Origin of the sequence: Halostella litorea (assembly GCF_004785955.1) — an archaeon.
Classification (GTDB): domain Archaea; phylum Halobacteriota; class Halobacteria; order Halobacteriales; family Natronoarchaeaceae; genus Halostella; species Halostella litorea.
In genome coordinates this window covers 274,525-327,634 of sequence record NZ_ML214300.1, presented here as the reverse complement: position 1 = coordinate 327,634, position 53,110 = coordinate 274,525, and the positions used below count along the sequence as shown (strand labels likewise).

The 53,110-nt window shown below is 70.8% G+C and carries 61 protein-coding genes, 1 tRNA gene and 1 pseudogene (2 of these 63 running past the window's edge); 38 read left to right on the top strand and 25 right to left on the bottom strand.

All coding sequences use genetic code 11. The features are described 5' to 3' along the window. Positions 1-129 carry the 5' end (the start) of an SRPBCC family protein gene (locus EYW40_RS01680; protein ID WP_135819885.1) on the bottom strand. It extends 396 nt beyond the left edge of the window, so the window shows 129 of its 525 coding nt (coding positions 1-129); its start codon is at positions 127-129; its stop codon lies beyond the left edge, outside the window. A 142-nt stretch (positions 130-271) separates the two neighbouring features. On the opposite strand from EYW40_RS01680, the gene EYW40_RS01675 reads away from it, so the two are divergent. Both EYW40_RS01675 and coaBC read left to right on the top strand, forming a co-directional pair. Beyond that, complete coding sequence (locus tag EYW40_RS01675; protein WP_135819884.1) at positions 272-1,006, top strand: NAD(P)/FAD-dependent oxidoreductase; 735 nt, start codon at positions 272-274, stop codon at positions 1,004-1,006. 50 nt (positions 1,007-1,056) lie between these two features. Next, complete coding sequence (gene coaBC / locus EYW40_RS01670) at positions 1,057-2,247, top strand: bifunctional phosphopantothenoylcysteine decarboxylase/phosphopantothenate--cysteine ligase CoaBC (protein WP_135819883.1); 1,191 nt, start codon at positions 1,057-1,059, stop codon at positions 2,245-2,247. 141 nt (positions 2,248-2,388) lie between these two features. Here the strand turns inward: coaBC and EYW40_RS01665 are convergent, their stop codons facing one another. After that, a complete protein-coding gene (locus EYW40_RS01665; protein WP_135819882.1) occupies positions 2,389-2,796 on the bottom strand; it encodes a hypothetical protein in 408 nt (135 codons plus the stop codon). Positions 2,797-3,100: 304 nt separating this feature from the next. Here EYW40_RS01665 and EYW40_RS01660 point away from each other — a divergent pair, with 304 nt between their 5' ends. The 14 genes from EYW40_RS01660 to EYW40_RS01595 all read left to right on the top strand — a co-directional run bounded on the left by EYW40_RS01660 (position 3,101) and on the right by EYW40_RS01595 (position 14,467). Continuing rightward, on the top strand, positions 3,101-4,132 hold the full coding sequence (locus EYW40_RS01660) for a monovalent cation/H+ antiporter subunit E (RefSeq protein ID WP_135819881.1): 1,032 nt from the start codon (positions 3,101-3,103) through the stop codon (positions 4,130-4,132). After that, on the top strand, positions 4,129-4,416 hold the full coding sequence (locus EYW40_RS01655; protein WP_375137141.1) for a cation:proton antiporter: 288 nt from the start codon (positions 4,129-4,131) through the stop codon (positions 4,414-4,416). Before EYW40_RS01660 ends, EYW40_RS01655 begins: the two co-directional genes overlap by 4 nt. After that, entirely contained in the window at positions 4,413-4,730 is a 318-nt protein-coding gene (gene mnhG / locus EYW40_RS01650; RefSeq protein WP_135819880.1) for a monovalent cation/H(+) antiporter subunit G, read from the top strand. The genes EYW40_RS01655 and mnhG overlap by 4 nt, the downstream gene beginning before the upstream one ends. After that, positions 4,730-5,263, top strand: a complete 534-nt coding sequence (locus EYW40_RS01645) for a DUF4040 domain-containing protein (RefSeq protein WP_135819879.1) — start codon at positions 4,730-4,732, stop codon at positions 5,261-5,263. Before mnhG ends, EYW40_RS01645 begins: the two co-directional genes overlap by 1 nt. Next, positions 5,260-5,721, top strand: a complete 462-nt coding sequence (locus tag EYW40_RS01640; protein WP_135819878.1) for an MnhB domain-containing protein — start codon at positions 5,260-5,262, stop codon at positions 5,719-5,721. The genes EYW40_RS01645 and EYW40_RS01640 overlap by 4 nt, the downstream gene beginning before the upstream one ends. A gap of 11 nt (positions 5,722-5,732) precedes the next feature. Then, positions 5,733-6,098, top strand: a complete 366-nt coding sequence (locus EYW40_RS01635) for a cation:proton antiporter subunit C (RefSeq protein WP_135820606.1) — start codon at positions 5,733-5,735, stop codon at positions 6,096-6,098. Then, positions 6,091-7,656, top strand: a complete 1,566-nt coding sequence (locus EYW40_RS01630) for a monovalent cation/H+ antiporter subunit D family protein (RefSeq protein ID WP_135819877.1) — start codon at positions 6,091-6,093, stop codon at positions 7,654-7,656. The genes EYW40_RS01635 and EYW40_RS01630 overlap by 8 nt, the downstream gene beginning before the upstream one ends. Then, a complete protein-coding gene (locus tag EYW40_RS01625) occupies positions 7,653-9,455 on the top strand; it encodes a cation:proton antiporter (protein WP_135819876.1) in 1,803 nt (600 codons plus the stop codon). The genes EYW40_RS01630 and EYW40_RS01625 overlap by 4 nt, the downstream gene beginning before the upstream one ends. Continuing rightward, the gene (locus EYW40_RS01620; RefSeq protein WP_135819875.1) at positions 9,455-11,269 is read left to right on the top strand and encodes a Na(+)/H(+) antiporter subunit D; all 1,815 of its coding nucleotides are present in this window, start codon (positions 9,455-9,457) and stop codon (positions 11,267-11,269) included. Before EYW40_RS01625 ends, EYW40_RS01620 begins: the two co-directional genes overlap by 1 nt. A 73-nt stretch (positions 11,270-11,342) precedes the next feature. After that, positions 11,343-11,711 (top strand): DUF7322 domain-containing protein, encoded by a 369-nt coding sequence (locus EYW40_RS01615; RefSeq protein WP_135819874.1) that lies wholly within the window; start codon positions 11,343-11,345, stop codon positions 11,709-11,711. A gap of 136 nt (positions 11,712-11,847) precedes the next feature. Beyond that, positions 11,848-12,453, top strand: a complete 606-nt coding sequence (locus EYW40_RS01610; RefSeq protein WP_135819873.1) for a DUF7344 domain-containing protein — start codon at positions 11,848-11,850, stop codon at positions 12,451-12,453. A gap of 52 nt (positions 12,454-12,505) precedes the next feature. Further along, positions 12,506-13,072 (top strand): hypoxanthine/guanine phosphoribosyltransferase, encoded by a 567-nt coding sequence (gene hpt / locus EYW40_RS01605; protein ID WP_135819872.1) that lies wholly within the window; start codon positions 12,506-12,508, stop codon positions 13,070-13,072. A 112-nt stretch (positions 13,073-13,184) separates the two neighbouring features. Continuing rightward, complete coding sequence (locus EYW40_RS01600) at positions 13,185-13,871, top strand: type 1 glutamine amidotransferase domain-containing protein (RefSeq protein ID WP_135819871.1); 687 nt, start codon at positions 13,185-13,187, stop codon at positions 13,869-13,871. A 92-nt stretch (positions 13,872-13,963) separates the two neighbouring features. Beyond that, positions 13,964-14,467 (top strand): GNAT family N-acetyltransferase, encoded by a 504-nt coding sequence (locus tag EYW40_RS01595; protein ID WP_135819870.1) that lies wholly within the window; start codon positions 13,964-13,966, stop codon positions 14,465-14,467. A 49-nt stretch (positions 14,468-14,516) separates the two neighbouring features. Here the strand turns inward: EYW40_RS01595 and EYW40_RS01590 are convergent. From EYW40_RS01590 to EYW40_RS01575, 4 genes and pseudogenes are all read right to left on the bottom strand, one after another. After that, a pseudogene (locus EYW40_RS01590) lies at positions 14,517-14,985 on the bottom strand (N-acetyltransferase family protein). Between the two features lie 319 nt (positions 14,986-15,304). Then, positions 15,305-15,379, bottom strand: a tRNA-Met gene (locus EYW40_RS01585). Between the two features lie 60 nt (positions 15,380-15,439). Continuing rightward, positions 15,440-15,901, bottom strand: a complete 462-nt coding sequence (locus EYW40_RS01580) for a GtrA family protein (RefSeq protein WP_135819869.1) — start codon at positions 15,899-15,901, stop codon at positions 15,440-15,442. 2 nt (positions 15,902-15,903) lie between these two features. After that, positions 15,904-16,680: a glycosyltransferase gene (locus tag EYW40_RS01575; protein WP_135819868.1), complete on the bottom strand. Its 777-nt coding sequence runs from the start codon at positions 16,678-16,680 to the stop codon at positions 15,904-15,906. Positions 16,681-16,772: 92 nt separating this feature from the next. Here EYW40_RS01575 and EYW40_RS01570 point away from each other — a divergent pair, with 92 nt between their 5' ends. Both EYW40_RS01570 and EYW40_RS01565 read left to right on the top strand, forming a co-directional pair. After that, on the top strand, positions 16,773-17,147 hold the full coding sequence (locus tag EYW40_RS01570; protein WP_135819867.1) for a methylglyoxal synthase: 375 nt from the start codon (positions 16,773-16,775) through the stop codon (positions 17,145-17,147). Between the two features lie 79 nt (positions 17,148-17,226). Beyond that, positions 17,227-19,953, top strand: coding sequence for a DUF2298 domain-containing protein (locus tag EYW40_RS01565; RefSeq protein ID WP_237560551.1), 2,727 nt, complete (start codon positions 17,227-17,229; stop codon positions 19,951-19,953). Here the strand turns inward: EYW40_RS01565 and EYW40_RS01560 are convergent. Beyond that, entirely contained in the window at positions 19,950-20,216 is a 267-nt protein-coding gene (locus tag EYW40_RS01560) for an HAH_0734 family protein (RefSeq protein WP_135819866.1), read from the bottom strand. The two genes, EYW40_RS01565 and EYW40_RS01560, sit on opposite strands and share 4 nt — an antisense overlap. Before the next feature lie 173 nt (positions 20,217-20,389). On the opposite strand from EYW40_RS01560, the gene EYW40_RS01555 reads away from it, so the two are divergent. The 5 genes from EYW40_RS01555 (at position 20,390) to EYW40_RS01535 (ending at position 22,675) form a co-directional block, all read left to right on the top strand. Next, entirely contained in the window at positions 20,390-20,671 is a 282-nt protein-coding gene (locus EYW40_RS01555) for a 50S ribosomal protein L44e (protein ID WP_121822173.1), read from the top strand. Positions 20,672-20,675: 4 nt separating this feature from the next. Then, entirely contained in the window at positions 20,676-20,849 is a 174-nt protein-coding gene (locus EYW40_RS01550) for a 30S ribosomal protein S27e (protein WP_121822174.1), read from the top strand. Continuing rightward, positions 20,846-21,646 carry a translation initiation factor IF-2 subunit alpha gene (locus tag EYW40_RS01545; RefSeq protein WP_135819865.1) on the top strand — a complete coding sequence of 267 codons (801 nt, stop codon included), beginning with the start codon at positions 20,846-20,848 and terminating at the stop codon, positions 21,644-21,646. Before EYW40_RS01550 ends, EYW40_RS01545 begins: the two co-directional genes overlap by 4 nt. Positions 21,647-21,725: 79 nt before the next feature. Continuing rightward, a complete protein-coding gene (locus EYW40_RS01540) occupies positions 21,726-21,908 on the top strand; it encodes an RNA-protein complex protein Nop10 (RefSeq protein ID WP_135819864.1) in 183 nt (60 codons plus the stop codon). A 5-nt stretch (positions 21,909-21,913) separates the two neighbouring features. Next, positions 21,914-22,675 (top strand): proteasome assembly chaperone family protein, encoded by a 762-nt coding sequence (locus EYW40_RS01535; protein ID WP_135819863.1) that lies wholly within the window; start codon positions 21,914-21,916, stop codon positions 22,673-22,675. 30 nt (positions 22,676-22,705) lie between these two features. Here EYW40_RS01535 and EYW40_RS01530 read toward each other — a convergent pair whose 3' ends face one another. Continuing rightward, positions 22,706-23,188, bottom strand: a complete 483-nt coding sequence (locus tag EYW40_RS01530; RefSeq protein WP_135819862.1) for a metal-dependent hydrolase — start codon at positions 23,186-23,188, stop codon at positions 22,706-22,708. Positions 23,189-23,291: 103 nt separating this feature from the next. Then, entirely contained in the window at positions 23,292-23,789 is a 498-nt protein-coding gene (locus EYW40_RS01525; protein ID WP_135819861.1) for a CinA family protein, read from the bottom strand. Positions 23,790-23,874: 85 nt separating this feature from the next. Here EYW40_RS01525 and EYW40_RS01520 point away from each other — a divergent pair, with 85 nt between their 5' ends. Next, positions 23,875-25,014: a pyridoxal phosphate-dependent aminotransferase gene (locus tag EYW40_RS01520; RefSeq protein WP_135819860.1), complete on the top strand. Its 1,140-nt coding sequence runs from the start codon at positions 23,875-23,877 to the stop codon at positions 25,012-25,014. On the opposite strand, the gene EYW40_RS01515 is transcribed toward EYW40_RS01520, so the two are convergent. Further along, on the bottom strand, positions 25,011-25,673 hold the full coding sequence (locus EYW40_RS01515) for a DUF47 domain-containing protein (RefSeq protein ID WP_135819859.1): 663 nt from the start codon (positions 25,671-25,673) through the stop codon (positions 25,011-25,013). The two genes, EYW40_RS01520 and EYW40_RS01515, sit on opposite strands and share 4 nt — an antisense overlap. 136 nt (positions 25,674-25,809) lie before the next feature. Between EYW40_RS01515 and EYW40_RS01510 the strand changes: the two genes are divergently transcribed. Both EYW40_RS01510 and EYW40_RS01505 read left to right on the top strand, forming a co-directional pair. After that, positions 25,810-27,051, top strand: coding sequence for a hypothetical protein (locus EYW40_RS01510; RefSeq protein ID WP_135819858.1), 1,242 nt, complete (start codon positions 25,810-25,812; stop codon positions 27,049-27,051). Between the two features lie 38 nt (positions 27,052-27,089). After that, the gene (locus tag EYW40_RS01505) at positions 27,090-28,154 is read left to right on the top strand and encodes an ArsA family ATPase (RefSeq protein WP_135819857.1); all 1,065 of its coding nucleotides are present in this window, start codon (positions 27,090-27,092) and stop codon (positions 28,152-28,154) included. A gap of 4 nt (positions 28,155-28,158) precedes the next feature. On the opposite strand, the gene EYW40_RS01500 is transcribed toward EYW40_RS01505, so the two are convergent. The 6 genes from EYW40_RS01500 to EYW40_RS01475 form a co-directional block, all read right to left on the bottom strand. Next, positions 28,159-29,304, bottom strand: coding sequence for a DUF7537 family lipoprotein (locus EYW40_RS01500; protein WP_135819856.1), 1,146 nt, complete (start codon positions 29,302-29,304; stop codon positions 28,159-28,161). Between the two features lie 155 nt (positions 29,305-29,459). Continuing rightward, entirely contained in the window at positions 29,460-30,803 is a 1,344-nt protein-coding gene (locus EYW40_RS01495; protein WP_135819855.1) for a glycerate kinase type-2 family protein, read from the bottom strand. Continuing rightward, a complete protein-coding gene (locus EYW40_RS01490) occupies positions 30,803-31,702 on the bottom strand; it encodes an SDR family oxidoreductase (RefSeq protein ID WP_135819854.1) in 900 nt (299 codons plus the stop codon). The genes EYW40_RS01495 and EYW40_RS01490 overlap by 1 nt, the downstream gene beginning before the upstream one ends. Positions 31,703-31,764: 62 nt before the next feature. Further along, entirely contained in the window at positions 31,765-32,532 is a 768-nt protein-coding gene (locus EYW40_RS01485) for an endonuclease V (protein ID WP_135819853.1), read from the bottom strand. After that, complete coding sequence (locus EYW40_RS01480; RefSeq protein WP_135819852.1) at positions 32,532-33,476, bottom strand: rhomboid family intramembrane serine protease; 945 nt, start codon at positions 33,474-33,476, stop codon at positions 32,532-32,534. The genes EYW40_RS01485 and EYW40_RS01480 overlap by 1 nt, the downstream gene beginning before the upstream one ends. 105 nt (positions 33,477-33,581) lie before the next feature. Further along, positions 33,582-34,406: a hypothetical protein gene (locus EYW40_RS01475; protein ID WP_135819851.1), complete on the bottom strand. Its 825-nt coding sequence runs from the start codon at positions 34,404-34,406 to the stop codon at positions 33,582-33,584. Between the two features lie 168 nt (positions 34,407-34,574). Between EYW40_RS01475 and EYW40_RS01470 the strand changes: the two genes are divergently transcribed. The 3 genes from EYW40_RS01470 to EYW40_RS01460 are packed head-to-tail and all read left to right on the top strand — an operon-like array spanning position 34,575 to position 37,227. Then, the gene (locus EYW40_RS01470; protein ID WP_135819850.1) at positions 34,575-35,015 is read left to right on the top strand and encodes a DUF5788 family protein; all 441 of its coding nucleotides are present in this window, start codon (positions 34,575-34,577) and stop codon (positions 35,013-35,015) included. Then, the gene (polX, locus tag EYW40_RS01465) at positions 35,012-36,784 is read left to right on the top strand and encodes a DNA polymerase/3'-5' exonuclease PolX (RefSeq protein WP_135819849.1); all 1,773 of its coding nucleotides are present in this window, start codon (positions 35,012-35,014) and stop codon (positions 36,782-36,784) included. The genes EYW40_RS01470 and polX overlap by 4 nt, the downstream gene beginning before the upstream one ends. After that, positions 36,784-37,227: a Mut7-C RNAse domain-containing protein gene (locus tag EYW40_RS01460; RefSeq protein WP_135819848.1), complete on the top strand. Its 444-nt coding sequence runs from the start codon at positions 36,784-36,786 to the stop codon at positions 37,225-37,227. Before polX ends, EYW40_RS01460 begins: the two co-directional genes overlap by 1 nt. Here the strand turns inward: EYW40_RS01460 and EYW40_RS01455 are convergent. Next, the gene (locus EYW40_RS01455) at positions 37,224-38,171 is read right to left on the bottom strand and encodes a cell division protein CdpA domain-containing protein (RefSeq protein WP_135819847.1); all 948 of its coding nucleotides are present in this window, start codon (positions 38,169-38,171) and stop codon (positions 37,224-37,226) included. The genes EYW40_RS01460 and EYW40_RS01455 overlap by 4 nt on opposite strands. A gap of 124 nt (positions 38,172-38,295) precedes the next feature. On the opposite strand from EYW40_RS01455, the gene EYW40_RS01450 reads away from it, so the two are divergent. From EYW40_RS01450 to EYW40_RS01440, 3 genes are all read left to right on the top strand, one after another. After that, positions 38,296-38,589 (top strand): DUF5789 family protein, encoded by a 294-nt coding sequence (locus EYW40_RS01450; protein ID WP_135819846.1) that lies wholly within the window; start codon positions 38,296-38,298, stop codon positions 38,587-38,589. A 91-nt stretch (positions 38,590-38,680) separates the two neighbouring features. Then, positions 38,681-39,268, top strand: coding sequence for a CPBP family intramembrane glutamic endopeptidase (locus EYW40_RS01445; RefSeq protein WP_135820604.1), 588 nt, complete (start codon positions 38,681-38,683; stop codon positions 39,266-39,268). A 53-nt stretch (positions 39,269-39,321) separates the two neighbouring features. Further along, the gene (locus EYW40_RS01440) at positions 39,322-39,759 is read left to right on the top strand and encodes a DUF302 domain-containing protein (protein WP_135819845.1); all 438 of its coding nucleotides are present in this window, start codon (positions 39,322-39,324) and stop codon (positions 39,757-39,759) included. Between the two features lie 9 nt (positions 39,760-39,768). On the opposite strand, the gene EYW40_RS01435 is transcribed toward EYW40_RS01440, so the two are convergent. The 3 genes from EYW40_RS01435 to EYW40_RS01425 form a co-directional block, all read right to left on the bottom strand. After that, entirely contained in the window at positions 39,769-41,310 is a 1,542-nt protein-coding gene (locus EYW40_RS01435) for an FAD-dependent oxidoreductase (RefSeq protein WP_135819844.1), read from the bottom strand. Between the two features lie 67 nt (positions 41,311-41,377). After that, positions 41,378-42,634, bottom strand: a complete 1,257-nt coding sequence (nreA, locus tag EYW40_RS01430) for a DNA repair protein NreA (protein ID WP_135819843.1) — start codon at positions 42,632-42,634, stop codon at positions 41,378-41,380. A gap of 212 nt (positions 42,635-42,846) precedes the next feature. Further along, complete coding sequence (locus EYW40_RS01425) at positions 42,847-43,809, bottom strand: transcription initiation factor IIB (RefSeq protein ID WP_121817701.1); 963 nt, start codon at positions 43,807-43,809, stop codon at positions 42,847-42,849. A 173-nt stretch (positions 43,810-43,982) separates the two neighbouring features. Here EYW40_RS01425 and rnhA point away from each other — a divergent pair, with 173 nt between their 5' ends. Next, positions 43,983-44,576, top strand: a complete 594-nt coding sequence (gene rnhA / locus EYW40_RS01420) for a ribonuclease HI (RefSeq protein WP_135819842.1) — start codon at positions 43,983-43,985, stop codon at positions 44,574-44,576. Next, positions 44,569-45,123 (top strand): DUF7108 family protein, encoded by a 555-nt coding sequence (locus tag EYW40_RS01415; protein WP_135819841.1) that lies wholly within the window; start codon positions 44,569-44,571, stop codon positions 45,121-45,123. Before rnhA ends, EYW40_RS01415 begins: the two co-directional genes overlap by 8 nt. Here the strand turns inward: EYW40_RS01415 and EYW40_RS01410 are convergent. After that, positions 45,120-45,479 (bottom strand): PadR family transcriptional regulator, encoded by a 360-nt coding sequence (locus EYW40_RS01410; RefSeq protein WP_135819840.1) that lies wholly within the window; start codon positions 45,477-45,479, stop codon positions 45,120-45,122. The genes EYW40_RS01415 and EYW40_RS01410 overlap by 4 nt on opposite strands. Positions 45,480-45,681: 202 nt before the next feature. On the opposite strand from EYW40_RS01410, the gene EYW40_RS01405 reads away from it, so the two are divergent. Continuing rightward, positions 45,682-46,212: an inorganic diphosphatase gene (locus EYW40_RS01405; RefSeq protein WP_121822201.1), complete on the top strand. Its 531-nt coding sequence runs from the start codon at positions 45,682-45,684 to the stop codon at positions 46,210-46,212. 18 nt (positions 46,213-46,230) lie between these two features. Here the strand turns inward: EYW40_RS01405 and EYW40_RS01400 are convergent, their stop codons facing one another. Next, positions 46,231-46,440, bottom strand: a complete 210-nt coding sequence (locus EYW40_RS01400) for a YgaP family membrane protein (RefSeq protein ID WP_135819839.1) — start codon at positions 46,438-46,440, stop codon at positions 46,231-46,233. Positions 46,441-46,554: 114 nt separating this feature from the next. Here EYW40_RS01400 and EYW40_RS19480 point away from each other — a divergent pair, with 114 nt between their 5' ends. Beyond that, on the top strand, positions 46,555-46,719 hold the full coding sequence (locus EYW40_RS19480) for a hypothetical protein (protein ID WP_161973145.1): 165 nt from the start codon (positions 46,555-46,557) through the stop codon (positions 46,717-46,719). Here EYW40_RS19480 and EYW40_RS01395 read toward each other — a convergent pair whose 3' ends face one another. Then, entirely contained in the window at positions 46,720-48,432 is a 1,713-nt protein-coding gene (locus tag EYW40_RS01395; protein ID WP_135819838.1) for a sensor histidine kinase, read from the bottom strand. 148 nt (positions 48,433-48,580) lie between these two features. Here EYW40_RS01395 and EYW40_RS01390 point away from each other — a divergent pair, with 148 nt between their 5' ends. Then, the gene (locus EYW40_RS01390; protein ID WP_135819837.1) at positions 48,581-49,924 is read left to right on the top strand and encodes an alkaline phosphatase family protein; all 1,344 of its coding nucleotides are present in this window, start codon (positions 48,581-48,583) and stop codon (positions 49,922-49,924) included. Here EYW40_RS01390 and EYW40_RS01385 read toward each other — a convergent pair. Together EYW40_RS01385 and EYW40_RS01380 are read right to left on the bottom strand one after the other, a co-directional pair. Further along, on the bottom strand, positions 49,921-51,324 hold the full coding sequence (locus EYW40_RS01385) for an HD domain-containing protein (protein WP_135819836.1): 1,404 nt from the start codon (positions 51,322-51,324) through the stop codon (positions 49,921-49,923). The two genes, EYW40_RS01390 and EYW40_RS01385, sit on opposite strands and share 4 nt — an antisense overlap. Positions 51,325-51,422: 98 nt before the next feature. Further along, positions 51,423-52,499, bottom strand: coding sequence for a tubulin/FtsZ family protein (locus tag EYW40_RS01380; protein WP_135819835.1), 1,077 nt, complete (start codon positions 52,497-52,499; stop codon positions 51,423-51,425). A gap of 117 nt (positions 52,500-52,616) precedes the next feature. On the opposite strand from EYW40_RS01380, the gene EYW40_RS01375 reads away from it, so the two are divergent. Next, positions 52,617-53,110 carry the 5' portion of a DUF7310 family coiled-coil domain-containing protein gene (locus EYW40_RS01375; RefSeq protein ID WP_135819834.1) on the top strand. 19 nt of this gene lie beyond the right edge of the window, so the window shows 494 of its 513 coding nt (coding positions 1-494); it begins with the start codon at positions 52,617-52,619; its stop codon lies beyond the right edge, outside the window.

Below are 53,110 nucleotides of genomic sequence, written 5' to 3'. Positions count from 1 at the left end.
TCCGTCGCCGTGGCGGCGCACCTCGCGGAGGTGCTCGGAGTAGTTCGCGTACCGCGGGAAGTCGACGAGGAACTCGTACACCTCCTCGGGCGGGAGGTGGATCAGCGTGCTCAGTTCGACGGTGTCCACGGGCTCCGTTACGACGCTCGCGCCGTAAGGGTTTGCGTCGGTTCGACGTCGCTCGGCCCGCGGTTCGTGGGTGAGCACCCGGATCCCGACGGACCCGCCGGGATCCGCATCCTACTTGGCCGCCGGGGGCGGACGACCACGTATGGACCGAGACGTGCTGATCGTCGGCGGCGGCGTCGCCGGGCTGTCGGCGGGCCTGTTCACCGCCCGCGCCGGCCTCGACACGCTTGTCGTCTCCGAGGGCGAGTCGATCCTCGAACGCAACGCGCACCTGGAGAACTATCCCGGCTTCCCGGCGGGGGTCGACGCCCGCCTCCTGCTGCGGATGACCCGCGACCAGGCCGAGCGCGCGGGCGTCGCGTTCGCCGACGGCCGCGTGACCGACCTCTCCCCCGCGGACGACGGCGAGGGCTTCGCCGTCGCGACGGCCGGCGGCGACCGGTACCCGGCCGAGCGCGTGGTGGCGGCCTCGTGGTCGGACGCCTCCTACCTGCGCGACATCGACGTGGGCGTGGTCGACCGGGGGAGCAAGGCCTACGCCGACGTCGAGGAGGGCGGCCGAACCGACGTCGACGGCGTGTACGCCGCCGGCCGCCTCGCGGACGAGCCCCATCAGGCGGTCGTCTGTGCCGGCCACGGCGCGAAGGTCGGCCTGGCGGTGGTCCACGACTCCGAGGCGAACTTCTACCACGACTGGGTCGCCCCGGAGGGCTATTTCACCGGCCGCGACCGCGACGTGCCGCCGGCCTGCGAGGAGATAGACGACGCCGAACGCCGCGAACGGGAGCGCGAGAGCCGCGAACTGCTCCGGGAGTACCTCGCCGAACCGCTCGACGACGAGCCGACGATGCACCCGAGCGTCGCCGACGACGAGTAGCCGGTCCGAGCCCTGACGTTTTAACCCCCGGCGCGCCCAACCGGGAGCCGATGCTCTCGGGAGTCAACGTCGCGCTGGGGGTCACCGGCTCCATCGCGGCGGTCAAGACCGTCGAACTCGCCCACGAGCTCCGCCGCCGCGGGGCCGCGGTCCGCGCCGTGATGACCGACAGCGCGCGCGGGATCGTCCACCCGTGGGCCGTCGAGTTCGCCACCGGGAACGACGTCGTCACAGAGGTCACCGGCGACGTGGAACACGTCGCGCTCTGTGGCCGCGAGGGGTGGGCCGACGTGTTGCTCGTCGCGCCGGCGACGGCCAACACCGTCGGCAAGATGGCCGCCGCGATAGACGACACGCCGGTCACCACCTGCGCGACGACGGCGCTTGGCGCGGACGTGCCGGTCGTCGTCGCGCCGGCGATGCACGAGCCGATGTACGACCATCCCGGCGTGCTGGACGCCATCGACCGCGTCGAGTCGTGGGGCGTCGACTTCGTGGACCCGCGCATCGAGGAGGGGAAGGCGAAGATAGCGACCGAGGACGCCATCGCGCTCGCCGCCGCGCGGGCCGCCGGCGACGACGCGCTGGCCGGCGAGCGCGTGGTCGTGACGGCCGGCGCGACCGCGGAGGCGATCGACCCGGTGCGCGTGCTGACGAACCGCTCGTCGGGTCGGACCGGGCGCGCGGTCGCCCGCGCCTGCTACGCCCGCGGCGCGGACGTGACGCTCGTCCACGCGGCGGTCGGTCCGCACGGCCCCGCGGCGGCGGGCGTCGAGGGCGACCTGTCGTACGCCGACGTCCGCGAGGTCGAGCGCACCGCGGACCTGCTCGACGCGACGCTCGCCGCCGCCGAGGACGCCGACGCCCTCGTCTCCGCGGCGGCCGTCGCCGACTACACCGTCGAGCCCCGCGACGAGAAGATCCGCTCGGGCGGGACGCTCTCGCTCGACTTCGAGCCGACGCCGAAGGTCATCGACGAGGTCCGGGACGTGAACCCCGACCTCCCCATCGTCGGGTTCAAAGCCGAGACGGGCGGCGACGACGACGCGATGGTCGACGCCGCGCGAAAGACGCTCGACCGCGCCGACCTGTCGTTCGTCGTCGCCAACGACGCGAGCGTGATGGGCGCGGACGACACGCGGGCGCTCGTCGTCCGCGCGGACGACGCGTCGGCGTTCGAGGGCAGTAAGGCCAGCTTAGGCGCGCGCGTCGCCGACGAACTGGTGACGGAACTGACCTAACGGCGGCGGAGCGGGGGCGAGCATACGCCGCCTCCGGCGGCGTTTCACCGGACGCGGCCGGCGGCCGCGTCCGGCCTTTTTTGATCGACATTTTTTGGCCGAGCGGTCGCGCTCCGCGCGACCCGAGGCGAAAAAAGGTCGTTAGACGTACCGCGAGTGTGGCACCGGCGAGTTCCCCTCGAAGCCGGTGTCGCGCCCGAAGACGCGGAGGCGACCGTCGCCGACGAGGGCGCCGAGCCAGTCGTAGGAGAGGTGGTCGTAGTCGCGGCGGTGGGCCGGGCGGTCCTCCTGGGCGAACCGCTCGGCGGCGGAGTGGGGGACCCAGCGGACGACGACGCCGCGGGGGGTCAACTCCAGCACCTCGAACCCCTCGAACTCGCGGCCGGAGTGGTCGTCCCAGTACCAGAAGTCCCCCTCGCGGACCCGGAAGCCGCGGTCGGCCCGCGCGTCGGGGTGGGGGCGGTCGTAGCTGACGGAGACGGCCGTGGCGAGTCGGAAGTCCTCCGCAAACGTTGCGTCGTGTGGTTCGGCGATCGTTACGGCGACCATGTGTTCGCTAAGCCGGAGTTACCACCCGACGGCTTTAGGCGATCTTGCGACCTGCCTGCCCGGTACTTACCAGTTGCTCGCGCCCGGCGGAACGCCGTCGGGCGACGCCCGTCCTCGGCCGTGTACCGCCGAGCGGGCCGGTAAGGCCGGCTTACCGATCTCGGCGGCCGCGGCGCGGCGGTCGCGGCCGGGCAACGCCCGCGCGGCAGATATAAAAATAGTTTTCCATCGGGTCGGTAAGGGTACAACGAGTAGCGACCATGCAACCGAGACAGACCAGTCGGGCGGTCGACGCGGGGGACGGATGACCGAGGAGCCGAGCGCTCGGATACTGGTTCCGGTCGGGAAGTCGATCACGCTCCGGAACACGGTGGCGTACGCGGTTCGGCAGGCCGCCGAGCGGGCCGCCGCCGGCGAGGCCGCGACCGTGCACTTCGTCTACCCGGTCACCGGCCGCGTCGCCGACCCGGCCGAACTCGACGAGCCCGAGTCCCTTCTCGACCGCGTGGAGGTGTGGGCGCGCGAGGACCTCGGCGACGACGCCCCCAACGTCGACATCGAGACGGCGGTGTGGGCGAGCGACGCGTACCTCTTCAGCCCGGTCGACTACGCCCGGGCGCTGCTGGAGTACGCGGAGGAACAGGGGCTCGACCGGATCATCGTCGACCCCGAGTACGCGCCGGCGGGGAGCGCCCCGATGGTCCGGCCGCTGGAGTACGAACTGTCGCGGTCGGACCTGACCATCGAGGAAGCGCCCGTCGACCGGCCGACGCGCCGGACCCGGCTCGTACGGGGCGGCGGGCTGGCGAAGTTCGCGACCGTCTTCGGCGCGTCGTTTCTCTTCTACAACGTGTTGGGCGGCTTCGCGGGGGGGCTTGACTACGCGACGGGCGCGGTGAGCGCGCTCGTCACCGCGGTCATCCTCTCGCGGATCTCCCTGAAGGAACCGCCGGGCTGGCAGAGCCCGCGGCGGCTGGCGCGGTTTCTGGTGTACGCTCCGTATCTGCTGTGGGAGATCGCGAAGGCGAACGTCTCGCTGGCATACGTCATCCTCCACCCGCGGCTCCCGATCGACCCGTCGATGGAGGAGTTCGAGGCGGCCGTCTGGGGCGACATGCCCGTGACGACGCTGGCGAACAGCATCACGCTGACGCCGGGCACGCTGACGGTTGACGTCTCCCGGCGGGAGTTCCACGTCCACACGCTCACGCGGTCCGCCCGGAAGGACCTCCTGGCCGGCGCGCTGGAGCGTGCGGTGCGGTTCGTCTTCTACGGGCGACAGGCGGCGGCGATCGCCAGCCCGAAGGAGCGCGGCGAGGGGGTGAGCGACGAGTGAGCGCGGTGACCGGCCTTGTCGGCGACGTGCTCGTCGCCGCCGCGGGAGCCATCGCCACGCTCACCGCCGTCGTCCTCTACCGCGTCGCCCGGGGGCCGACGATGCAGGACCGGGTGATCGCCGTCAACGTCATCGGGTCGAACACGGTCGTCATCATCGCCCTGCTGGCGGCGGCGTTCGGCGAACCCGGGTTCCTCGACGTGGCGCTCATCTACGCCCTGCTGAACTTCCTGATGAGCATCGCCATCTCCAAGTTCACGGTCGAGCGAGGGGGTATCATATGACGCCGACCGAGATTGCCGTCGTCGCCCTCGCGGCCGGCGGGGTCTTTTTCACCCTCGTCGCGGTGGTCGGCCTGCTGCGGCTGCCGGACCTGTACACCCGGGCCCACGCCGCCTCGAAGAGCGACACGCTCGGCGCGGTGCTCGCGCTCGGCGCGGCGGCGCTCTCCTTCGGGGCCGGCGTCCCGACGGTCAAGATCGTGTTGTTGCTCCTGTTCATGTTCATCACGAACCCGACGGCCGCCCACGCGATCACCCGGGCGGCGTACGACCAGGGGATCGAACCGTGGACCGCCGACGAGGAGGGTGAGCGCTGATGGTGTCGGTACTGGAACTCGCGACGCTCGCCGCGGTGCTCGTGACGGCCGTGACGGCCGCGCTCCTGCGGGACGTGCTCGGCGCGATCATCGCCTTCGCCGCGTACAGCCTCACCGTCTCCATCCTGTGGGTGTTCCTGCAGGCGCCCGACGTGGCGCTGACGGAGGCGGCGGTCGGCGCGGGCGTGATGACGATACTGTTCCTGCTCACCATCGTCCGGACGGTCCGGCCGCCGACCGACCACCTGTTCGAGTCGGTCGGCTGGCGCGGCGTCGCGGCGGGCGGCGCGCTGACGTCCCTGCTGCTCGTCACCGTCCCCTCCCTGCCGGCCATCGGGAGCGAGTCGTCCGTGACGACCGGCGAGGTGACGGGGTACTACCTCGAACACGCCTACGCAGACACGCACATCGAGAACGTCGTGACGGCGGTGCTGGCGGCCTACCGCGGCTTCGACACGCTCGGCGAGGCCGTGGTCGTGTTCGCCGCGGGTGTCGCCGTCCTCGTCGTCCTGCGACAGGAGGAGTTCGTATGAGCTACGAAGACCAGCCCGCATACGTCGAGAGTACGATCATCATGACTACCGTCAGGGTCGTCGCGCCGTTCGTCCTGACGCTTGGCCTGTTCGTCATGTTCCACGGGGCGGAGTCGGCCGGCGGCGGGTTCCAGGGCGGCGTCGTCGTCGGCTCCGTCATCCTGATGCTCGCGTTCGCGTTCGGGATCGAGGCCGTCAGGGAGTGGTTGAACCCCGCGATGGTCCTCGGCGTCGTCGGCCTCGGCGTGGTGACGTTCGCCGCCATCGGGTTCGGCTCGGTGGCGCTCGGCGGCGCGTTCCTCGAGTACGGCGAGTACGGCCCGCCCGGCCTCGTGAAGTACGGCATCGAACTCGTCGAACTCGGCATCGGCGCGATAGTGACGGGCGTCATCGTCGGCCTGTTTTTCCTCGTCGCCGGCGGCTTCGACGCTAACGACGGGGAGGAGGGGTCGGCATGACCGAGGCCGGACTGTTCGACCTGCTGGTGACGCGCTACAACTACGTCGCCGTCGCCCTGCTGTTGGGGATCGGCGTGTACATGATGATAGAGAACGCCAACCTCGTGAAGAAGGTCATCGGGATGAACGTGTTCCAGACCGGCATCTTCCTGTTTTTCATCACCTCGGCGTACGTCGAGGGCGGGGCCCCGCCGCTGGTCCACCACGGCGGGGAGGCCGGCGAGTACGTCAGCCCGCTGCCCCACGTGCTCATCCTGACGGCCATCGTCGTCGGCGTGAGCCTCACCGCGGTGGCGCTCGCGCTCATCGTCCGGATCTACGCGGAGTACGGCACGTTAGACGAGAACGTGCTCCGGGAGGTGCGCGCCGATGAGTGACCTGCCGGCGCTGCTCGTCGCGGTCCCCATCGTCGCCGGGGTCATCGCGCTCGTCACCGGGCAGTGGCGCGCGCGGGCCGCCTGGGCCGTCGCGCTGGTCGCCGCCGCCGCGCAGGTCGGGATGGCCGGCCTGCTCGCGGCGACGGTGTTCCGCGACGGCACGGTGTCGTACGAGGTGGGGAGCTTCGCCGCCCCGTACGGCATCGAACTCGTCGTCGACGGGCTGTCGGCGTCGGTCGCCGTCCTGGTGGCCGTCGTCGCGCTCGGCGTGCTCGTCTACTCGCGGGTCGCCGGGCCGCACACGCCCGCGTTCCACACGGAGTACCTCCTGCTGGTCGCCGGGCTCTCCGGGATGAGCATCACCGGCGACGTGTTCAACCTGTACGTGTTCCTGGAGATCACCGGGCTGACCGCGTACGCGCTGGTCGCCTCGGGCGACTCCGGGCGGGCCGCGGTCGGGGCGCTGAAGTACCTGATCGTCGGCACCGTCGGCGCGTCGCTGTACCTGCTCGGCATCGGCTACGCCTTCGTCGCCACCGGCACGCTGAACATGGCAGACATGTCGACGAAGCTCGCGGAGGTGGGGTACGCGGACCCGCTCGTCCTCACCGCGTTCGGGCTGATCGTGACCGGGCTGGCGGTCAAGTCGGCCATCTTCCCGCTGCACACCTGGCAGCCCGAGGCGTACGCCGGCGCGCCCGACAGCGTCAGCGCCTTCGTCGCCGCGCTGGTGTCGACGGTGTCGGCGTACGCCATCGCGCGGCTGATCGTCTCCGTGTTCACCGTCGACTTCCTCCGGGAGGTCCCGATGGCGCGGGAGTTCGTCGTCGCGCTCGCCGGCGTCAGCGTCGTCGCCGGGAGCGCCCTCGCGGTCATGCAAAGCGAGGTAAAGCGGATGCTGGCGTACTCGTCGGTGTCCCAGTTCGGCCTCGTCGTCGCCGCGTTCGCGATGGCGACCGAGTCGGCGTTCGTCGGCGGCGCGATCCACCTGCTCGGCCACGCCGTCATGAAGGGCGGCCTGTTCCTGGCCGCGGGGGCCATCGCCGCGGCGACCGGCGCGCGGCGTGTCTCCGAGTACCGCGGGCTGGCCGGCAGGCGGCCGGTGCTGGCCGGCTCCTTCGCCGTCCTCGCGCTGTCGATGGTCGGCGTCCCGCCGGCGGTCGGCTTCGTCGGCAAGTGGTACATCGCGCTGGCCGCCGTAGAGGCCGAGGCGTGGCCCATCGCGGTCGTCATCCTGGCGAGCACGCTGCTGACGCTCGCGTACTTCGCCCGGGTGATAGAGCGGATGTACTTCGCCGCCGCCCCGGCGGCGGCCGCGGCCGAGGGGGCCGCCGAACCGACGCCCGACGCGGCGGTCGCCGACGGCGCGGGCGGGCCGCTCTCGGGCCGCCGGTCGCCGCGGTCCGACGGCGGCGACGCCGAGGGGTCGGCCGCGCTCACCCCCGGGATCGTCGCGCTGGTCGCGCTGGTCGCCGTCCTGTCGGTCGCGCTCGGCCTCGTCGCGACCGAGTACGCACAGGTGTTAGAACAGACCCTCCCCCCACTCCTCTCACCATGACAGACTCACTCAGACCGCTCGCCGCGGTTCTCGCGGCCGCGCTCCCCATCGTCGCCATCGTCGCGTCGCACCGCCGGCCGAACGTCCGCGAGGGCTGGTCCGTCGCGGCCGCCCTCGCCACCTTCGGTGTCGTCGCGAGCATGGTCCCGGGGGTGCTCGACGGCGCCGTCTACGTCACGAACCTCGGGACGTTCGTGTTCGGCGTCGAGTTCGCGCTGCGGGCCGACGCGCTGGGCGTCCTCTTTGCCCTGCTCGCGAGCTTCCTGTGGGTCGTCACGACGTTCTACAGCGTCGGCTACATGCGCGGGCTGGACGAGCACGCCCAGACGCGGTACTTCGCCTCCTTCGCCGCCAGCGTGGCGGCCGCGGTCGGCGTCGCGTTCGGGTCGAACCTGCTCGTGCTGTTCGTGTTCTACGAACTGCTGACGGTCGCGACGTACCCGCTGGTCACCCACGACGAGGATGCCGAGGCCCGCGCCGCCGGCCGGAAGTACCTCACGTACACGTTCGGCGGCGGCGTCGCGGTGCTCGCCGGCACCGTCCTCGTCTACTGGCTGACCGGCACCGTCGCGTTCTCGCCGGGCGGCATCGAGGGGCTGGCGTCGGCCAACGAGACGTACGCCCGCGCCACCTTCGCCCTGCTGGCGGGCGGCTTCGGCGTCAAGGCGGCGCTGATGCCGATGCACTCCTGGCTCCCGGACGCGATGGTCGCGCCGACGCCCGTCTCCGGCCTGCTGCACGCGGTCGCGGTCGTCAAGAGCGGCGTCTTCGGTCTCGCGCGCGTCGTCCTCGACGTGTTCGGGCCGGAGACGGTCGCGGACCTGGGCGTCGGCGTCGTGCTGGCCGCCGTGGCCGCGTTCACGCTGCTTGTCGCGAGCGTCATCGCGCTCCGGCAGGACAACCTGAAGCGCCGGCTCGCCTACTCGACGGTGAGCCAGCTCTCCTACATCGTGCTCGGCCTCGGCGTCGGCGCGTACGACGCCTCGGGGCTGGCGCTGACGGGCGGCCTGCTCCATATCCCCGCCCACGCGTTCATGAAGCTCACCCTGTTCTTCTGTGCGGGCGCGATCCACGTCGAGACCCACACCGACGACATCAGCGACATGGCCGGGATCGGCAGACGGATGCCGCTGACGATGGCGGCGTTCGGCGTCGCCAGCCTCGGGATGGCCGGCATCCCGCTGCTCGCCGGCTTCGTCAGCAAGTGGTACCTCCTGCTCGGCAGCGTCGGCGCCGGCTACCCGGTGTTCGCGGTCGCGCTGCTCGTCTCCGGCGTGTTGAACATCGCGTACTTCTGGCCGGTCGTCTACCAGGCGTTCTTCCAGACGGCCGACGACTCGGACGCAAAGCCCGTCATCGAGAACCCGTTCGGCGGCCACCCGGCCGGCGGCGGTGCCAGCCCCGGCGAGGCGCGCGCCGACGGGGGACGGCCGGCCGACGACGGCGACGCGGACGGTGGCGCGGACGAGGGCGAGTACGCCGTCGACCGCAACCCGAGCGACCACATCGACGACGCGGGTGCGGACGGGACGGTCACCGACGCGGCGGACGACCACCACAGCTACGAGGACCACGCCGATGAGGGCCCCGCGCACCACGACGCCCACGGGGACCACGACCACCACGGCGGCCCGCCGGCCGGCGGCTGGGACCGCCGCGGCTTCGGCGAGGAGAGCACGTGGTTCATGCTCGGCCCCATCTCGACGGCGGCGCTGGGCGCGGTACTGCTCGGCGTCGTCCCGCACGCGGCCGTGTTCCTGCGGATCGTCGACCTCGTCGTGACGGGGGTGATGGGCTGATGGTCGAGTTCGCGTTCACGGCCGTCCCGCCCGCGGTGCCGGTACTGGCCGTCGCGCTGTTGCTCCCGCTGCTTTCGCGGCGCGTGGGCCACGCGCTCGGCGCGCTGACCGCGGCGGCCGTCATGGCGTGGTCGTACCTCGTGCCCGCGGGCGCGCACCTGAGCGACGTCGCGTTCCTCGGGTTCGACGCGGTGCTTTTCAACGTCGACCCGTTCTCGCGGCTGATGGGGACCATCTTCGGCCTCATCGGCGCCGCCGCCGTCGTCTACTCGTACTACAGCGGCGCGGAGAACATCCAGACGGCGTACGCACTGACCTACGTCGGCTCCAGCCTCGGGGCCGTGTTCGCCGGCGACTGGCTCACGCTCATCTTCTTCTGGGAGCTGATGGCCGTCACCAGCACGCTGCTCGTGTGGCACCACGGCGGCGAGGCGGTGCGGGCCGGCTTCCGCTACGCCCTGCTGCACGGCATCGGCGGGAGCCTGCTGATGGCCGCCATCGTCTGGCACTACGTCGAGGTGGGGACGTTCCTCTTCGCCTCGGTGCCGGGCGGTCCGGCGACTGCGGGCATCACCGCCGGCCTGCCCGCCGCGATGGCGGCGCTGGGCATCGGCATCAACGTCGGCTTCATCGGGCTGCACGCCTGGCTGCCGGACACGTACCCGCGCCCCCACGTCGCGGCGAGCGTGTTCCTCTGCGTGTACACCACCAAGACCGGCGTGTACGGCATGTACCGCGCGTTCCCGGAGGGACACGTCTGGATCGCCTACATGGGCGGCGCGATGGCCGTCTTCGGCGCGCTGTTCGCGCTGTTCCAGAACGACATGCGCCGCCTGCTCTCCTACCACATCCAGTCGCAGGTCGGCTACATGGTCGCCGGCGTCGGCATCGGCGGCGCGCTCGCCCAGGCCGGCGCGTTCGCCCACGTGTTCAACCACATCCTCTACAAGGGCCTGCTGTTCATGACCGCCGGCGTCGTCGTCTACCGCACCGGCCGGGAGAACCTGATGAAACTCGGCGGCCTATCCCGGCAGATGCCGATCACCGCGACAGCCTTCACCGTCGCGGCGCTGTCTATCGCCGGTTTCCCCGGGTTCAACGGCTTCGTCAGCAAGGGGATCGTCATCTCGGCGAGCCACTACGACTTCCACGGCGTCGTCCACTTCGGGGGGCACACCGGCCTCGGCTGGCTCCTGCTCATCGGGGGCGTCGGCACGTTCATGTCGTTCATCAAATTCGGCTACTACGCCTTCTTCCACGGCGAGTACGACGGGGACGTGGCCGACGCCAACGCCGGGCAGAGCGTCGCGATGGTCGCCGTCGCCGCGCTATGCGTCGTCTTCGGCCTGGTTCCGGGGGCGCTGTTCGGCCTCCTGCCGTTCGACGTGACCGACGGCGCGGTCGTCTCGCACGTCTACCACACGTACACCGTCTCCCACATCGCCGAGGGGGTCGCCCTCGCGGCCGCCGGCCTCGTCGGGTTCTTCGCGACGAAGAAGCCGCTGTCGAAGCTCGGGCGCGTCCCGGACGTCGACGCCGTCTACGCGCCGCTGTCGTTCTACGGCACCCGCGGCCTCGTCCGCGGCGTCACCGAGACGTACGCGGCCGTCGACCGCGCCGCCGTCGCCGTCGCGACCGCCGCGATGGCGACCGCGCGGGACCCGCGCCGCCTCACCGGCCGCCTCCCTGCGGACACGACCGAGATCGGACTCGACGCCGAGGAGGGCCACGTCCCGATGGACACGACCGTCGGCACCAGCGTCCTGATCCTCACGCTCGTCGCCGCGCTGGCGCTGGTCGTGCTGTTCGCGTAGCGCGGCGGACTGCGCGGGCGGCCGCCGACCGCGTTCGGCGGAGTTTATCAACGTCGGGCCACCACGGACAACCATGTTCGACGAGTTCGAGGGCGAGGACGGCGACCCGTTCGACGGGGAGGACGACTCGCCCGAGGAGGCGCTCGGCCCGGACGTCCCCGGCGTCGAGGGACCCGACGCGCCGTCCGTCGACGGGCCGGAGACGCCCGCCGTGGAGATCCCCTCGGTCGACACCTCGTCGGATGACGTGCCCGGCGACCTGATGGCCGCGTTCTGGACGCTCGTCGTCCTCGCCAACGGCGCGGTGCTGGCGTTCAGCCTCGGCCTCATGTTCATCGGCTTCCGCGGGAACTGGGACCTGGGTGGTCGGCTCGTCATCGCGAGCGGCCTGATCGCCGTGCTCGGGTGGCGGATTCACCGCCGGTACGAGCGGCGGAACTAACGCGGACAGGACGTTTATTTTGTGGATCTCACACGACGAGTATCGTTTATATAGGTGGGGAGACTGGTCGGGAGTATGGGACGTTCGACGCCCGGGCCGAGGCCGCCGTCCGGTCGCCGACGTCGCGAAACCACACATGGCAAGCGTGACCAGTGACGGCACGGACACCGGGAGCGACGGGGCGGAAGCGGCGGATCCACTCTCGAAGACGGATATCTTCGACGTCCTCCGGAACCAGCGGCGACGCTTCGTGCTGCAGTATCTCAAGCGCCACGAGACGCCGGTCGAACTCGGCGACCTCGCCACGCAAGTCGCCGCCTGGGAGTACGACACCACGCCGGACGGCGTGACCTCCGCGCAGCGAAAGCGGGTGTACACGACACTGCAACAGACCCACCTCCCGCGGATGGACGAGGTCGGGATCGTCGCCTACGACGCCGACGAGGGCACCATAGAGCGCACCGACGCGACGGCAGACCTCACCGTCTACCTAGAGATCGTGCCCGGCAACGAGTTCGCGTGGCGGGAGCTGTACCTCTCGCTCGGCGCGGTCAGCCTCGCGCTGGTCGCCGCGCTGTGGGGCGACGTGTACCCCCTGACCGTCCTGTCCGACCTCGTCTGGGCGACGCTCATCGCGGCCGTCGTGACGGTGTCGGCGGTCGCCCACGTCTACCACGAGCGCCACATGCGGCTGGGCCAGCAGGAGGCCCCGCCCGAACTGGACTACGATGCGGACGACTAGCACCGCGGGCGAACATCCAGTATCTTTTTCCCGGCGGCCGAGTAGCCCCGATATGGATCAGTTACGGCGGTCCCTGCTGGACGCCCCGATAATCGAGAAGGACGGGTACCACTACTTCGTACACCCCATCAGCGACGGCGTTCCGATGCTCGAACCGGGGCTGCTCCGCGAGATCGTCATCAAGCTCATCCGGAAGGCGGACTTGGAGGACGTGGACAAGATCGTCACGCCGGCGGCGATGGGCATCCACATCAGCACGGCCGTCTCGCTGATGACCGACATCCCGCTGGTCGTCATCCGCAAGCGCCAGTACGGGCTGGACGGCGAGGTCGCGCTGTTCCAGGAGACGGGCTACTCGGAGAGCGAGATGTACATCAACGACGTCGACGAGGGCGACCGCGTCCTCGTGCTCGACGACGTGCTCTCGACCGGCGGCACGCTCAAGGCGATCCTCGGCTCGCTGGAGGACATCGGCGCGGACGTCTGTGACACCGTCGCCGTCATCAAGAAGGCCGGCCCGAACGAACTCGACGACACCGACTACGACGTGAAGACGCTGATCAACGTGGACGTGCAGGACGGCGAGGTCGTCATCGTCGACGAACACGGCGACGGGTAGCCCCGTCCCTGTCGGACCGCCCCGTTCGGCCCGCTCCGCCGGCTGGCCGAGGGAGCCGGCAAGCGCGCTGCCGGGCGTGGCACTTACCTGTTTCTCGGTGGTAGTTGGCCCCATGACGTCCGTCCTGTTCGTCGTCAGCGAGGAGGGGTACTGGGGAGAGGAATGTGCGACGCCGTTCCGCGAACTCTCGGAGCGGGGCGTCGACATCGACGTCGCGACGCCGAGCGGCAACGAGCCGGTCGTCGACGACCGCTCGGTCGACCCCGACGAGGTCGGGGAGGAGACGGTCGACGCGGTGATGGAGGTCCACGAGGACGACCGGATGATACACCCGAAGCCGGTCGCCACCGCGGACGCCGACCCGTACGACGCCGTCGTGTTCCCCGGCGGCCACGGCACCGAGTGGGACGTGAACCAGGACCGCCACGCCCGCGCGCTGCTCCGCGATGCCGTCGCCGGCGACGACGGCGTCGCGCTGGTCGTCTGCCACGCGGTCGGCATCCTCGCGTTCACCCGAACCGAGGACGGCGAGTTCCTCGTCGACGGCCGCGACGTCACCGGCTTCCCGAACGAGTGGGAGGAGGGGATCGTCGACGAGCACGACAACATGCCCGACGGCCGGAAGCTGCCGTACTGGGTCGAGGACGAGGTGAAGGCCGCCGGCGCGAACTGGGACGCCGAACTCGACGCCGACGAGAGCGTCACGACGGACGGCGACCTGATCACCGCCCGCGGCCCCGGCTCCTCGCACGCCGCCGCGACCACGCTGATCGAACGGCTCGGCGTCACCGACGACTGACGTCGCCGGCCGCCCGGGCCGTGGCCGCCGCTCTGTGACTCGGTCGCACACCCCCGAAACGTTCTCGTGGCCGCCGCGCGACGCCGTGTCGTATGACGGATGATTCTCCTGTGCGCCCGGCGACCGAGAGCGACGCCGCTGCGATCCAGCGGGTCGCCCGCGACGCCTGGCACGCCGCCTACGACGCGGTGCTCGGGCCGGAGCGCGTCGACGAGACGGTCTCCTCGTGGTACGACCCGGAGCGGCTGGTCGAGGACGACGTCGAGCCCGACGACCGCCCGCTGTTCGTCGCCGAGGTCGATGGGGCGGTCGTCGGCTTCGCCGAGGCCGCACCCGACGGCGACGACGACGGGCTGGCCCACCTCTACCGCATCTACGTCGCGCCGGACCACTGGGGCGACGGGATCGGCGGGGCGCTGCTCGCCCGCGTCGAGTCGGTCCTCCGGGAGCGCGGGTTCGACCGGCTCCAGTTGTCGGTGATGGCGGAGAACGACGTCGGCGTCGGGTTCTACGAGTCGCACGGGTTCGACCGCGTCGCCGAGGCGCACAACGACCAGCTCGGCATCCGGGAGTACGAGTACCGCAAGGAACTGTAGGCCCGGCCGGCCGCGACCGACCGCCGCCGATCTGCCCCGTCGGGGCAACTCACTCCAGGGTCTGGACGTAGTCGACCTGCTTCGGCCGGAACCCCGTCTCGCGGTAGAACCGCCGCGCGCCCTCGTTTTCCCACTCGCAGGATACCTTGAGGTGGTCACAGCCCCGTTCGCGGGCCAGGTCCCGCACGCGCTCGACGACGGCGGACCCGTGGCCCCCGGCTCCTGTGGCCCTCGTCGATGGCGAGGTTCACGACGCGGAGGTACCGCGAGTACCGCCGGGAGGGGTGACGGCCCTCCCCGAGCGTGACGAAGCCGACGGTTTCGCCCCCGTGGACGACCAGGTAGTCGGTGACGTCCTCGTCGTCGAGGTGCGCGCGGAAGCCGTCCTCGGCAACTTCCCCGACGTCCGCGTCGGCGAGTTCGTTCAGTTCGTCGTACTCTTCCATCGATGTCGCCAGGTCGTCCCAGCGGGCGACGAGCGCGTCGAGGTCGTCCTCGGTGGCTTCGACCAGTTCCATACGGGAAGTGCCGGGCGGTCCCCCTTCAGGGTTCGCGGGGTGTGTCGGCGATTGTCACACAGGGTGGCCGAGAACTGGTAGAACCCGGACCACGTGCCGACACGAATGGCTTCCGAACTCGACGGTCGCTCGACGATAAAACGCCTCGCCGGAAGCGAGCTCGGCAAAAGTATAGCGGGAGGTAGATTTGAACCACGCCCGCTTCGCTCCCGTCGGTCGCTCAGCGGTCTACTTCAAATCCACTCCGTCCGATATTTGCCGAACTCAGCGGTCGCTCGACGATAAAACGTCTCGCTCGGAAGCGAGTTCGGCAAAAGTATAGCGGGAGGTAGATTTGAACTACCGGTCTGCGGGTTATGAGCCCGCCGGAATCTCCTGGCTATCCCATCCCGCTACATCTCCGTAACGCGGTTCGCTAGTTAAGGGTTGTGATTCGGTCGCCCTATGCGAGTTTTTACCGCCCGCCGTGGACCCGCCATGTGAACAGGCTCTCGGCGACGTAGTTCACGACCATCCCCGCCGCGATGCCGACGAGGTTCGCCGCGAGGAACCACAGGTCGACGCCGAACAGGCCGATCGTCACGTCGAAGTTGCGGTACACCTGCGAGAAGACGGCGGTGGCGACGAGCACGCCGCCGGCGCGGACGAGGTTCGACGTGAGGAAGCGCCGGAGAAGCGGCCCCGCGCCGGGCGCGCCCTCGTCGGCGAACGTCCAGCGCTCGTTGATGAGGAACATCACGACGATCGCCGTCTCCGCGCCGGCCAGTTTCGCGAGTTCCGGCCCGACGCCGAACTGGAGGAGGACCCCGAGGACGGCGTTGTCACACACCGCGCCGACGGCGCCGACGGAGGCGAACTGGCCGAATCGGACTCCGGAGGCGAGCGCGCGGAGCCGGTGGGACAGGGCGTCGCGCATCGTCACTCCCGGTCGACCGGGAACCGGTCGACGAGGGCGCTCGGCCCGTCACGGTCGCGGGACGCGATGCGGTTCGGCCCGGCGCGGAGCCGGCGGGCGCGGCGGCGCGAGCGGAAAAGCGCCCGGGCGAGTTCGCCGGCGGTGCCGAGCGGCGCGACGGTCGAGTCCGGCATGTCCCGCCAGACGACCGGCACCTCGGCGATCCTGAGGTCGAGTGCGGCGGCCATGGCGACGAGTTCCACGTCCCACGCGAAGCCGGGTTCGTAGAGGTGTTGTCGCACCTCGCGCCAGGCGTCGCGGGCGATGGCCTTCGCGCCGCACTGGAAGTCGTACAGGTCGACGCCGAGGAACCGGCGGGCGACCCAGGCGAACGCGTCGCCGAGGCGGCGGCGCGCCATGGTCTGGTGGCTCCGCACGTCGGCGTCGGGGTGGCGGCGCGAGCCGACGGCGAGGTCGGCGTCGCCGGCCCGGACCGGCGCGACCACGTCGGCCACCGACGCGGCCGGCGTGCTGCCGTCGGCGTCGGCGAACGCCAGCACGTCCGCGTCGAGGCGCTCGAACCCGCAGGTGATCGCGCCGCCCTTCCCGCGGCGGGCGTCGACTGCGTTCACCGTCGCCGGCAGGTCCGCCAGCGCGGCCCGCGTCTCGGCGGTCGGGTCGTCGAGTTCGACGCGGATCGCGACCGGGTCCAGCCGCTCGCGGAGGTCCCCGACGTACGTCCGGAGGGCGCTGACGTCCGGGCGGTAGGCGGGTATCACGACGCCGAGCGACGGTCCCATCTATCTACCGAAGGCGGCCGAGGGGAGTAAAATAGTTCGGAACCGCACGGTCCGGCCGAAAGCATATCGGCGGCCCGTGCGACCGTACGGACATGACGCGCGTAGCGCTCATCGCCCACGACGACGAGAAGCCGGAGATGATAGACCTCGTGTCCGACTACCGCGAGACGCTCGAACCGTTCGACCTGCTCGCCACCGGCACGACCGGCAAGCGCATCGTCGAGGAGACGGGCCTGGAGGTGGAGCGGAAGAACTCGGGGCCGCTCGGCGGCGACATGATGATTGGCGCGGAGGTCGCCGAGGAGCGCGTCGACGGCATCGTGTTCCTCCGGGACCCGCTGACGGCCCAGCCCCACGAGCCGGACATCTCCGCGCTGTTGCGGATCTGCGACGTGCACGACACGCCGCTGGCGACGACGCGCACCTCCGCGGAGTACGTGCTGGAGGGGCTCGCAGACGACCGATAGCGAGCGAACACCGTACTCCCGGACGGCGCGGGCGACGAGGAGAAAGCGTTTACACGGAGGGCTGCCTTTCCCGCCGTAGATGGACTACGCCGCCGCCCTCTCGTGGCTCGTCGCGTACGTCGCGCTCGGGGCGGTCGCCGCGAAGCCCTACGTCGGCGTCCGTCGCCGGCTGTCCTCGGGGGCGGCACTCGGCCTGACGCTGGCGGCGCTTCCCGCGGCCGCCGGCGCGTACTGGCTCGGTCTGACGCGGCTAGCGTGGCCGGCGATGCTCGCCGCGCTCGCCGTCGTCGCGGTCTGCGTCGCGGCGGCGCAGCTGACCGCCGCCGGCTACGGGTGGACGCGGTACGCGCTCCGGGCGGTCGTCGGCGTCGCGCTCGCGGCGGCGGTCGCGCTCCACTTCGGGGCGTGGCCGGACGTCGCCGCGGCCGCGTACTTCCGCCGCATGGAAGCCCACGAGGTCGCCGTCTGGTGGACGGCGTTCGTCAGCCTCGGCGCGCTCGCGCTGCCGCTCGCCGCCCTCGTCTTCGACCGCTTCGACGACCGCGGCGCGGGGGTAGCCCTGCCGCTCGCCCTCGCCGTCGTCGGCGTCGTCGGCTACTGGGTCGGCCACATCACGTTCGGCCCGGTCGCGCTCGCGGCGGGGCTGGCGGCCGTCGCCGCCGGAACCGGGATCGCGGTCCAGCGAGGCGTCCCCGTCGACCTGCGGGCGTACGGGGAGGTGGTCGTCGTCTTCTCGCTCGCGTTCGGCCTGCTCGTCGCGCTCCGGGGCGTGGACCCCGCGGTCACCCCCGGGGCCGGGGAGAAGTTCCTCGACTACGGCCTCCTGCGGTCGCTGCTCCGGGCGGAGGCGCTTCCCCCGGCGGACATGTGGTTCGCCGGCGAGCCGGTGCAGTACTACTACGGCGGCCACATGCTCGCGGCGCTGCTGACGGAGCTCACCGGGACGCCCGCCCGGTACGCGTACAACCTCGCGCTCGCCGGCGTGTACGGCACGCTCGCGGCCGCTGCGTACGGGGTCGCGAAGGCGGTTGCGGCCGACCGGGGCGGCACCGGGCGGACCGCGGGCGCCTTCGCGGCCGTCCTGGTCGCCGTCGCCAGCAACCTCTCGACGCCGCTGCGCCTGCTCGTCTACTACCTGCCCGAGTGGGCGGGGAGCCGGATCGCCGACCTCGCCAGCCTCGAGATCGCCCAGCGTCCGAGCGTCGCCGCGGGTCCCGACTCGTTCTACTACTGGCCGGCCTCGCGGGTGATCGACCGGCACGTGTCCGGCGGACAGCAGTGGCACTACATCACCGAGTTCCCCTTCTTCGCGTTCCGCAACGGCGACCTCCACGCCCACATGGTGAGCATGCCGTTCCTGCTGCTCGTCGCTGCGCTCCTGTTCCAGTACTGGCTGACGCCGGCCGACGAGCGCCGGCGGCGGCGGGCCCTCGTCTTCCTCACGGTGCCCGCGGTCGGCGGGCTCGTCGGCGTCATCAACACCTGGACGTTCCCCACGGTCGCCGGGCTGACGTGGCTCGCGCTGACGTTCGCGCCGGCGGACCCGGCGACGCTGTTCCCGCGGCGGGTCAGGGTGGCGGCCGAGCGGTTCGGGGACCGCTCCCGGCTCCACGCCGAGGCGGCGCGGACGGGGACGGCGCTCGTCGGCGGCGCGACCGTCGCCGCCCTCGGCGTCCTCCTCGCCGCCCCGTTTTTCCTCGGGACCGCGAGCGGGCGGAGCGTCGGGGTGCTCCCGCCGAACCGGAGCGGTGCGGCGGGGCTGCTGGTCGTCCACGGCGCGTTCCTCGCGGTCGCGTTCGCGTACCTGTTCTCGCGGGACGGCGTGCCCCGGGCGGCCCCGGGGCTGGTCGCCGTGGCGGCCGTCGCGCTGTACGTCGTCGCCGCGCCGTTTCGCTTCGCGGCCGTGGCTATCTTCGTCCCGCCCCTGGTCGTCGCCTGGCTCCTGCTCCGGGCCGGCCGCGGCGTCGGCTTCGAGACGGCGCTGCTCGTCGGCGTCCTCGGCCTCGTGACCGCGGTGGAGTTCGTCTACGTCGTCGAACGGGCCGGCCCCGGCCGGATGAACACCCTGTTCAAGGTGTACACGCAGGTGTGGGTGCTCTGGGGCGTCGCGGCCGCCGTCATGCTCGCCGACCGCGCGCCGCTCGGGGCGGCGCTCCGGGCCGCGTGGGGCCGGGCCGGGACCGCGTTCACGCCGGTCGAGCGGGCGCTCGGGCTGGACGCCGCCGGGGACGACGGTCGGCCTTCGCGGCGGGCCCGGACCGTCTCGGTGAGCGCTGGCGGCGCGGTCGCGTCGGTGGCCGCCGTCGGCCTGCTCGCGTCGCTGTCGCTGTACGGCGGCTTCGTCGCGACGAGCCAGTTCGAGAACGGGACGGACGACCCGACGCTCGACGCCACCGCGTACGTCGCCGAGCAGCATCCGGTCGAGGCGGAGGCGATCGCCTGGCTGGACCGGCGTGAGGGCCAGCCCCACATCGTCTCCGCGCCGGGCACGGAGATATACGACTGGGTGAACGCCCCGTCGAGCCTCACCGGGCTGCCGACGGTCGCCGGGTGGAACCACGAAGTCGGCTACCGCGGGCCGAAGCCGTACTACGAGCGGGTCGCGGACGTCGAGACGATCTACACCGGGTCGACCGAAGAGCGGGCGGCGCTGCTCCGGCAGTACGAGGTGACGTACATCTACATGGGGCCGACCGAACGCCTGCGCTACGGCGCGCGCGACCTGGACGACGACCCGGGCATCTCGGTCGAGAAGGAGTACCCCTTCGTCGTGATCTTCCGGGTCGACCGGTCGGAACTCGCCTAAACGGAGAGGTCGCCTTTCGCCTTCACGACGTCGAGCGCCTCGGCGTCGACCCGGTCCACGTCGAGCCAGTGGGGGATGTAGTCGCGCGTCTCGTAGGCCTCGCGCTCGTCCTCGGTCCCGACGATACACCAGAGCTGGACCTCCTCGGGGCCGTGCCAGTCACCGTTCCGGTTGATCTGGAAGACGACCTGCTCCTCGCCCTCGTAGTCGATGATGGCGTCCTTCCGGATGTCGGGGTCGCCCGAGACGATGAGTCGCTTCATGCCAGCGGCTTCGGAAGAGACGCAATTAAGCGCTTCGAAGGACGCGGTCGCGCCCCGACGCGCTGGTTTCCCCGGCCGGTCCCACCCGGCGGGGCCACCGCCCGCCCCGGCGACCGACGTGAACCAAACGGGTTTTAAACGACGGCGCGTAACTGCCCGTAAGGTAGATATCCATGGAGATGCCTCGACGCTTCAACACGTACTGTCCGCACTGCAACGAACACAACGAACACGAGGTCGAGAAGGTCCGCGGCGGCCGCTCGACCGGCATGAAGTGGGACGACCGCAAGCAGAAGGAGGGGTCGAAGGGTATCGGGAACCGCGGCCGGTTCTCGAAGGTGCCCGGCGGCGACAAGCCCACGAAGAAGACGGACCTCAAGTACCGCTGCGGCGACTGCGGGCAGGCTCACCTCCGCGAGGGATGGCGCGCCGGCCGACTCGAACTCACCGACTAAAACAATGGCAGGAAGCTTCCACACCGTCCGCTGTCCGGACTGCGAGAACGAACAGACCGTCTTCGAGAAGGCCTCGACCGAGGTGTCGTGTGCCGTCTGCGGGCACACGCTCGCTCGCCCCACGGGCGGGAAGGCCGACTACGAGGGCGAAGTCATAGAGACCGTCGAAGCACGATGAAGTTCAGCGGCTGGCCCGAGAACGGCGAACTCGTCGTCGGCAAGATAGACGAGATAGAGGACTTCGGCGTGTTCGTCGACCTGGAGGAGTACGAGGACAAGCGCGGCCTCATCCACATCAGCGAGGTCGCCAGCGGGTGGATCAAGAACGTCCGCGACCACGTGCGCGAGGGCCAGACCGTCGTCTGTAAAGTGCTCGACGTCGACCGCGACTCCCAGCAGATAGACCTCTCGCTGAAGGACGTCAACGACCACCAGCGCTCCGACAAGATCCAGGAGTGGAAAAACGAGCAGAAGGCCGACAACTGGATGGAACTGGCCTTCGGCGAGGACATCGACGACGAGACGTACGGCACGGTCGCCAACGAGTTGCTCTCGATCCACGGCAGCCTCTACGACGGCTTCGAGCAGGCCGCCATCCACGGCGAGGAGGCCCTCGAGGACGCCGACCTCGACGACGAGGAGATAGCGGCCATCGTCGAGACGGCCCGCGAGAACGTGTCGGTCCCCTACGTCAACGTGACCGGCTACGTCGACCTGGAGTGTCCCGACGGCGACGGCGTCGACGCCGTCAAGGAGGCGCTGCAGGCCGCCGAGGGCAACGGGGAAGTGCCCGAGGAGGTCGACCTCGAAGTGACCTACGTGGGCGCACCCGAGTACCGGATCCGGGTCCGCGCGCCCAACTACAAGACCGCGGAGGACCAGCTAGAGGAGAGCGCCGCCCGCGCCGCCGACCGGATCGCCGAGTTCGGCGGGGCCGGCGAGTTCCACCGCGACCGCCGCACCGACGAGGAATGATGGCGGTCGCCCGCACCGGTCACCGGTTATCGCCGGCCCCGGTGGGGGCGCTCGCCGGTGATCGGCGGGAGCAAACAGTATGAAATCCGATATCCGGGTGTGTTCGGCCTGGGACGACGAACACGACCGCCCGGTGTACACCCTCTCCGACTCCTGTCCCGACTGCGGCGCGGACGCCGTCAACTCCGCGCCGGCGCCGTTCGACCCCGAAGACCGGTACGGCGAGTACCGACGCGCTCTTAAGCGGCGCGCCCGCGAGTAAGGCGTATGGACGAACTCGACATCGAGACCGTCGCCGAGGCCGACCTGTCGGAGCCGGTGCTCGTCGAGGGCCTGCCCGGCGTCGGCCACGTCGGCAAGCTCGCGGCCGAGCACCTCGTGGAGGAGCTCGACAGCACCCTCGTCCGACGGGTGTACTCCGAGCACTTCCCGCCGCAGGTCGACATCGACGAGGAGGGCGTCGCCGCGCTGACCTGCGCCGAGTTCCACGCAGTCGAGGGCGGCGACCGGGACCTGCTCGTTCTCACCGGCGACCACCAGGCCCAGGACAACGTCGGCCACTACCGGCTCGCGTCCGCGTTCCTCGACGTGGCCGACGAGTTCGGCGCCGACGAGGTGTTCTCGCTGGGCGGCGTGCCGACCGGCGAACTCATCGAGGAGTACGACGTGCTCGGCGCGGCCGCCAACGGGTCGCTGGTCGAGGAACTGGAGGCGGTCGGCGTCGAGTTCCGCGAGGACGAGCCGGCCGGCGGCATCGTCGGCGTCAGCGGCCTCCTGCTCGGCCTCGGCCGGCGGCGGGAGTTCGACGCGGCCTGCCTGATGGGCGAGACGAGCGGCTACCTCGTCGACCCGAAGAGCGCCCGCGCGGTGCTGGAGACGCTGGAGGAACTGCTCGGTTTCGAACTCGACTACGAGTCCCTGGAGGAGCGCGCCGACGAGATGGAGGACGTCATCAACAAGATCCAGGAGATGGAACAGCAGCAGTCGATGGACGTCCCGACGGACGAGGACCTGCGGTACATCGGCTGAAGTTCCCGAAAGCGGCTGGTTTTCGCCGGTTCAGACCCCGATAGCCTGCCCGCCGAGTTCGAGGCTGAGCTGCGGGATCTGGTAGATGATCAGGTAGGCGGCGGCGAGTTCGACGGCCGTCACGACGACGGTCGCTATTTCGGAGTGTTTGCTGCTGACGGCGACGCCGACCGGCAGGCCGTACTCCTGGGAGTAGGGGTAAAACAGCGCGATGCCGCGCTTGCTCCCGGCGACGTCCAGCACGTAGTGGGTGAGAATGCCGATCCAGACGTACTCCAGGTTCCCGAAGTAGTAGGGGAAGGCGACGAACGCGCCGAGCACGAGGAAGTTGTGCAGCGTCTTGCGGTGCTTGCCGAAGGCGGTGTCGACGTCGGGGAACAGCGCGCCGAGGACGACCGGCACGCCGACCTCCGCGATGGTGATGAACGTCTGTTCGTCGCCGACCGGTTCCAGGAGATACCCCAACCCGATGGAGAGCAGTACGGCGTTGAGAACGTGTCCTCGTTTGTTCATATCGGTACTCCGAGGCTCGGACCGGACGGGCACAAGGCTTTCCCTTGGCGATGCGCTCGCCGGACGGTCGTCCCGCCGGCGAGTCCCGGTTCGGGGGCGGCGGCTACCCCTCCAGTTCGGCCAGGAGGTCGCCCAGCGCGCGGTCGACCGTCGCCTCCCGGACCGCGGCCCGGTCGCCGTCGAACTCGTGGCGGGTGGCGGTCGCGTACGACGTTTCAGTGCCCCACGCCCCGGCGTAGGCGATGCCGATGTAGACGGTGCCGACCGGGTGCTCCTCGGTGCCGCCCGTCGGCCCGGCGACGCCGGTCGTTGAGAGGCCCCACGTCACGTCCGCGTGGTCGCGGACCCCACGGGCCAGTTCGCGGGCCACCTGCGCGCTCACCGCGCCGCGCTCGTCCAGCGCCTCCCGGGAGACGCCGAGCAGGCGGCGCTTCAGGTCGTTGTCGTACGCCACGACCGTCCCGTGGTAGTAGTCGCTCGCCCCCGGGACCGCGGTGATCCGTCCGCCCACGAGGCCGCCGGTACAGGACTCAGCCGTGGCCACGGTGTGGCCGGCCTCGCGCAGGGCGTCGCCGAACCGCTCCGCGATAGCGTCGCTCATGGGCGGCGTGACATCCGGAAGCCAGTTAACCGTATGGCCCCGCCCCGACCAAAACCTACTCCTGCCCGCTGCCGGAACGTCCGGTATGGACTACGAGACGCCGCTGTTCTTCCGCGTGATGGAGTACGCGGCCGAGGCCGAGGACGGCGACCGGGAGTGGCCCGCGGTCGGCGACGCCGCCGCGGGCGAGGTGATCGATATGGTGTCGGGCAACCCCGACTGGGACCCGCCGGCGGCGCTCCGCGAGGGGCTACACGAGTACGCCGACCTGGGGGCCGACGCGTTCCAGTACCCGCCGAGCGAGGGGCTGGCGGGGCTGCGCGAGGAGATAGCGGCCCGCCGGAACGTCGACGCCGAACAGGTCGTCGTCACGAACGGCGCGGGCGAGGCGAACTACCTCGCGATGGCGGTCGGGCTGGAAGTCGCCGAGGGGTCCGAGGTGCTGCTCACCGACCCCGTCTACCCGTACTACCCGGGCAAGACGAACCTGCTCGACGGGGACGCGACGTTCGTCCCGACGGCGTCGGACGGCCGGATCGACCCCGCGGCCGTCCGTGAGCGGGCGAGCGACGAGACGGCGCTCATCGTCGCCAACTCGCCGAACAACCCCACCGGCGCGGTGTACGACGAGGCGACGGTCCGCGAACTCGTCGCGGTCGCCGAGGCACACGACGCGCTTCTGGTCTCCGACGAGGTGTACGACCACTTCGACTTCTCGGGGCGGTTCGAGAGCGCGCTGACGGTCGACTCGGACAGCCGGGTCGTGACGAACTCCTTCTCGAAGTCGATGGCGATCACGGGCCTCCGCGTCGGCTACGCGGTGTTCCCGCCGGAGCTGGTCCAGCGGGCGAAGACCCGCCACATGCTCGTCAACGTGGCGGGGAGCCGCCCGGCCCAGTACGCCGTGCTGAAGGCGCTGCGCGAGACGCCGTCGGAGTACTACGCGGAGAACCGCCGCCGGATGGCCGACCGGGTCGACACCTTCACCGACGCGCTGGACGAGACAGGTGCGGAGTACACCCGGCCTGACGGCGCGTTCTACGTCATGGCGCGGTTCGACGGGTTCCCCGGCACGCTGGAGAACGTCGAGCGCCTGATAGACGAGGCGGGCGTCGCCGGGATGCCCGGCGAGGCCTTCGGCACCAGCCGCGACGAGTGGATCCGGTTCGCGCTGGTGACGCCGCAGGTCGAGGCGGCGGCCGCCCGGCTGGCGGACTACTTCTAGACCGCCCCCGCCCGGGCCGCGGCGAGCGCGTCGGCGGCGTCCTCCGCGGCGTTCGCCACGTCGTCCAGCCCGACCGCAAGCTCCCGGACGACGAGCGCCTCGGCGTCGCTCCCGCCCTCGAAGGCGGCATCGATGAGGTCGTACTTGACGGCGTCGCAGTCGCGTTCGAGCCGGCGGACGGCCGCGAGCGACTCCCCGACTTCGTCGGCGTCGCCGCCGCCCGCCGAGAGCCACTCGCGGAACGCGGCGGCGAGGTGTCGCGTCGCGTCGTGTGCCGTCCAGGCGAGCTGTCGGAGGCCGGCGAGCGCGTCGTCCGACAGCGACGGCCGCATCACGGCGAGTTCCTTGGCGAACGTCTCGGCGTTCGAGACCACGTCGTCGGCCTCGCCGACGGCCTCGACGAGGTCGGCCGAGAAGAGATAGCCCGTCGAGAACGACGGCTCCGCGCCGGCGGTGACGGCCCGGCGGACCTCGCCCGCGAGGTCGTCGCAGTGGGATTCGAGCCGGGCCAGCCGGTCGACCGCGCGGTCGAACTCCGTGCCGTCCTCGCCGTAGGCGTCGACGAGCGTGCGCAGCAGGTCGGTCCCGTCGACGAGGGCGGTCAGGAACTCGTCGACCGCGTCCGCGAGGTCGTTCGGGTCGGTTTTGTCGGCGAGCATACCCCCGCCGACGGGGGCGACCACCGTCGTCGTTTATATGTGCCCACCGTACCGCTCCCGTGACAACAAGACCCACACCGTCCCCGTGCCCCGGCCGTGCCAACGCTTATGCCCCCGACCTCGGTCGTTGTACGCAATGGCTGACCCGCTCGTCTCGGGGCTGCTCGCGCTCGCCGTCGCGCTCGCGCTCGGCGGCCTCGGCCTCGCGTACCGGACGCACCGACGGCTCGACGCGGCCGCCGACGCCGGCCGCGTCGACGACATGGAATCGCGCCTCGCGGACGCCGAACGCGCGGCTGACGACGGTACCGCGGACGCCGTCGCCGAAACCCGCGCGGCGCTCGACGACCTCTCGGAGCGCGTCGACCGACTGGACGACCTGCCGGCCCGGATCGACGCCGTGGAGGAGCGGCTGGCCGCGGCCGAGGACGACGACACGGCGCAGCGCCTCGACGGACTGGACGGGGCCGTCGCGGACCTGCGGGACCGCGTGGTCGACCTCGACGAGCGCCTCGCGACCGACGACGCCGCGTCCGCCGACGAGGTGGCCGCGCTGACGGAGCGAGTCGACGAACTCGCGGCGGACGTGGAGGAGGCGGCGGCGTCGGTCGAAGCGGTCGAGGCGGACCTCGACGCGCTCGCCGGGGACGTGGGCGACGTCGGCGAGGACATGGCGCGCCTCGACGACGAAACCGCGGCGGTGCGGGCGGACCTCGCCGACCTGACCGACCGGGTGGACGCGGCGGACGGACAGATCGCCGGTCTGGCCGACGACGCCGACGACCGCGATGCCGCGGTCGAGCGTCTGGACGAGCGCCTCGACGCCGCGGAGAGCCGGTTGGCCGACGCCGAGTCCGACCTTGACGCCGTCGCAGCGGACGACGGGCCGACCGCCGCGTCGCTCGCACCCACGGTCGAGCGTGTCGCCGACGAGGTGACGGCGCTGGACGAGCGCGTGGCGGCCGTCGAGAGCGACGGGACGGACGACGCGGTCGCGGACCTGCGGGACCGCGTGGGCGCGCTCGCCGAGCGGGTCGACGACGTTGCGGACGTCGCGGCGGACGCCGCCGTCGCTGTGGACGGGTCGGACGCCGACGACGCCCCCGCGCCGGCGGTCGACCCGGAGCAGGTCGACCGCATGGAAAAGGAGGTGCTGGAGCTCCGGACCGAGGTGTCCGCGCTGGGCGAGCGTCTGGACGAGGTCGAGAGCCGCGTCGGCGGCGTTGACGCCGCTGCCGACGCACCGTCGGGCGACGACGAGGACGGCGGCGACCTGAACGAGCAGTTCGAGCAGTTGCTGGAGGAGAGCGACGACGACAACCCCCTCTCGGGGTCCGGCGGGCCGACGGTGACCCGCGAGTCCGACCTCGACGAGTAACCGACGGGTACACAAGCGTCCGCCGGCTACCCGGCCGTATGGATTCTATCGACGTCGAGGCCGTCGACGAGGTCGACGAGGAGCCCGTCGACCGGGCGGCCAGGTCGCTCGACCCGAGCGCCGAGTACGTTCTCTACGGCGGGAAAGGCGGCGTCGGCAAGACCACGATGGCCGCCGCGACGGGGCTGGCAAGCGCCGAGGGCGGCGCGACCACGCTCGTCGTCTCGACGGACCCGGCCCACTCGCTGTCGGACACCTTCGAGACCGACGTGCCGGCCCGCCCGGCGCGCATCCGCGACGAGGTGCCGCTGTACGCCGCCGAGATCGACCCGGACGCCGCCATCGAGGACGGCACCGCGGCGTTCGCGCAGGGGGAGGGCGCGATGGGCGGCCTCGGCGAACTGCTGGGCGGCGAGGGCGGGCCGATGGAGTCGCTGATGGGCGGCGCGATGCCCGGAGCCGACGAGGCCGCGGCGATGCAGACCCTGCTGGAGTACCTCGACGACGACCGGTTCGACCGCGTCGTCGTCGACACCGCGCCGACCGGCCACACGCTCCGCCTGCTGGAACTGCCCGACGTGATGGACACGATGGTCGGGCGGATGCTCGCGCTCCGCGAGCGGCTCGGCGGGATGATGGACGGGATCAAGGGCATGTTCGGCGGCGCGAGCGAGGAGGAGGTCGACCAGGGGATCGACGACCTGCGGCGGCTGAGCGACCGGATCGAGCGGTTGCGGGCGACGCTCCGGGACCCCGACCGCACCGACTTCCGCGTCGTGATGGTGCCCGAGGAGATGAGCGTCGTCGAGTCCGAGCGCCTGCTCGACCAGCTTCGGGAGTTCGAAATCCCCGTCGGCACCGTCGTCGTCAACAAGGTGATGGAGGACCTGGCGGACGTGACCGACGACGTCGACGCCGCGCGGTTCGTCTCGCCGAACCTGGAGGACTGCGAGTTCTGCCAGCGGCGCTGGGACGTCCAGCAGGACGCGCTGGCGGCCGCACAGGACGTGTTCCGCGGCCACGAGGTCCGGCGCGTCCCGCTGTTCGCCGACGAGGTGCGCGGCGAGGCGATGCTGCGGATCGTGGCAGCCTGCCTGGAGTAGCGCCCTACAGGCGACCCTCGGACTGGAGGAGCAGGTACCCGCGGTACCGGATCGTCGTCCTGGCGAACCCCTCCAGCGCCCTCGCCCCGTCGGGCACGCCGTCGGTAGCCTTCAGGAGCTCCCCGCCGTCCGAGAGACCCACGAACAGCCGGTCGCCCGCCGAGAGCGGCTCCGAGAGCTGTCGCTGCCCGCGCCCCCGGGCGTCGGACAGCGCGAGCCGGGACTCCGCCGGCACGTCGCCGCCGTTGACCATCTCCAGTTCGACGCCCCTGCCGTCGGACGTGGGCTGGACCGCGAAGCGAACGCCCTCCTCGCGCGCCGCGTCCGCCCAGTCCGGTTCCGCGACGGTCGTCTCCCCGACGCCCCCGACGGCCAGGGTCGCGTCGTGGCGGACGTCGTCTCCCTCCCGCGCGACGCTGATGTTGTAGACGACCTCGCGCACGTAGCCGGACTGGGAGACGGCGACCCGCGCCTCGAACGCCGCGACGCTGTCCCCGAACGCCAGCCCCAGCAGCGCGTCCTCGTCGGCGACGCCGGTCGACTCGTACGTCGCGGCGTACCCCTCGCCCGCCTCGACGACTTCCAGCGCTTCGCTCCACGCCGCCCCGCGTAGCAGCGCTTCGAACCGGCCCAGCTCCGCAAGCTCGCGCGGTCGGGGCGCCCGGTCGTCGATCCGGTAGCGCTCCTCGAACCCCGACTTCATCCGGACGTACGCGGCCGCTTCGCCGTCGGGGGACCAGAGCGACTCCGTCAGGTCCCCGTCGTCGGTCGTCCGCGCGACGCCGCCCTCGCCGATCTCGTTCGTCGCCGACTCCGTGTCGGCGAACTCGCTGAACTCCCGGGTGATCTCGCTCTCGACCGTCAGCGTCCCGGCGTCGGTGACGGTCGACTCGTGCGTCCCGAACAGCGTCCCGCCGTCGATGCCGTCGCGGGCCGCGCCGTCGGGGTACTCGAACTCCGCGAGCGTCGGTCCCGGCTTCTCGGTCGTCTTCGTCGCCGTCTCGGTCTCCGTCCCCGTCCCGGCGTCCGTCGCCGCGTCGGTGTCGGCGTCGGTCTCCGATCCTCCGCCGTCGGACCCGCCGCCGGTACACCCGGCGAGCGCGGCGCTCAACGCGGCGCCCGAGCCCAGGACGACGCGTCGCGAAATCATTCGATCGTTTACCATGTGTCGATACTACCACTACAATGATACTATAAAAAGCCCCAGATTACTGCAAGTAGTGCGATGGGTATCGAAATCCAACAAATAACAAATATGCTATAACTTGGCCGATCGGGAGCGCGTCCGCCGCCGAAACGGGACCGTCACTCCACGACCAGCGCGCGCAGGTCGTTCAGGTTGGTGCCCGTCGCGCCCGTCCGGATCAGCGCGTCACGCGCCGCCAGGTACGGGTACGCGTCGTTGTCGGCCAGCGCGGCGCGGGCGGCGTCCGCGTCGTCGACCGTCGCGCCGTCGACGACCGCGCCCGCCGCGTCCGTCGCGCCGTCGATCCCGTCCGTGTCGACCGCGGCCACGGCGACTTCCGACCCCCCACCCGCCAGTTCCAGCGCGGCGCTCAGCGCGAACTCCTGGTTCGGGCCGCCCTCGCCGTCGCCGCGGACCGTCACCGTCGTCTCGCCGCCCGAGAGGACCACGGCCGGCGGCGAGACGGGGTCGCCGGTCGCACGCGCCTCCTCGGCGACCGCGACGTGGGTCTTCGCCGCCTCGCGGGCCTCGCCGCGCACCCGCGAGGAGAGCACGAGCGGGTCGTAGCCGCGCTCGGCGGCGGCGTCGCGGGCCGCGTCGATCGCCGTCCGGCCGTCCGCGACGACGTGGTTCGCGACGCGGTCGAAGGCGGGGTCGTCCGGCCCCGGCGTCTCCGCGAGTTCGCCCGCCGCGCCGCGTTCCAGGCGCTCGCGGGCGCTGGCCGGCGCGTCGACGCCGTACCGGTCCAGCACCGACAGGGCCTCGGCGAACGTCGTCCCGTCCGGCGCGGTCGGCCCGCTCGCGATCACGGACAGGTCGTTGCCGACCACGTCGCTGAGCACGAGCGAGACGACCGTCGCGGGGGCCGCCCGCCGGGCCAGCCGGCCGCCCTTCAGCGCCGACAGGTGCTTGCGGACGGCGTTTATGTCGCCGATATCCGCACCGCTGGCGAGCAGGCCGTCGGTGACCGCCCGGAGGTCGTCCAGCGACACGTCGCCGGCCGGCGCGGGCAGGAGCGCGCTCCCGCCGCCGGTGATAGCCGCGAGGACGAGCGTCCCCTCGCCCGCGTCGTCCGCGGCCGACAGCACCGCCCGCGCCCCCTCGACGCCGCGCTCGGTCGGGACGGGGTGGTCGCCCTCGCGGACGGTCACCCGCTCGGTCCCGGCGGGGTCGTCGGTCACCACGACGCCGCCGTCGATCCGGTCGCCGAGGACCGCCTCCAGCGCCGCGGCGACGTGGGCCGCCGCGTTGCCGCCCCCCAGCACGACGACCTCGTCGTACCCGTCGAGGTCGTACGACGCCTCGCCCCCGGCGGCGTCGCGTATCCGCAGCGTCCCGCCGTCGAGCGAGACGGCGTCCCGGACGACGGTCCGCGGGTGGCCGGCCTCGATCCCGGCCTCGACGCAGGCCAGCGCGACGTCGCGGGCGGGCGTCGTCGCGAGGGCGTCCCGGTTCTCGGTCATCACGACCGGACGCCGGCGATCTTCGACACCAGCCGGTAGGCGGCGTCGCGCCACTTCGCGGGGAGGATCCCGGCGTAGCTGAACAGCGTGGCGAACGGACCGACCGGGTACCGCGCCTCGGGTTCGGTCGAACTCGCCGCGTTCAGGACCACCTCCGCCACGCGGCGCGGCGGGACCGACGCCGGCCCGCCGCCGCCGATCGCCGCCGTATCGTCGAGTATCTTGTACAGCGAGGCGTACGCGTCCGTCCGCGGTAGGCCGTCGACCTCCTCCTCGACGCGCTCGGTGAACTTCGTCTCGACCGGCCCCGGTTCGACCAGCGCCACGTCCACGTCGAACTCGGCCACCTCGGCGCGGAGTGCGTCGCTCATCGCCTCCAGCGCGAACTTCGACCCGCAGTAGACGCCGCTCCCGGGGTAGGAGACCCGCCCCGCGAGGCTGGAGACGTTGACGATGGTGCCGTCGCCCTGCTCGCGCATGTGCGGGAGCACGGCCCGCGAGAGACGGTGCGGGCCGTACACGTTGACGTCGAACTGCCGGCGCACGTCCTCGACCGGGACGTCCTCGACCGGCCCCATCTGCGCGTAGCCGGCGTTGTTCACGAGGCAGTCGATCCGGCCGGTCTCCGCGACGACCTTCTCGACGACCGCGTCGACCTGGTCGTCGTCGGTCACGTCGAGCGCGGCCGTCTCGCAGCCGGCGTCGGCCAGGTCCTCGACGTCACCGACGTCCCGCGAGGTGGCGTACACCCGCCAGCCCTCGTCCAGGAACGCCTTCGCGGTCGCCCGCCCGATCCCCGACGAGCAGCCGGTGATGAGCACCGTCTTTCCGCACGCGCTCGACTCGTCACCGTCGTCCCACTCGTCCGCCTCGGCGTCGTCCGTTGCCGTGCTGGTCATGGTGGAGGTGTCGACCGCGGGACAGTAAAGCTAGCCGGTTCCGGCGGTGTGGGGGCCGGGGGTCACCCGAGTTCGGCCTTGACCTCGTCGGCGTACGCGTCGGCGAGCCGCGTCGGCTCCGGGAGCTTGTACTCCCCGCCCAGCCCCTCGACGAGGTCCGCCGCCGTCTCCGCGTCGACGCGGTGGCCGGGGCTGACGTACAGCGGGTTGATGGAGGTCGAACCCGAGTCGTACTGCCGGGACTGGACGGCGTACCCGATCACCGTGCCGTCCGGCGCGTCGACGTCCCCGTCGGCCTCGACAGCGACGCGCGCGCCCTCGGGCAAACCGTCGACCGACGACCGCGGGGTGCCACAGAGCAAGCTCTTGGCGACGCCGACGCTCGGCAGGTCCAGACAGACGCCGATGTGCGTGGCGAGGCCGGCCTGCCGGAAGTGGATCCGGCCGCTCCCGTCGAACAGCGCGAGGTCGGGCGTCGCGTCGAGTTCCTCGAACGCCGCGAGGATCGACCGCCCCTCGCGGAACGAGAGCAGGCCGGGGATGTAGGGGATCTCCAGGGGCGTCGCCGCGTGAGCGCGCTCTATCACCTCGCCGTCCCGCATCGCGACGACAGCGCTCACGGCCCGCTCGTCGAGGAACGCCTGGTCGACGCCGACGACGGTCGGCGGCGCCGCGCCCGGCGTCGAGAGCGGCCCCTCGGCGACCGTCGCCGGGTCGAAGGGGAGGTCGTTCTCGAAGGCGGCGGCGTCGGCGATGTCGCGCTGGAGCGCCTCCATCTCCCCGCGGGAGAGCGCCGCGTCGGGGACGAACTCGGGGCGGACCGGCGTCATCAGAACGGGCCGCGACCGCGGCCGGGACCCCCAGGGCCGCCCCCGCCGCCGAACCGCATCCGGTTGGGCGTGTTGACGCCCTTGTTCTTGACGTGCTGACCGTACGTCAGCCCGATGGCGAGGCCGACGAGGTGTGCGGCGTTGGCCACGTTCGCGCCGGCGATGCTCGGCCCGACGACGCCGAGGACGCTGATCACCGCGTAGAACCCGGTGATGACCCAGATGGGGACCGGGACGAGGAAGTACAGCAGGACGCGCATGTCGGGGTTGAGCACCGTCAGCACGCCCATGATAGCCAACCCGGCCCCGCTCGCGCCGACCACGCCGCCGCCGACGGCGCCGACGCCCTGGACGATCTGGAGGCCGACCTGTGCGAGGCCGGCGGCGATGCCGCTCCCCAGGAACAGCAGCGTGAAGTCCCGCGAGCCGACGTAGCGCTCGACGTGCTGGCCGAAGAAGTAGATCACGATGCTGTTGACCGCGATGTGGCCCAGCCCGCCGTGGGACAGCACCGACGTGAACCAGGTCCAGACGTACTCGGGGTGCTGGGGCGTCAACACGAAGATGCTGCGGTAGAGCTCGTACTCCTCGGTCCCCGGGATCCGGTATGCGAGGCCGAGGTACGCCTGTGTCACCTGCTGGAGGGCGAAGGTGACCCACATCAGGCCGAGGAAGACGAACGTCATGTTCCCCCGGACGTAGCCGAGCGGCCCGCCGACGCCCGTGTTCAGGCCCAGGCGGTCGGTGATCCCGCCGGACGAGCCGTCGTCGCGGACGCTGTCGTCGAAGCCGCTGTCGAAGACGCCGTCCGGGTCCCCCCAGTCCTCTAACCCCGGACAGGCGTGGTTCTCGGGGAGGCGGTGCTCGGCGCAGTACGTGCCACCGCAGTGCCGGCAGTTGTACGGCATGTTCTCTTCCTTGCCACACTGGTCGCACGTCGCCATTGACTCCCCCTTCGAGTGGCCCCCCAATGGGGCTTTTGGTCGGGGAGGCCGGGGCCGGCACGCGTCCGCCGCGGAACGCACCCGTCGAGGTTCCCCGGTCGGCGTTTACTGTACCTCGTGGGCGACGTTGTCCTCGGCGCGCCAGGTGTCGACCCGGCCGGTCACGTCGTAGGTAAGCGCCCCGACGCCGCCCAGCGAGAAGCTGATCCCGAGGTTCGTCGGCACTCCGCCGGGGTTCCAGCTGTGGACGTAGTCGGAGTAGACGTTCGCGTGCGTGCTGTCGTAGTCGTCGCGAACCTCTACGCGCAGGTCGAGCCACCCCTCGTTGTGGTTCGTGTCGGAGTCGCCGTGATTCTGCGTACTAACGTCGTCCGACGAACTGCCGTCGGGGCCGTCGACGCCCCCGTTGATGAGGTACGGCTTCACGTCGTTGAACTCGGCCCAGTAGCCGTACTGGTTGGTGTCGTGGGAGTTGGTCTGGTCGGAGTGGTTCGGGCTGTCCGGGATGAGACGGAAGGCGTTGTCGCTGAACGAGATGCTTACGCCGTCGTCCGGACCGGGACCGTCGACCAGGGTGTTCGAGTAGTCCAAGTCCCAGTAGAGGAAGGCGTAGAACTCCCCGTCGGTCTGGGTGTCGTACACGCCCAGATCCAGGGTCCCCGAGCCGTCCTCGGGGTCCTGGAGAAAGTCCTCCGTCGAGACGCCGTCCGAGCCGCCCCCGTCCCCGGAACCCATGATCGTCCGCGTGTGGCTGTACCCGACGCTGCGGTCGTCGAGTGCGTCGTGGGCCCGCTCGAGTTCCCCGTCCCGAAGCAACTCCTTCACCCGGTCGGGGATCCCCGGGCGCGTGGCGCTGGCCGCCGAGGCGACACCGCTGAGACCGATCGTCGTGGCGATACCGCTGGTCTTGATGAACTTGCGACGGAACATCGAATTAATATACAGTTTAGAAGAAGTTGTATTTTTATGTTGGTGAGATATTTGAAACCCCAGAGGACCGGATCCGTCTGCATTGGGGAGACTGCTGCGCCCGGCAACACGCGTCGACGGAACGCACCCGTCGGGACGCTTTTGCCGGTTGCGGTCCCACTGCCGGACGTGCAAGAGTACGAGCGAAAACAGCTCCTCGCGAAGGTCGAGCGCGAGGGGGCGACCGTGGGCGCGGCGATCCCCGACCGCATCACGGTCCAGGGCGAGGAGATCGACCTGCAGGAGTTCGTCTTCGAGATCAAGCGACGGGAGACGGTGCCGCCGGGGGAACGGGACCGGGTCGAGGAGGCGAAGAAGAACCTGCGCCGCGAGCGCCTCCAGCGCAAGCAGACGCTGGAGGCCGGCGAGGTGAGCTACGAGGAGGGCCAGGAACTCGTCCGGGCGATAATCGGGATCGAGCGCGCGCTCAACGCCCTGGAGAGCCTCTCGCCGACCGATATCGAACGCGAGGAGGAGGTCCAGGAGATGACCGACCGCAAGCGCTGGATGAACTTCCTCCAGAAGGCCCTGGGGAAGAAGGACGCGTCGACCGGGGGGCCGGGGCTATGAACGACGAGGTCGCCGACCGCTTCGAGGAGATGGCGGACCTGCTGGCGGCGAAGGGCGTCGAGTACAAGCCCCGGGCGTACCGCCGCGCCGCCGAGAACATCCGCGAGTACCCGCGGCCGATAGACGAGCGCGCGACTCAGGGGGCCGACGCCGTGCAGGCGATAGACGGCGTCGGCGAGGCGCTCGCCGACAAGGTCGTCGAGTACGCCGAGACGGGGAAGATAGCCGAACTGGCGGAGTTACGCGCTGAACTCCCCGTCGAGATGGACGCGCTGACCCGGGTCGAGGGGGTCGGCCCGAAGACCGTGGGGGACCTGTACGCGGCGCTCGGCATCCGGACGCTGGACGACCTCGAACGCGCCGCCCGCGAGGGGGAGATCCGGGAGGTGAAGGGGTTCGGCGCGAAGACAGAGGAGAACATCCTCGACAACGTCGACTTCGCCCGGCAGGCGACGAAACGCCAGCGCATCGGCGAGGCCCGCCCGCTCGCCGACGCGGCGCTCGCCCTGCTCGACGGGGTCGATGTGGTCGAGCGGGCCGAGGTCGCCGGCTCGCTGCGCCGCTGGCGGGAGACGATCGGCGACGTCGACGTACTCGCCGCCAGCGACGACGCCGGGGCGGTGGTCGACGCCTTCACCGACTGGGACCGCGCCGACGAGACCATCGAGGCCGGCGACATCAAGGCCAGCGTCCGCGCGGACGGGGTCCGCGTCGACCTCCGGGTGGTCGTCCCCGCGGAGTTCGGCAGCGCGCTCCAGTACTTCACCGGGAGCAAGGACCACAACGTCCGCCTCCGGAACTACGCCATCGACCACGACATGAAGCTGAACGAGTACGGCGCGTTCGACGTGAGCGAGGTGGGAAGCGCCGCTGGGAGTCCGACGGAGTCCGACGGGGACGGCGACGGACAGCGCGCCGGCGAGCGCGTCGCCGGGGAGACGGAGGCGGGGATGTACGAGGCGCTCGGGCTCCCCTGGATCCCGCCGGAACTGCGCGAGGACAACGGCGAGATAGCGGCCGCCGAGGCCGGCGAACTCCCCGACCTCCTCGTAGTCGAGGACATCCGGGGTGATCTCCACACCCACACGGACTGGTCCGACGGCGGCCACTCCATCGCCGCGATGGTCGAGGCCGCGGCCGAGCGGGGGTACGACTACCACTGCGTCACCGACCACGCGACCGGCCCGGGGATGGTCGGCGGCGTCGGCCTCTCGGACGCCGAACTCCGCGAACAGATCGACGCGGTGCGCGATGTCGCCGCCGACGCGCCCATCGACGTGTTCGCCGGCGTCGAGGCGAACGTCGACGCCGAGGGCGGGATCAGCGTCGGCGACGACGTGCTCGCGGAACTGGACCTCGTCGTCGCCTCGCCCCACAGCGCGCTCGACCAGTCGGAGGACGCCGCGACCGACCGCCTGGTCGCCGCCGTCGAGCACCACGAGGTCGACGTGCTCGGCCACCCGAGCGGCCGGATGATAAACCGCCGCAGCGGCCTGACGTTCGACGCCGGGGCCGTCGCCGAGGCGGCCGCGGCCGCGGGCACCGCGCTCGAAGTGAACAGCAACCCCGCCCGCCTCGACCTGTGGGACGACGCCGTCCGGGCCGCCGTCGAGGCCGACGCGACGATAGCGGTGAACACGGACGCCCACGGCCCCGCCGAGTTCGACCTGGTGCGCTACGGCGTCCACACGGCCCGCCGGGGCTGGGCCGAGGCCGCCGACGTGCTGAACGCCCGCGACGCCGACGGCCTCCGCGCGTTCCTCGGCTGATGCGGCTCCTCCTCGACGCGATGTGTGGCGGCGTCAGGGCGCACCTGCGGATGTGCGGCCACGACGCCGCGTACGCGCTCGACCGCGGCGTCGAGGCCGACGATGCGCTGCTGCGGATCGCACGCGACGAGGACCGGACGCTCGTCACCAGGGACGCCGCGCTCGCCGGCCGCGCCGCCGACGCCGTTCGACTCGACGCGACCGACGTGGACGAGCAGTTACGCGAACTCCGGGACGCCGGCGTGCCCCTCACGCTCCCCGACGAGCCCGAACGCTGCGGGGCGTGCAACGGGCCGCTGGCGCGGACCGAGGGGTCGACGCCGGACTACGCTCCGGACCCTGCGGACGTCGCCGTCTGGCGGTGTCGCGACTGCGGGCGCTGCTTCTGGAAGGGGAGTCACTGGGACCGGGTGGCGGCGACGCTGGCGGCGATGGACGGCTAGTTGTTCGGCTCCCACTCGTCGCAAGCCTCCATGTCGTCCATGCGCTCGCCGTGGAAGCCACAGTAGGGCTGCATCCCGCGGCCGGTGCGGACGTACTCGAAGTGCTCGCAGTTGCCGCAGTACGTGTCGGTCAGTTCGGTCGTCGTCGGCCCGTCGTCCAGCACCTCCCCGTCGTCGGGCCGGCCGTCCATCGGCGACGTGATGTCGCTGGCCGCGGAGCCGCCGTCGCTCGCCGGCCCGGCGGCCGCGCTCCCGGGACCCGACGACGCGGCCGCTGCCGGCCCGCCGGCCCCCGCCGCGCCGCCGGTGGACGATCCGCTCCCAACTGTCCCGCCGGACCTGTCGGGGCGGTTCGTCTGCGTCTCGACGTCGCCGTCGGGCGTCTCGCCGAAGGTGCCGACGCTGCCGAAGCCGGTGCCGAGTTCCGAGCGGTCCACCTCGACGACCTTCGTCTCGCCCTGCTTGGTCACCTCCAGCCGGACGGTGCCGCCCGGATCGTTGCGCCGTTTGAACGTGGCGATGCCGGCGAACAGGCAGCCCACGAGCGTGATGACGCCGAGGAAGTACACCGCCGTCACGACGAACGTGAGGTCCCGGCCGTAGCCGGCCCAGTGGTCGGGGTACGCGTACCAGAACAGCGCGACGCCGAGCGCGGTCACGCTCGCGCCGATGGCGGCGGCCGCCCGGATCCGCGTCTCAGCGGGGAGAACGGTGAACACGCCGAGGACGACGGTCGGGAACCCAACCCCGCCGAGCACGCCCGCGACGAGGCGTCGGCCGAACTGGTCGACGCCGACGACCGCGAGCAGGTCGGTCGTGGCGACGACCACGCCGACGACAGCGAGCACCGCCCCGAGGAGGAACAGCCCCGTGCCGAGATACAGGCGGCGAACGCTCTGTACCTCCCCCACGTGGCCCTCGTACACGTCCGCGAGGCTCGTCATGTCCCCCCATTGCGGGGCATCACACAAAACACTACGTCAGACATCGGGCACGTGTGCCCGGCCCGCGACGCGCCCCGCTCGCGGAAACGAAAGGACTAATCGCGGCGCTTCCGAACGCCCGGGTATGGCTGACGACGACGAGGAATCCGAGGAAGCGCCCGCCGTCGAACTCGGCGAGGGCGAGTCCGTCGAGGGCGCGCCGCTCGCCCGCGTCGCATCGCGGCTCACCTGGCCCAAGGAGCGAAGCGAGATCGAACGCCAGGAGGGCGACGCCGTCATCCGGACGCCCGACGGCCCGACGGCGCTCGCGGACGTGCTCCCCGAGACGTCGACGACGTACTTCGACCGCCGCCAGCAGTTCGTCGACGAGGTAGAGTCCGTCGTCGGCACCGGCCCCGTCGCCACCGCCGACGAGTGACGTGAACGTCGACGCCGTCCGCCGGTACGCGGTCGACCTCTCCTGGGTACAGAAGTCGCTGCTGACCGGAGCCGTGCTCACGGTCATCTGGATGTACACCGTCGAACCGGGCATCGACAAGCGGGTCGTCCGGGACACCCTCATCTTCATCGTGGGGCCGCTCGCGCTCGGCCTCTCGCACGGCCGGCGGATCGGCTGGCGCGTCGACAGGAAGGCGCTCCGCAACACCCTCCTGCTCGCGCTGTTCGTCCTCCCCTTCTACCTCGTGGGGTCGTCGCTCCCCTCGATCCGGACGTTCTACCCGATATGGGAGACAAGCACCGCGCCCGCCGAGTTCATCCCCCACGCGATCAAACTGTTCACGCTGGCGCTGGCCGCCGAGACGTACTACCGCGGCCTGCTCTGTGTCGGCGTCCGCGAGATCGGGTTCAAGAGCGTGTTCATCAGCCCGCTCGTCTACGCCCTGCACCACTTCCACAAGCCCCCCATCGAGTTCGTCCTCTCCGGGCCGACCGACGTGCTGTTCGGCGCGGTCGACTACGAGAGCAACTCCCTCCTCCCCTCCGTCGTCGCCCACGGCGCGGGGCTGGTCCTGCTGGACTGGCTCGTGCTCTACCCGCCGCTGATCCCGACCGAGACGGTCGTGCAGTGGCTCCGCTGGGTGCCGCTCCCGCTGTGAGTCGCCCGCCGTTCGCCGGTGGGGTTTAGAGGGACCCGTCCGAACCACAGTTCATGAGCCTGCCGTTCGACCCGGCCGAGCTAGACCCCGAGGAGTACGGCGAGGAGCGCGCGACCCTGGAGATGGACCACGACGAGGCCGTCGAGCACGTCCGCGAGACGTTCACCGACGCCGGCTTCGGGATCCCCGTGGAGTTCTCGCCGTCGGAACTGCTCAACGAGAAGGTCGACGCCGACCGCGACCCCTACTACGTCCTCGGCGCGTGCAACCCCGAGATGGCCGACCGCGCGCTGGACGAGACGCTCCGGATCGGCGGCCTGTTCCCCTGCAACGTGATCGTCTGGGAGGCGGAACCGGGCGTCCAGCAGGTGTACCACGTCAGCATCATGCGGATCGCCCGGCTGCTCGGGATGGCCCCCGACAACGAGGCGTGGGCGGACATCGTCGCGGACACGGGCGAACTCGTCGACGAGGCGTTCGGGGACCTCTAACTCGCCGGCTCACCCGTCGTCCGGCCGCGGCAGGTCGGTGTTTGCGGGGCCGTCGAGCATTTCCCCCTCGTAGGTGAACCGCGAGCCGTGACACGGGCAGTCCCACGTCTTCTCCCCGTCGTTCCACTCCAGCAGGCAGCCCATGTGCGGACAGACCGCGGAGACGCGGTGGTCCTCGCCGTCCGCGTCGCGGTACGTGCCGACGACCCGGCCGCCGTCGCGCGACACGACGGCATCGCCGGGCGACAGCGTGACGACGCCGGTCAGTGGCTTCGTCGTCCAGTCACCGACGAACTCGCGCGCCACGTCCGCGTTCTCCGACAGCAGTTCCCGCCCGGCCGCCGCGAGGTCGAGCCGCGTCGGGTCGAACACGTCCGCCCAGGGGCTCTCGCCGTCGACGATGAGGTCCGAGAGGAGCATGCCGGCGACCGTCCCGCCGGTCATCCCCCAACCGCCGAAGCCGGTGGCGACGTAGAGGCCGTCGGTCCCCGGCCCGAGTCGCCCGACGAAGGGGACGCGGTCCGCGGTGCGGTAGTCCTGCGTCGACCAGCGGTAGGCAAACTCCGCGACGTCGAACCGCTCGCGGGCCTCGCGGGCGAGTTCGCGGTAGCGGTCGGCGGTGCTGCCGCCCTGCCCCGTCTTGTGGTTCTGCCCCCCGATGAACGCGAACTCGCCGTCGTCGCCGTCGTAGGTCCGGACCGAGAAGTACGGCTCCTCGTCGCGGTAGTGCATCCCCTCGGGGAGGGGCTCGTTCAGGCGAGCGGCCAGCACGTACGACCGCTTCGGGTACTGGCGGGCGAAGTACCCCGCGCGGTCGAACGCCGGGAAGTGCGTGGCGACCACGACGTCGTCCGCGCGGACGGTGCCGCGGTCGGTCTCCACGCGGCACGGGTCCCCGTCCGACACGTCCGTGACGCGGGTCCGCTCGAACACGTCGCTCCCGTCGCCCGGCAGGTCGTCGACCAGGGAAAGGAGGTACTTGCGGGGGTGGAACTGCGCCTGGTCGTCGAAGCGGACCGCACACTCGACGTCGTACGGGAGCGGCGTCCCCTCGACGAACTCGGCCGCCAGCCCGGCGCGCCTCGCCGCGACGGCCTCCCGGCGGACCTTCCGGCGCTTCGACTCGTCGGCGACGTACGTGTACGCGGGCTGTCGCTGGAAGTCGCAGTCGATCCCCCGGTCCGAGACGCGCGCTGCGATGTCCTCGATCGCCGCCTCGTTCGCCTCGGCGTACAACCGGGCGGTCCGGGCGTCGAAGGTCGACCGCAGGTGGTCGTAGATCAGCCCGTGCTGGGCCGTGACCTTCGCCGTCGTGTGGCCGGTGACGGCCTCGACGACGCGGTCGGCTTCGAGCAGGGCGACCGACCGGCCGGCCTCCCGCAGGTGCGTCGCGGTCGTGATCCCGGCGATACCGCCGCCCACGACGGCGGCGTCGACCCGCAGGTCGCCGTCGAGCGGGTCGAAGTCGGTCGCCGGCGTCGTGTCGAGCCACAGCGACCGCGGCTCGCCGGGGAGCGGTTCGAGCGCGTCTGCCTCGTCTCCCGTGTCCATTGGAACCCCCGATGGCGGAGCATCGGCTCCACGGTGAGTGCCACGGGAGGCCGGATAAGCGTCGGCCTCAGAAGTCCGACAGCGTCGCCTGCAGGCCGGCGACCATCTCCGACTTGCGCCGGAGCGCGCCCAGCGAGACGGGGAGTTGCTCGGCGACCGCCGAGACGGCGGCGTGGAACGTCTCGGCCTCGCCGTGGCCGCCGTCGAACGCGTTACGAACGCTCTCTCGGACCTGCCAGACGCCGACGGGGGCCCAGTAGTCGTCCGACACCTCGCGGAGCACGAGACACTTGGCCTGCCGGCCGATCGACTCCAGGTGTTCCAGCACGCCGAGCCGCGAGGCGTAGTACGCTCCCGCGGTCTCGTCGACGTAGCCGGTGCGGCCCTCGAACCCCTCCGCGGCGCTGGCCATCCACACGTCGCCCTCCGGGTCGGGGTTCCAGATGCTGCCCGGGGCTTTCATCTCGACGAGTTCGAACTCCCACTGGCCGGGGGCGAGGACGACCCAGTAGCGGTTCCCCATGTACTCGTTCTCCCAGACCTGCGGCGTGTCGATGCTCGGCGCGTTGCGGATGCGACCCCGGAGGTACTGGCCGACGGTGTCGTCGACGGCGGTGATCGACCACCGCGTCGGGACGAGCCGCCGGTTCTCGCCGCGGCCGAGCGCGCCGGCCGAGAGGATCGTGTTGATCTCGTACACGTCGAAGCCGCGGCGGTAGAGGTAGGTCATCGCCCCCTGGGCCTGCCAGTCGTCGTCCTCCAGCGTCTTCTTCACCGGCCGTGGGACGTGGGGGTTCTCGGTGAGGTCGACCGACTCCGCGCTGGCGTTGGGGCCGGTCGGGGTCGCCACGCCCTCGCCCACGTCGAAGTCGATCTCCGGGCGGTCGTCGAGGCCGATCTCCACGTCGACCGGGCGGTCGGCGATGGCGACCTCGCGCTGGGTGCCGACGAAGCCGTCCCACACGTCGTCGACGTCGACCTTCGAGCGGCGGCGGGAGTTGAGCAGGTTGGTGCGGCGCTGGAACACGTCGTCGATGCCGTAGCGCTGGCTGTACCAGTCGGCGTCGGTGACGAAGTCCGCGGCCTCCGTCTCGTGGCCGACCGGCGAGAGCAGGCCGGTCGAGACGCTCGGGTAGTTCGAGCGGCCGACGAAGATCGAGGGGGCGGTGCTCCCGAACAGCGCGTCGCCCTGCACCGTCTCCTCGAACTGGGACTCGAACTCCTCCAGGTAGTCGGTGATCTCGTAGGACTTCTCCCGGGCGAGTTGCCGCTTGCGCGCGCCCTCGTCGGGTTCCAAGTCCTCGATGAACTCGTCGAGCCGCATTCGACGGGCGTAGGGGACCGGCGACTATGAATCTTCGTTTGCGAGCAGGCGGCGCGTCCCGGGCGCGGGGCGGGTGCGCCGCACAACCGCGAACCGCCCCGCGTCAGCGGTCAGAGCACGGCGCCGCTGGCCGCGCAATCGGTGATAAACGTTCGGTCCACCTGCGGGTGGGCGGTCGCTCGGAGGCGGGAGAACCGCGAGAAGAGGGGGCGTTAGCTGTGGATGCCCATCGCTTCGATCTGCTCCTGGTAGCGGTTCCGGATGGTGACCTCGGTCACCTGCGCGACGTCTGCGACCTCGCGCTGGGTCTTCTTCTCGTTACACAGCAGCGACGCGGCGTAGATCGCCGCGGCGGCGTAGCCGGTCGGGGACTTCCCCGACAGCAGGCCCTCCTCGGCGGTGGTCTCGATTATCTCGTTTGCCTTGGTCTGGACTTCCTCGCTGAGTTCGAGTTCGGAACAGAACCGGGGAACGTACTTCTTGGGGTCGACGGGTTTCATCTCGAGGCCGAGCTCCTGCGAGATGTATCGATACGTGCGGCCGATCTCCTTCCGTTCGACGCGGGAGACCTCCGAGATCTCCTCTAAGCTTCGGGGGATCCCTTCCTTGCGACACGCGGCGTACAGCGCGCTGGTGGCGACGCCCTCGATGGAGCGTCCGCGGATCAGGTCCTCCTTGAGCGCGCGCCGGTAGATGACGCTTGCGACCTCCCGGACCGAGCGCGGCACACCGAGGGCGCTCGCCATCCGGTCGATCTCGCTCAGAGCGAACTGCAGGTTCCGCTCGCCCGCGTCCTTCGTTCGAATGCGTTCCTGCCACTTTCGCAGCCGGTGCATCTGGCTGCGCTTCTTCGAGGAGATAGAGCGTCCGTAGGCGTCCTTGTCTTTCCAGTCGATCGTCGTCGTCAGTCCCTTGTCGTGCATCGTCTGTGTCGTCGGCGCGCCGACGCGGGACTTCTCCTGACGTTCCTGGTGGTTGAACGCCCGCCACTCCGGACCCGGATCGATCTTCTCCTCCTCGACGACGAGGCCGCAGTCCTCGCAGACGAGTTCTCCCCTGTCGGAGCTTTTGACGAGGTTCTCGGACTCGCACTCGGGGCACTCCCGTACCCCCTCTTGCTCCTCGGACTCCTCCGTCTCAAGCTCGCGCTCCCGCTGGCGGGTGGACCGTGTCATCGCACTTTTATAGTAGTATGACCAACCAACTTAAACCCTCGGTAAGAATCTTATGGTCGCTGCGAGGTCAGAAACCGGCTGCCCGTGCGAACCGCAGGACTGCGACGCGGTTCCGGGACGGCTCGACGCCCGGACCGCAACCGTTAAATTCGAGATCGCTTCACCTACGCTCAATGCCGGTCATCGAGTGCGACGTGGCGGCCGCGAGGGAAAAACTGCTCGACGCGGGCGCGGACGTCGACGCCGGAAACACCGATCACGAGCGCTGGCGGGCCTCTCGCGGCGACGCGACCGCGGTCGCGTACGACGGCAAGGTCGTCGTACAGGGGTCGGACCCGAGCGACATCGAGGCCGTCCTGCGCGAGGGCGGCGGTCGCGCGCACGTCTACTCCGACGGGGCGAGCCGCGGCAACCCCGGCCCCGCCGCGGTGGGGTGGGTCATCGTCACGAGCGACGGCATCGTCGCGGAGGGCAACGAGACCATCGGCGAGACGACGAACAACCGCGCGGAGTACGAGGGGCTGATCCGTGCGCTGGAGGCGGCCGGGGAGTACGGGTACGACGTGGTCGACGTGCGCATCGACGCCGAACTCGTCGTCAAGCAGGTCCGCGGTGAGTGGGACACGAACGACCCCGACCTGCGCGAGCGCCGGGTCACCGTCCGCGAACTGCTCGACCGGTTCGACGACTGGTCGCTCCAGCACGTTCCGCGGGAGGTAAACGAGCGAGCGGACGAACTGGCAAACGAGGCGCTCGACGATGCCTGAACTCCCCGAGGACGTGGCCGAGGAGGCCGAACGGCTGACCCGCCTCGCGCGCGAGGCGGTCGACGAGCAGGAGGCGGCGGCGTACCGACGCGACCGCGACCGACGGCTCGCCGAACACGACTTCCGCGCGCGGGTCCGCGAGGACGACGCCAGGGCCGTGCTCGTGCTCCACCCCGACGAGTGGGTCGAGGACGGCACGATCCGGCCCGGCGAGGTCGATGACACCGACCGCGCCGCGGAGATCCCGCTCGACGGGCCGGGCGACCCGGACGACTGGGAGTCCGTCGAGGCACACAACGCCGAACTGGTCGAGCGCGTCCGCGAGGACCACGGCGAGGTGCACGCGGCGAACGTCCGCGCGTTCGCGGACTTCATGGGCAACCACTACGCCCGGCCGCTGGACTCGGCGACCGGCGACGAGGTGCGGGAGTTCCTCCGCGACTACTACCCGCGCAACGCGTGGCCGAGCGACGAGCAGCGCGAGGTCGTGGAGCGGTCGCTCCGCTACGCGTTCGACGCCGCCGAAAAACGGGTGCCCGGTTTCTAGAGCTGGTCGTCGACGAGCTCGCGGACCGTGTCAGCGCGCTCGTCGTCGGTGACGACCTTCGACAGCGTCCAGTTGAGCTGGTCGAGGACGGCCTCGTGGCCGTCGTCGGTCAGCTCGTACTGGTTGGTTCGCTTGTCGAGTTCGCTCTTCTCGACGAGGCCCATCTCGACGAGCTCGTCGAGGTTGGGGTACAGCCGCCCGTGGTTCACCTCGTCGCCGTAGTACTCCTCGAGGTCGCGTTTGATCGCGAGGCCGTACCGTGGCTCCTCGGAGAGGATCACGAGGATGTTCTGCTGAAACGCGGTCAGGTCGCGAACGATGCCCGGTTCGCCGGAAACTGTTTGTGCCTCTGACATGGTTTCGATAATGTCACACAGCTATTTAACACTTCTTGACTGGTATCCCCCGGTCACGCCGGCGCTGCGGCTGTGGCGACCCGGGGGATTGCCTGTGGAAGTTCAGGGGGCGCGTGCCCGGATCGGCCCCGCGAACGGTCCATCGGGAGCCATGCGGTGAGGTCGAAAGTACTTTTTGGTCGCCCGTCCGATTCGCGGTCGCATGACGAACCTCTGGGAAGATCTGGAGACCGGACCGAACCCGCCGGAAGAGATCTACGCCGTCGTGGAGTGTCTCAAGGGCGAGCGCAACAAGTACGAGTACGACAAGGACGTCCCGGGCGTCGTCCTCGACCGCGTCCTCCACAGCAACGTCCACTACCCCTCCGACTACGGGTTCATCCCGCAGTCGTACTACGACGACGAGGACCCATTCGACGTGCTCGTGCTCGTCGAGGACCAGACGTTCCCCGGCTGTGTCATCGAGGCCCGCCCCGTCGCACTGATGAAGATGGACGACGACGGCGAGCAGGACGACAAGGTCATCGCCGTCCCGACGGAGGACCCCCGCTACGACCACATCGAGGACATCGAGGACATCCCCCAGCAGCAACTCGACGAGATAGACGAGTTCTTCGCGACGTACAAGAACCTGGAGGAGGGCAAGGAAGTCGAGACCCAGGGCTGGGAGGACAAGGCGGCCGCGAAGGAGGCCATCGAGCACGCGATGGACCTCTACGAGGAGAACTTCTAGGCCGGCGGGCGCGGTTTTTCACTCGGCGGTGTCGAGCCCGAGCAGTTCGTTCACCAGACAGCGCCGGGCGACGCCCGAGGCGAGCATCCCCGCGCCGAACAGCGCCACCGCCGCGCCGACGAGCGGCCGCTCCAGGGCCAGCGCGACGGCCGTGCCGACGAAGACGAGCACCGACCCGAGGCCGATCCGTGCGAGTCGGTCCGTGCCGCCGACGTTCCGGTCGAACATGGGCGGCGCTTGGGCCGTTCGGCACAAAATACGTTCGAGTTATGCGGCGGCGAACGGCGATGTATTATGATTATGGGTAATCTTTTGGGGGCGAGGTCGCTACTAGCACACGCAATGGCCACCACGAGCGACCCCGACGCGCCCGCGGTCACGGACGAGACGGAGTGCCGGACCGGCGGTGCGGTCGGCATGAACCACACGACCGTCGTCCCCCGGAACTTCGACCGCGAGACGACGGACTGCCCACGGTGCGGCCGGCCCCTCGGCGAGCACGAGTAGCTACCGCTCGGCCGGTCTGTCCGGAGCGCCGCGGTCGACCGAGCGCACCGCAACCCCCTCTATCTCGAAGCGCGCGCCGCCCCCCTCGCTCTCCGCGACCGAGACATTCCAGCCGTGCCCACCGGCGATCCGTTCGACGATGGCCAGACCGAACCCCGTCCCGTCCTCCGCCGTCGTGTGCCCGCTGTCGAACACCTGCCCGCGTTCGGATTCCGGGATCCCCCGCCCGTCGTCCGCGACGTAGAACCCCGTTCCCGACGGGAGGACACCCACGGTGACCGTGATGGGTTCGTCCGGCGCACCGTGTTCGACCGCGTTGCGGAACAGGTTCTCCAGCAGCCGGACCAGCCGCGGCCGGTCGGCGTCGACCGTGGCGTCGTCCGCCACGCGGAGCCGCCCGTCCCCGGTGTCGACGTCCCCCCACGCGGCCTCCGCGACGGCCCGCAGGTCCACCGGCATCGGGTCGGCGACCTCGCCGCCGTCCCGGGCGAGCGCGAGCACGTCCTCGACGATGGCCTCCATCCGGTCAAGCGCCTCCTCGACACCGTCGAGGTGCGAGACGTCCCCGGACTCGCGGGCCAGCCCGACGTACCCGTCCGCGACGTTCAGCGGGTTGCGGAGGTCGTGGGAGACGATGTTCGCGAACTCGTCCAGTTGCTCGTTTCGCCGCCGGAGTTCGGCCTCGCGCCGTTCCCGCTCCGTGACGTCGCGGACGAGGAACAGCCAGCCGACGTGCCGGTCCCGCCCGTCCTCGATGGTGGAGGCCTCGACGGCGTAGTGTCGGTCCTCGAACTCGAACTCGTTCGCCCGGTCCTCGCCGGTCTCGACGGCGCGACGGAAGAGGTCGCGGAACTTCGGCATGCCCGACAGCACTTCCTCGGCGTCCCGGCCGACGACGTCGGGACCGGTGCCCGTCCGGTCGGCTAGGTCCCGCCCGGCGGGGTTCGCATCGACGATCCGGCCGTCCCGGTCGACGACGTAGACGGCGTCCTCGACGGTGTCCAGGACGCGCTCCCGGGCGATCGGCATGAGGTCGATCAGTTCGTACCGCGTTATCGCGACGGTGAAAAGCAGGTTCGCGGCGAGAAAGCCGATCGGCGTGGTGTCGAACGGCACCACGTCCAACAGGTTCGGCAGGTTCGCGAAGGCGGGCGACAGCACGGCGGCAGTCAGCACGAGCACCTGCCCCCGGTAGAGGCTCCGGGACCGGAACACCATCTCGAACACGAACACGGCGACGAACAGCGTGACGGCGTAGGAGTAGAGCACGTGCGCCCAGAACGCGGGCCCCCACTCCACCGCGACCCCGGTGGGTGCCGACGGCGCGGGTGCGATCGAGGCGAAGAACACGTCGCCGGGGTTGGCGAACGCGAGCGCGACCACCAGCAGGGGGTGGACCGCGAGGAGGGCGACCGTACGGCGCGTGATCAGGTGCGCCCGGCCGGTGTATTCGAGCGCGAACAGGGCTATCGACGCGACGGCGGCGACGACGCCGACGTACAGGGCCCTGTTGAGAAGGACGGACGTTGCGTAATTGTTCGAGACAGTCGCCAGGAAGAGCGACCCGGACCACCACGCGCCGCCCGCGATGCTCCCCAGGAGCGGCAGCGCGCCGCGCTCCTCGCGGTGCCGCCACACGACGTACCCCAGCGTGACGGTCGTCACCGTCGCGACGGCGTACACCGCCCGAACGGTCCCCACGCCGATCGTCATGGTCGTGTATTTGTATCCGATCCGATAAAACTTCAGTGGCTACTGCGGGCGGTTTCCCCGCCAGCCGGCAAGTCGTGTCGCTATCGGGAGCCGGCGGAACTCGCCACTGAAAAGAAGGTTCTTATGCCCGTGCATTGGTACAACTGGTATGGGCCTCTTCGACAGGATACGCGGTGACGACGCCCCGCGCGTCGCCTTCTTCGGCATCGACGGCGTGCCGTACAGCATGCTCTCGGACCACTTCGACGAGTTCGAGAACCTCGCTGCGCTCGCCGACGAGGGCAGCGCCGGCCCCATCGACAGCATCGTGCCGCCCGAATCGAGCGCCTGCTGGCCGAGCCTCACGACCGGGAAGAACCCCGGCGAAACCGGCGTGTACGGCTTCCAGGACCGCGAGGTCGGCTCCTACGACACGTACGTCCCGATGGGCCGGGACGTGCAGGCAGACCGCGTCTGGGACCGCGTGCAGGCGGACGGCCGGGACGCCACCGTGATGAACGTCCCCGTCACGTTCCCGCCCCAGCGCAACGTCCAGCGGATGGTCTCGGGCTTCCTCTCGCCGGCAATCGACAAGGCCGCCTACCCGGACGACCTCGCGGAGTACCTCCAGGGGATCGACTACAAGATCGACGCCAACGCGAAACTGGGCCACGACGAGGACAAGTCCGCGTTCATCGAGAACGCCCACGAGACCCTCGACGCGCGCTTCGAGGCGTTCAAACACTACATCGAGCAGGACGACTGGGACCTGTTTTTCGGCGTCTTCATGACGACCGACCGGGTGAACCACTTCCTGTACAAACACTACGAGCGCGACGGCGAGTACAAGCAGGAGTTCCTCGAGTTCTACCGCAAGCTGGACGACTACCTCGGTCAGCTCCGCGGGATGCTCGCCGACGACGTGACGATGATGGTCGCCAGCGACCACGGCTTCACGAGCCTCGACTACGAGGTCCACTTCAACGAGTGGCTCGAACAGGAGGGCTGGCTCGAGTACGCGGACGACGACCACGAGGAACTCGGCGACATCGCCGACGACACGAAGGCGTACTCGCTGATCCCCGGCCGCTTCTACATCAACCTCGAAGGGCGCGAGCCGCGGGGCAGCGTCCCCGAGGACGAGTACGAGGCGGTCCGGGATGAGCTAAAGGAGAAACTGGAGTCGCTCGAGGGTCCCGACGGCAACCCCGTCGCCGACCGCGTCGTCGAGAAGGAGGCCGCGTTCCGCGGCGACCACGACGACATCGCCCCGGACTTGACGGTGATCCCCAACTACGGCTTCGACCTGAAAGCCGGCTTCAAGGGCCACGACGCGGTGTTCGACACCGGCCCGCGCAACGGGATGCACAGCTTCGACAACGCGACGCTGTTCGTCGACGACCCCGACGCCACCATCAGCGAGGTCGACCTGTTCGACCTCACGCCGACCATCCTCGACCTGATGGACGTCGACTACGACCGCGGCGAGTTCGACGGCGCGAGCATCGTCTAAGCCGACTCGCCGGCGGCCGAGGCGAACGCCTCGTTTAGGTGGTCGATCGCCGCCCACCGGTACCCGTCCGGGACGAACACGAACGGGATCGCCCCCTCGAACGCCCGGCTCCCGTACAGCCCCGTCTCGGCGACCGACCGCGTCGAGTCGCGGTGGGCGATCGGGATGTCCATCAGTTCCCCGGGCTCGTACTCCGGCACGTACGACCGCTCGATCCACACCTCGTGGACCGGCAGGTCCAGCGCCGCCGCCAGATCGGCCTCCAGCGCGTCGGCGTCGTCGAGCAGCCACGCAGAGAACGCGGCCATGTCGTCGGTCGCGTCGACCGACTCGCCGTAGCCGACGCGGTGTTTCCAGCACGACTCCGGGAACCGCCGCGACCGGAACCGGTCGTGCAGGTCCGCGAGGGTCGAGTCCGGGTGTTCGCGGGCCGCCGCCCGGATCCGCTCCATCGCGTAGTAGTCGTCGACGTACCCGTCGAGCACCTTGTCGGCGGTGATCGGCCGCTCGTCGGCCAGCGCGACGAACTCGTCGAGCAGTTCCCGCAGGAGGACGTTCGCGTACACCGACTTGTGGTGCTGGGTGACCCACATGTACAGCGCGACCCGCCCTTCGAGGTAGTTGCCTATCGTCGACAGCGCCTTGTCCCGCAGCGCCAGCCCGGCATCCGGCACGGCGGTGTACGCGTCGATCATGCGCTCGGTGTCGACGCTCAGCACCTCCGCGCCCGTCATCCGGCTGTCGCGGATGATGTAGTCCAGCCTGTCGACGTCGATGGGCGAGTGGAGCACCTCGGCGGCGACCCCGAAGTGGCGGTCGCCCTCGCGCTCGTAGGTCAGGCTGTAGCCGAGCACGTACGCACACACCTCGTAGGGGTCGACGCCGAGGTCCCGGAGGGCGTCGGCGTACTTCCGCAGGATCACGACGCAGCCGAGCAGTTCGTGCGGGCTGGCGCGCCGGAACGGCCCGCCGGGCACCCCGACGGCGAGCCCGGCGTCCTCGAACGCGCCGACGAGGCCGGCGTCGGCCAGCCGGTCCCGGAGGGCCGTGGCGTCGAGGTGGTGCTCGCCCAGATGCGAGAGCGGCGGGTGGCCGACGTCGTGCAGCAGCGCCGCGCACTTCAGCGTGGCCTCGACGGTGTCCAGATGCGCCTCGGACGCGCCGCGGGCGAAGCGGCGCTGCGAGCGGAGGCTCCGGAACACCCGCTTTGCCAGCGCGAACACGCCCAGCGCGTGTTCGAACCGGGAGTGGTTCGCGCCCGGGTACACCAGGTACGTCGCCGATAGCTGGCGGACGTGGCGCTGGCGCTGGAACGACGGCGTATCGACGATGCGCTCGACTATCGGTTCGGCGACCTCGACGTACCCGTGTACCGGGTCCTTGAACTGTTTGCTCGACATCTGGGACCTCCGGCCGCGCCCGGCGTGAGAACGTACACGCTCCGCGACCGACCGCTATTTCCCGTGTCTCAGCGGGGCCGCGGGCTTGAAGCTTCCGCTCAGAACAGGTCGTCTATCTCCTCGTTTTTGAACTGCTCGGCGGGGTCGCCGTCGTCGGGCTGTTGCTTCTGGGCCTCGCGGGCGCGCTCCATGAACTCCTCGATGCGCTTGCCCCGCTCGACGCCGCCCAGTAGGACGAGTGCGGCGAGGTGGTCGCTCTCCAGCGGGAAGTCGCCGCCCCGGACCTGCATGCTCCCCGTCTCCTCCTCGACCCAGGCGCGGGCGCGCTCGACGCCCTTGCGGGGGATGCGGTCCGAGTCGCCGGCGATCACGAGCAGCGCGGACTCGGCGGTCACGGCGTCGGGCAGGCTCGTCCCGGTCAGAAGCGCCTTGCGCGTGACGCTGGTGACGGTGTTGACGTTCTCCGCGCTGTCGGGGTCGGCCTTCGCGTTCGCGTAGCCCAGCGCGGCGATGCCGCCCTCGCGGAGGGTATTTATCACCTCGCTGGAGTCGACGACGCTCTCGGCGACGCCGTCGACGGCCTCGCCGGAGGCAAGCAGGAGGCCGACGCGCTGTGCGATCGCCTCGTTTATCGCGTCGTACGCTTCCCCGACGCTCTCGCCCGCGCCGTGCCAGGCGTCGTTGTCGACCAGCAGAGTGGCGTCGGCCTCGCGGACGAGCGTCTTCAGCGACCGGCCGGCGTTGGCCTGGTACATCGCCCCCTCGCCGCGCCCGGGGAGGACGCCGAGCGCGTAGACGGGGACGCTGTACACGCGGCCGAGTTCCTTCGCCAGCACCGGCGCGCCGCCGCTGCCGGTGCCGCCGCCGAGGCCGGCGACGACGAAGATGGCGTCGGCCTCGGCGGTGATGCGGCCGTCGATGCTGTCCATCACCTCCCGCGCGTCCGCCTGCATCACCTCCGCGCCGAGTTCGTTGTCGCCGCCGACGCCGTGTCCCTTCACCCGGTCCTGCCCGATCAGCACCGTGTCGAGGTCCAGCGACTGCAAGTCGGTCTGCGCGGAGTTGACCGCGACCGCGCCGCGGACCGCACCGAAGTCCATTCGTTCGTCGAACTCGACCAGGGCCTGAGTGACCTTCCCGCCGGCCTGGCCGATACCTATCAGGACGACTTTCATGCAACCGCTTTCGGAGGGTCCACAGTTGAACGTTCCGCCGTCGGTCCGCGCCGGGGGGATGCGGACCGTCCGTCCCGCGACGAGGGTTTATGAACGATGCCGCGGCCACCCCGTGCCATGGCCGACGACATCGCCGAGCGGCTCGCCGCCGTCGAGCGCGCGCTGACCGATGCGGACGCCGACCTGCCTTCGGTCGCCGACGACGCCGAACTGACCGGCCGCGTCGAGGAACTCGAACGCCGGGTCGAGGAGATGGACGAGCGGATCGCGGAACTGGACGCCGGCCTGCAGGCGGTCCGGGGCTACGTCGGGAGCGTCCGCTCGGTCAACGAGGACGTGGAGGCGCGCGCGAACGCCGCCGTCGCCGGGGTCGAGGATCTGGAGGCCCGGGTCGACGACCTCGAAGCCGACGCGAGGCGGGCGGCTGCCAGGACCCCGGCTGACGGACCAGACGGAGCCGCCCCGGGGGTGCGAGCCGACCAACCGGACCCAGCGGCGGCAACGGGGGCCGCGGTCGGGCGATCGACGGGACCCGAACGGTCGGACGCGGCGGCCGCCGACGCGGACGGCCCGGCGGACGACGGAGCGAACGACGCGGGCGTCGTCGCCCG

What these genes read in the sequence shown, in the direction of transcription:
- rnhA (WP_135819842.1), top strand. Translation starts at nt 43,983, where the DNA reads ATGCCGGTCATCGAGTGCGACGTGGCGGCCGCGAGGGAAAAACTGCTC.
- EYW40_RS01575 (WP_135819868.1), bottom strand. Translation starts at nt 16,680, where the DNA reads ATGGGACCGTCGCTCGGCGTCGTGATACCCGCCTACCGCCCGGACGTC.
- EYW40_RS01535 (WP_135819863.1), top strand. Translation starts at nt 21,914, where the DNA reads ATGGACGAACTCGACATCGAGACCGTCGCCGAGGCCGACCTGTCGGAG.
- EYW40_RS01435 (WP_135819844.1), bottom strand. Translation starts at nt 41,310, where the DNA reads ATGGACACGGGAGACGAGGCAGACGCGCTCGAACCGCTCCCCGGCGAG.
- EYW40_RS01545 (WP_135819865.1), top strand. Translation starts at nt 20,846, where the DNA reads ATGAAGTTCAGCGGCTGGCCCGAGAACGGCGAACTCGTCGTCGGCAAG.
- EYW40_RS01560 (WP_135819866.1), bottom strand. Translation starts at nt 20,216, where the DNA reads ATGAAGCGACTCATCGTCTCGGGCGACCCCGACATCCGGAAGGACGCC.
- EYW40_RS01445 (WP_135820604.1), top strand. Translation starts at nt 38,681, where the DNA reads ATGTACACCGTCGAACCGGGCATCGACAAGCGGGTCGTCCGGGACACC.
- EYW40_RS01630 (WP_135819877.1), top strand. Translation starts at nt 6,091, where the DNA reads ATGAGTGACCTGCCGGCGCTGCTCGTCGCGGTCCCCATCGTCGCCGGG.
- EYW40_RS01440 (WP_135819845.1), top strand. Translation starts at nt 39,322, where the DNA reads ATGAGCCTGCCGTTCGACCCGGCCGAGCTAGACCCCGAGGAGTACGGC.
- EYW40_RS01400 (WP_135819839.1), bottom strand. Translation starts at nt 46,440, where the DNA reads ATGTTCGACCGGAACGTCGGCGGCACGGACCGACTCGCACGGATCGGC.
- EYW40_RS01620 (WP_135819875.1), top strand. Translation starts at nt 9,455, where the DNA reads ATGGTCGAGTTCGCGTTCACGGCCGTCCCGCCCGCGGTGCCGGTACTG.
- EYW40_RS01530 (WP_135819862.1), bottom strand. Translation starts at nt 23,188, where the DNA reads ATGAACAAACGAGGACACGTTCTCAACGCCGTACTGCTCTCCATCGGG.
- EYW40_RS19480 (WP_161973145.1), top strand. Translation starts at nt 46,555, where the DNA reads ATGGCCACCACGAGCGACCCCGACGCGCCCGCGGTCACGGACGAGACG.
- EYW40_RS01595 (WP_135819870.1), top strand. Translation starts at nt 13,964, where the DNA reads ATGACGGATGATTCTCCTGTGCGCCCGGCGACCGAGAGCGACGCCGCT.
- EYW40_RS01580 (WP_135819869.1), bottom strand. Translation starts at nt 15,901, where the DNA reads ATGCGCGACGCCCTGTCCCACCGGCTCCGCGCGCTCGCCTCCGGAGTC.
- EYW40_RS01490 (WP_135819854.1), bottom strand. Translation starts at nt 31,702, where the DNA reads ATGACCAGCACGGCAACGGACGACGCCGAGGCGGACGAGTGGGACGAC.
- EYW40_RS01570 (WP_135819867.1), top strand. Translation starts at nt 16,773, where the DNA reads ATGACGCGCGTAGCGCTCATCGCCCACGACGACGAGAAGCCGGAGATG.
- EYW40_RS01415 (WP_135819841.1), top strand. Translation starts at nt 44,569, where the DNA reads ATGCCTGAACTCCCCGAGGACGTGGCCGAGGAGGCCGAACGGCTGACC.
- EYW40_RS01460 (WP_135819848.1), top strand. Translation starts at nt 36,784, where the DNA reads ATGCGGCTCCTCCTCGACGCGATGTGTGGCGGCGTCAGGGCGCACCTG.
- EYW40_RS01450 (WP_135819846.1), top strand. Translation starts at nt 38,296, where the DNA reads ATGGCTGACGACGACGAGGAATCCGAGGAAGCGCCCGCCGTCGAACTC.
- coaBC (WP_135819883.1), top strand. Translation starts at nt 1,057, where the DNA reads ATGCTCTCGGGAGTCAACGTCGCGCTGGGGGTCACCGGCTCCATCGCG.
- EYW40_RS01555 (WP_121822173.1), top strand. Translation starts at nt 20,390, where the DNA reads ATGGAGATGCCTCGACGCTTCAACACGTACTGTCCGCACTGCAACGAA.
- EYW40_RS01480 (WP_135819852.1), bottom strand. Translation starts at nt 33,476, where the DNA reads ATGGCGACGTGCGACCAGTGTGGCAAGGAAGAGAACATGCCGTACAAC.
- EYW40_RS01390 (WP_135819837.1), top strand. Translation starts at nt 48,581, where the DNA reads ATGGGCCTCTTCGACAGGATACGCGGTGACGACGCCCCGCGCGTCGCC.
- EYW40_RS01600 (WP_135819871.1), top strand. Translation starts at nt 13,185, where the DNA reads ATGACGTCCGTCCTGTTCGTCGTCAGCGAGGAGGGGTACTGGGGAGAG.
- EYW40_RS01640 (WP_135819878.1), top strand. Translation starts at nt 5,260, where the DNA reads ATGAGCTACGAAGACCAGCCCGCATACGTCGAGAGTACGATCATCATG.
- EYW40_RS01525 (WP_135819861.1), bottom strand. Translation starts at nt 23,789, where the DNA reads ATGAGCGACGCTATCGCGGAGCGGTTCGGCGACGCCCTGCGCGAGGCC.
- EYW40_RS01380 (WP_135819835.1), bottom strand. Translation starts at nt 52,499, where the DNA reads ATGAAAGTCGTCCTGATAGGTATCGGCCAGGCCGGCGGGAAGGTCACT.
- EYW40_RS01395 (WP_135819838.1), bottom strand. Translation starts at nt 48,432, where the DNA reads ATGACGATCGGCGTGGGGACCGTTCGGGCGGTGTACGCCGTCGCGACG.
- EYW40_RS01645 (WP_135819879.1), top strand. Translation starts at nt 4,730, where the DNA reads ATGGTGTCGGTACTGGAACTCGCGACGCTCGCCGCGGTGCTCGTGACG.
- EYW40_RS01675 (WP_135819884.1), top strand. Translation starts at nt 272, where the DNA reads ATGGACCGAGACGTGCTGATCGTCGGCGGCGGCGTCGCCGGGCTGTCG.
- EYW40_RS01615 (WP_135819874.1), top strand. Translation starts at nt 11,343, where the DNA reads ATGTTCGACGAGTTCGAGGGCGAGGACGGCGACCCGTTCGACGGGGAG.
- EYW40_RS01610 (WP_135819873.1), top strand. Translation starts at nt 11,848, where the DNA reads ATGGCAAGCGTGACCAGTGACGGCACGGACACCGGGAGCGACGGGGCG.
- EYW40_RS01455 (WP_135819847.1), bottom strand. Translation starts at nt 38,171, where the DNA reads ATGACGAGCCTCGCGGACGTGTACGAGGGCCACGTGGGGGAGGTACAG.
- EYW40_RS01565 (WP_237560551.1), top strand. Translation starts at nt 17,227, where the DNA reads ATGGACTACGCCGCCGCCCTCTCGTGGCTCGTCGCGTACGTCGCGCTC.
- EYW40_RS01475 (WP_135819851.1), bottom strand. Translation starts at nt 34,406, where the DNA reads ATGTTCCGTCGCAAGTTCATCAAGACCAGCGGTATCGCCACGACGATC.
- EYW40_RS01510 (WP_135819858.1), top strand. Translation starts at nt 25,810, where the DNA reads ATGGCTGACCCGCTCGTCTCGGGGCTGCTCGCGCTCGCCGTCGCGCTC.
- EYW40_RS01410 (WP_135819840.1), bottom strand. Translation starts at nt 45,479, where the DNA reads ATGTCAGAGGCACAAACAGTTTCCGGCGAACCGGGCATCGTTCGCGAC.
- polX (WP_135819849.1), top strand. Translation starts at nt 35,012, where the DNA reads ATGAACGACGAGGTCGCCGACCGCTTCGAGGAGATGGCGGACCTGCTG.
- EYW40_RS01660 (WP_135819881.1), top strand. Translation starts at nt 3,101, where the DNA reads ATGACCGAGGAGCCGAGCGCTCGGATACTGGTTCCGGTCGGGAAGTCG.
- EYW40_RS01515 (WP_135819859.1), bottom strand. Translation starts at nt 25,673, where the DNA reads ATGCTCGCCGACAAAACCGACCCGAACGACCTCGCGGACGCGGTCGAC.
- EYW40_RS01550 (WP_121822174.1), top strand. Translation starts at nt 20,676, where the DNA reads ATGGCAGGAAGCTTCCACACCGTCCGCTGTCCGGACTGCGAGAACGAA.
- EYW40_RS01495 (WP_135819855.1), bottom strand. Translation starts at nt 30,803, where the DNA reads ATGACCGAGAACCGGGACGCCCTCGCGACGACGCCCGCCCGCGACGTC.
- EYW40_RS01485 (WP_135819853.1), bottom strand. Translation starts at nt 32,532, where the DNA reads ATGACGCCGGTCCGCCCCGAGTTCGTCCCCGACGCGGCGCTCTCCCGC.
- EYW40_RS01540 (WP_135819864.1), top strand. Translation starts at nt 21,726, where the DNA reads ATGAAATCCGATATCCGGGTGTGTTCGGCCTGGGACGACGAACACGAC.
- hpt (WP_135819872.1), top strand. Translation starts at nt 12,506, where the DNA reads ATGGATCAGTTACGGCGGTCCCTGCTGGACGCCCCGATAATCGAGAAG.
- mnhG (WP_135819880.1), top strand. Translation starts at nt 4,413, where the DNA reads ATGACGCCGACCGAGATTGCCGTCGTCGCCCTCGCGGCCGGCGGGGTC.
- EYW40_RS01625 (WP_135819876.1), top strand. Translation starts at nt 7,653, where the DNA reads ATGACAGACTCACTCAGACCGCTCGCCGCGGTTCTCGCGGCCGCGCTC.
- nreA (WP_135819843.1), bottom strand. Translation starts at nt 42,634, where the DNA reads ATGCGGCTCGACGAGTTCATCGAGGACTTGGAACCCGACGAGGGCGCG.
- EYW40_RS01665 (WP_135819882.1), bottom strand. Translation starts at nt 2,796, where the DNA reads ATGGTCGCCGTAACGATCGCCGAACCACACGACGCAACGTTTGCGGAG.
- EYW40_RS01500 (WP_135819856.1), bottom strand. Translation starts at nt 29,304, where the DNA reads ATGATTTCGCGACGCGTCGTCCTGGGCTCGGGCGCCGCGTTGAGCGCC.
- EYW40_RS01405 (WP_121822201.1), top strand. Translation starts at nt 45,682, where the DNA reads ATGACGAACCTCTGGGAAGATCTGGAGACCGGACCGAACCCGCCGGAA.
- EYW40_RS01520 (WP_135819860.1), top strand. Translation starts at nt 23,875, where the DNA reads ATGGACTACGAGACGCCGCTGTTCTTCCGCGTGATGGAGTACGCGGCC.
- EYW40_RS01425 (WP_121817701.1), bottom strand. Translation starts at nt 43,809, where the DNA reads ATGACACGGTCCACCCGCCAGCGGGAGCGCGAGCTTGAGACGGAGGAG.
- EYW40_RS01385 (WP_135819836.1), bottom strand. Translation starts at nt 51,324, where the DNA reads ATGTCGAGCAAACAGTTCAAGGACCCGGTACACGGGTACGTCGAGGTC.
- EYW40_RS01505 (WP_135819857.1), top strand. Translation starts at nt 27,090, where the DNA reads ATGGATTCTATCGACGTCGAGGCCGTCGACGAGGTCGACGAGGAGCCC.